This is a genomic window from Meiothermus granaticius NBRC 107808 (genome assembly GCF_003574355.1).
GTDB lineage: Bacteria > Deinococcota > Deinococci > Deinococcales > Thermaceae > Meiothermus > Meiothermus granaticius.
This window is the reverse complement of record NZ_QWLB01000004.1, coordinates 1-54749: the sequence shown is the minus strand read 5'-3', so window position 1 is coordinate 54749 and position 54749 is coordinate 1. Positions and strand designations below refer to the sequence as shown.

The 54749-nt window shown below is 62.2% G+C and carries 63 protein-coding genes and 2 riboswitches (1 of these 65 running past the window's edge); of the genes, 50 read left to right on the top strand and 13 right to left on the bottom strand.

Going from position 1 to position 54749, the window contains the following annotated elements; all coding sequences use genetic code 11:
* The 16 genes from glcF to Mgrana_RS02145 form a co-directional block, all read left to right on the top strand.
* Window positions 1-1223, top strand: the 3' portion of a protein-coding gene (glcF, locus tag Mgrana_RS02220) for a glycolate oxidase subunit GlcF (RefSeq protein ID WP_119355977.1). It extends 34 nt beyond the left edge of the window; 1223 of the gene's 1257 nt are visible here — the last part of the coding sequence; its start codon lies beyond the left edge, outside the window; the stop codon is at window positions 1221-1223.
* An 8-nt stretch (window positions 1224-1231) separates the two neighbouring features.
* Window positions 1232-2500 carry a glycerate kinase type-2 family protein gene (locus Mgrana_RS02215; protein WP_119355976.1) on the top strand — a complete coding sequence of 423 codons (1269 nt, stop codon included), beginning with the start codon at window positions 1232-1234 and terminating at the stop codon, window positions 2498-2500.
* A gap of 69 nt (window positions 2501-2569) precedes the next feature.
* A riboswitch (Fluoride riboswitch) is annotated at window positions 2570-2653 on the top strand.
* 51 nt (window positions 2654-2704) lie between these two features.
* A complete protein-coding gene (locus Mgrana_RS02210; protein WP_119355975.1) occupies window positions 2705-3895 on the top strand; it encodes a cation:proton antiporter in 1191 nt (396 codons plus the stop codon).
* A 21-nt stretch (window positions 3896-3916) separates the two neighbouring features.
* Window positions 3917-4336 (top strand): universal stress protein, encoded by a 420-nt coding sequence (locus Mgrana_RS02205; RefSeq protein ID WP_119355974.1) that lies wholly within the window; start codon window positions 3917-3919, stop codon window positions 4334-4336.
* An 18-nt stretch (window positions 4337-4354) separates the two neighbouring features.
* Window positions 4355-4648: a DUF211 domain-containing protein gene (locus Mgrana_RS02200; protein ID WP_119355973.1), complete on the top strand. Its 294-nt coding sequence runs from the start codon at window positions 4355-4357 to the stop codon at window positions 4646-4648.
* The gene (locus tag Mgrana_RS02195; RefSeq protein ID WP_119355972.1) at window positions 4645-5178 is read left to right on the top strand and encodes a hypothetical protein; all 534 of its coding nucleotides are present in this window, start codon (window positions 4645-4647) and stop codon (window positions 5176-5178) included. The genes Mgrana_RS02200 and Mgrana_RS02195 overlap by 4 nt, the downstream gene beginning before the upstream one ends.
* Window positions 5179-5252: 74 nt before the next feature.
* Entirely contained in the window at window positions 5253-5630 is a 378-nt protein-coding gene (crcB, locus tag Mgrana_RS02190; protein WP_119355971.1) for a fluoride efflux transporter CrcB, read from the top strand.
* Window positions 5631-5644: 14 nt separating this feature from the next.
* Complete coding sequence (locus Mgrana_RS02185) at window positions 5645-5989, top strand: DUF190 domain-containing protein (protein WP_119356030.1); 345 nt, start codon at window positions 5645-5647, stop codon at window positions 5987-5989.
* Window positions 5986-6693: a metallophosphoesterase family protein gene (locus tag Mgrana_RS02180; protein WP_119355970.1), complete on the top strand. Its 708-nt coding sequence runs from the start codon at window positions 5986-5988 to the stop codon at window positions 6691-6693. Before Mgrana_RS02185 ends, Mgrana_RS02180 begins: the two co-directional genes overlap by 4 nt.
* 19 nt (window positions 6694-6712) lie before the next feature.
* Window positions 6713-8257 carry a MutS-related protein gene (locus tag Mgrana_RS02175; protein WP_119355969.1) on the top strand — a complete coding sequence of 515 codons (1545 nt, stop codon included), beginning with the start codon at window positions 6713-6715 and terminating at the stop codon, window positions 8255-8257.
* Window positions 8254-9780, top strand: a complete 1527-nt coding sequence (locus tag Mgrana_RS02170; protein WP_119355968.1) for a MutS-related protein — start codon at window positions 8254-8256, stop codon at window positions 9778-9780. Before Mgrana_RS02175 ends, Mgrana_RS02170 begins: the two co-directional genes overlap by 4 nt.
* Complete coding sequence (locus tag Mgrana_RS02165; protein WP_147021168.1) at window positions 9764-10249, top strand: hypothetical protein; 486 nt, start codon at window positions 9764-9766, stop codon at window positions 10247-10249. The genes Mgrana_RS02170 and Mgrana_RS02165 overlap by 17 nt, the downstream gene beginning before the upstream one ends.
* The gene (locus Mgrana_RS02160; RefSeq protein WP_240631211.1) at window positions 10246-11406 is read left to right on the top strand and encodes an MFS transporter; all 1161 of its coding nucleotides are present in this window, start codon (window positions 10246-10248) and stop codon (window positions 11404-11406) included. The genes Mgrana_RS02165 and Mgrana_RS02160 overlap by 4 nt, the downstream gene beginning before the upstream one ends.
* A complete protein-coding gene (locus tag Mgrana_RS02155) occupies window positions 11406-11990 on the top strand; it encodes a hypothetical protein (RefSeq protein ID WP_119355965.1) in 585 nt (194 codons plus the stop codon). Before Mgrana_RS02160 ends, Mgrana_RS02155 begins: the two co-directional genes overlap by 1 nt.
* A 1-nt stretch (window position 11991) precedes the next feature.
* Entirely contained in the window at window positions 11992-12645 is a 654-nt protein-coding gene (locus tag Mgrana_RS02150; RefSeq protein ID WP_119355964.1) for a prefoldin domain-containing protein, read from the top strand.
* A gap of 121 nt (window positions 12646-12766) precedes the next feature.
* Window positions 12767-13780, top strand: a complete 1014-nt coding sequence (locus Mgrana_RS02145) for a DUF4384 domain-containing protein (RefSeq protein ID WP_240631210.1) — start codon at window positions 12767-12769, stop codon at window positions 13778-13780.
* 43 nt (window positions 13781-13823) lie between these two features.
* Here the strand turns inward: Mgrana_RS02145 and Mgrana_RS02140 are convergent, their stop codons facing one another.
* Window positions 13824-14975 (bottom strand): 23S rRNA (cytosine(1962)-C(5))-methyltransferase, encoded by a 1152-nt coding sequence (locus Mgrana_RS02140; protein ID WP_119355962.1) that lies wholly within the window; start codon window positions 14973-14975, stop codon window positions 13824-13826.
* Between the two features lie 236 nt (window positions 14976-15211).
* Here Mgrana_RS02140 and Mgrana_RS02135 point away from each other — a divergent pair, with 236 nt between their 5' ends.
* From Mgrana_RS02135 to Mgrana_RS02095, 9 genes are all read left to right on the top strand, one after another.
* Window positions 15212-15526 carry a V-type ATPase subunit subunit G family protein gene (locus Mgrana_RS02135; RefSeq protein WP_119355961.1) on the top strand — a complete coding sequence of 105 codons (315 nt, stop codon included), beginning with the start codon at window positions 15212-15214 and terminating at the stop codon, window positions 15524-15526.
* Window positions 15523-17496, top strand: a complete 1974-nt coding sequence (locus Mgrana_RS02130; protein WP_170146374.1) for a V-type ATP synthase subunit I — start codon at window positions 15523-15525, stop codon at window positions 17494-17496. Before Mgrana_RS02135 ends, Mgrana_RS02130 begins: the two co-directional genes overlap by 4 nt.
* Window positions 17497-17564: 68 nt before the next feature.
* Window positions 17565-17864, top strand: a complete 300-nt coding sequence (locus tag Mgrana_RS02125) for a F0F1 ATP synthase subunit C (protein WP_119355959.1) — start codon at window positions 17565-17567, stop codon at window positions 17862-17864.
* A gap of 8 nt (window positions 17865-17872) precedes the next feature.
* A complete protein-coding gene (locus Mgrana_RS02120) occupies window positions 17873-18439 on the top strand; it encodes a V-type ATP synthase subunit E (RefSeq protein WP_119355958.1) in 567 nt (188 codons plus the stop codon).
* A 2-nt stretch (window positions 18440-18441) separates the two neighbouring features.
* The gene (locus tag Mgrana_RS02115) at window positions 18442-19422 is read left to right on the top strand and encodes a V-type ATPase subunit (RefSeq protein WP_119355957.1); all 981 of its coding nucleotides are present in this window, start codon (window positions 18442-18444) and stop codon (window positions 19420-19422) included.
* Between the two features lie 2 nt (window positions 19423-19424).
* On the top strand, window positions 19425-19739 hold the full coding sequence (locus Mgrana_RS02110; RefSeq protein WP_186813118.1) for a V-type ATP synthase subunit F: 315 nt from the start codon (window positions 19425-19427) through the stop codon (window positions 19737-19739).
* Between the two features lie 48 nt (window positions 19740-19787).
* On the top strand, window positions 19788-21524 hold the full coding sequence (locus Mgrana_RS02105; RefSeq protein ID WP_119355955.1) for a V-type ATP synthase subunit A: 1737 nt from the start codon (window positions 19788-19790) through the stop codon (window positions 21522-21524).
* Window positions 21525-21616: 92 nt separating this feature from the next.
* The gene (locus tag Mgrana_RS02100) at window positions 21617-23017 is read left to right on the top strand and encodes a V-type ATP synthase subunit B (RefSeq protein ID WP_119355954.1); all 1401 of its coding nucleotides are present in this window, start codon (window positions 21617-21619) and stop codon (window positions 23015-23017) included.
* Between the two features lie 33 nt (window positions 23018-23050).
* The gene (locus Mgrana_RS02095) at window positions 23051-23716 is read left to right on the top strand and encodes a V-type ATP synthase subunit D (RefSeq protein WP_119355953.1); all 666 of its coding nucleotides are present in this window, start codon (window positions 23051-23053) and stop codon (window positions 23714-23716) included.
* Window positions 23717-23796: 80 nt separating this feature from the next.
* On the opposite strand, the gene Mgrana_RS16770 is transcribed toward Mgrana_RS02095, so the two are convergent.
* The 4 genes from Mgrana_RS16770 to Mgrana_RS02080 are packed head-to-tail and all read right to left on the bottom strand — an operon-like array spanning window position 23797 to window position 25630.
* On the bottom strand, window positions 23797-23973 hold the full coding sequence (locus tag Mgrana_RS16770; RefSeq protein WP_170146373.1) for a hypothetical protein: 177 nt from the start codon (window positions 23971-23973) through the stop codon (window positions 23797-23799).
* A 32-nt stretch (window positions 23974-24005) separates the two neighbouring features.
* Window positions 24006-24677, bottom strand: coding sequence for a peroxidase-related enzyme (locus Mgrana_RS02090; protein WP_119355952.1), 672 nt, complete (start codon window positions 24675-24677; stop codon window positions 24006-24008).
* A gap of 21 nt (window positions 24678-24698) precedes the next feature.
* The gene (locus tag Mgrana_RS02085) at window positions 24699-25112 is read right to left on the bottom strand and encodes a cobalamin B12-binding domain-containing protein (protein ID WP_119355951.1); all 414 of its coding nucleotides are present in this window, start codon (window positions 25110-25112) and stop codon (window positions 24699-24701) included.
* Between the two features lie 32 nt (window positions 25113-25144).
* Entirely contained in the window at window positions 25145-25630 is a 486-nt protein-coding gene (locus Mgrana_RS02080) for an SRPBCC family protein (protein WP_119355950.1), read from the bottom strand.
* 147 nt (window positions 25631-25777) lie between these two features.
* Here Mgrana_RS02080 and trmFO point away from each other — a divergent pair, with 147 nt between their 5' ends.
* Window positions 25778-27106 carry a methylenetetrahydrofolate--tRNA-(uracil(54)-C(5))-methyltransferase (FADH(2)-oxidizing) TrmFO gene (gene trmFO, locus Mgrana_RS02075; RefSeq protein ID WP_371862076.1) on the top strand — a complete coding sequence of 443 codons (1329 nt, stop codon included), beginning with the start codon at window positions 25778-25780 and terminating at the stop codon, window positions 27104-27106.
* A 3-nt stretch (window positions 27107-27109) separates the two neighbouring features.
* Here the strand turns inward: trmFO and Mgrana_RS02070 are convergent, their stop codons facing one another.
* From Mgrana_RS02070 to Mgrana_RS02060, 3 genes are all read right to left on the bottom strand, one after another.
* Window positions 27110-27340 carry a hypothetical protein gene (locus Mgrana_RS02070; protein ID WP_147021167.1) on the bottom strand — a complete coding sequence of 77 codons (231 nt, stop codon included), beginning with the start codon at window positions 27338-27340 and terminating at the stop codon, window positions 27110-27112.
* Window positions 27341-27737: 397 nt separating this feature from the next.
* Entirely contained in the window at window positions 27738-28496 is a 759-nt protein-coding gene (locus Mgrana_RS02065) for a 3-hydroxybutyrate dehydrogenase (protein ID WP_119355948.1), read from the bottom strand.
* Window positions 28497-28519: 23 nt separating this feature from the next.
* The gene (locus Mgrana_RS02060) at window positions 28520-29125 is read right to left on the bottom strand and encodes an LON peptidase substrate-binding domain-containing protein (RefSeq protein ID WP_119355947.1); all 606 of its coding nucleotides are present in this window, start codon (window positions 29123-29125) and stop codon (window positions 28520-28522) included.
* 140 nt (window positions 29126-29265) lie between these two features.
* On the opposite strand from Mgrana_RS02060, the gene ruvX reads away from it, so the two are divergent.
* Together ruvX and mltG are read left to right on the top strand one after the other, a co-directional pair.
* The gene (gene ruvX / locus Mgrana_RS02055) at window positions 29266-29679 is read left to right on the top strand and encodes a Holliday junction resolvase RuvX (RefSeq protein ID WP_119356028.1); all 414 of its coding nucleotides are present in this window, start codon (window positions 29266-29268) and stop codon (window positions 29677-29679) included.
* 104 nt (window positions 29680-29783) lie between these two features.
* Window positions 29784-30746 carry an endolytic transglycosylase MltG gene (gene mltG / locus Mgrana_RS02050; RefSeq protein ID WP_240631217.1) on the top strand — a complete coding sequence of 321 codons (963 nt, stop codon included), beginning with the start codon at window positions 29784-29786 and terminating at the stop codon, window positions 30744-30746.
* A gap of 4 nt (window positions 30747-30750) precedes the next feature.
* Here the strand turns inward: mltG and rlmB are convergent, their stop codons facing one another.
* Together rlmB and Mgrana_RS02040 are read right to left on the bottom strand one after the other, a co-directional pair.
* Window positions 30751-31467 carry a 23S rRNA (guanosine(2251)-2'-O)-methyltransferase RlmB gene (rlmB, locus tag Mgrana_RS02045; protein ID WP_119355945.1) on the bottom strand — a complete coding sequence of 239 codons (717 nt, stop codon included), beginning with the start codon at window positions 31465-31467 and terminating at the stop codon, window positions 30751-30753.
* A 41-nt stretch (window positions 31468-31508) separates the two neighbouring features.
* A complete protein-coding gene (locus Mgrana_RS02040; RefSeq protein WP_119355944.1) occupies window positions 31509-32201 on the bottom strand; it encodes an LOG family protein in 693 nt (230 codons plus the stop codon).
* 221 nt (window positions 32202-32422) lie between these two features.
* Here Mgrana_RS02040 and Mgrana_RS02035 point away from each other — a divergent pair, with 221 nt between their 5' ends.
* From Mgrana_RS02035 to argC, 8 genes are all read left to right on the top strand, one after another.
* On the top strand, window positions 32423-33664 hold the full coding sequence (locus Mgrana_RS02035) for a LeuA family protein (RefSeq protein ID WP_119355943.1): 1242 nt from the start codon (window positions 32423-32425) through the stop codon (window positions 33662-33664).
* 1 nt (window position 33665) lies between these two features.
* A complete protein-coding gene (locus Mgrana_RS02030) occupies window positions 33666-34514 on the top strand; it encodes a PhzF family phenazine biosynthesis protein (protein ID WP_119355942.1) in 849 nt (282 codons plus the stop codon).
* A 33-nt stretch (window positions 34515-34547) separates the two neighbouring features.
* Window positions 34548-35798: a 3-isopropylmalate dehydratase large subunit gene (locus Mgrana_RS02025; protein ID WP_119355941.1), complete on the top strand. Its 1251-nt coding sequence runs from the start codon at window positions 34548-34550 to the stop codon at window positions 35796-35798.
* Complete coding sequence (locus tag Mgrana_RS02020) at window positions 35791-36288, top strand: LeuD/DmdB family oxidoreductase small subunit (RefSeq protein ID WP_119355940.1); 498 nt, start codon at window positions 35791-35793, stop codon at window positions 36286-36288. Before Mgrana_RS02025 ends, Mgrana_RS02020 begins: the two co-directional genes overlap by 8 nt.
* Window positions 36289-36310: 22 nt before the next feature.
* Complete coding sequence (locus Mgrana_RS02015) at window positions 36311-36637, top strand: paraquat-inducible protein A (protein WP_119355939.1); 327 nt, start codon at window positions 36311-36313, stop codon at window positions 36635-36637.
* 47 nt (window positions 36638-36684) lie between these two features.
* A complete protein-coding gene (gene lysW / locus Mgrana_RS02010; protein WP_119356027.1) occupies window positions 36685-36858 on the top strand; it encodes a lysine biosynthesis protein LysW in 174 nt (57 codons plus the stop codon).
* A 62-nt stretch (window positions 36859-36920) separates the two neighbouring features.
* Window positions 36921-37778, top strand: a complete 858-nt coding sequence (gene lysX / locus Mgrana_RS02005; RefSeq protein ID WP_119355938.1) for a lysine biosynthesis protein LysX — start codon at window positions 36921-36923, stop codon at window positions 37776-37778.
* Between the two features lie 32 nt (window positions 37779-37810).
* Window positions 37811-38848 carry an N-acetyl-gamma-glutamyl-phosphate reductase gene (gene argC, locus Mgrana_RS02000; protein ID WP_119355937.1) on the top strand — a complete coding sequence of 346 codons (1038 nt, stop codon included), beginning with the start codon at window positions 37811-37813 and terminating at the stop codon, window positions 38846-38848.
* Here argC and Mgrana_RS01995 read toward each other — a convergent pair.
* Window positions 38829-39368, bottom strand: coding sequence for a dihydrofolate reductase family protein (locus Mgrana_RS01995; RefSeq protein WP_170146372.1), 540 nt, complete (start codon window positions 39366-39368; stop codon window positions 38829-38831). The two genes, argC and Mgrana_RS01995, sit on opposite strands and share 20 nt — an antisense overlap.
* Window positions 39369-39402: 34 nt before the next feature.
* On the opposite strand from Mgrana_RS01995, the gene yjjX reads away from it, so the two are divergent.
* Window positions 39403-39921, top strand: a complete 519-nt coding sequence (gene yjjX, locus Mgrana_RS01990) for an inosine/xanthosine triphosphatase (protein ID WP_119355935.1) — start codon at window positions 39403-39405, stop codon at window positions 39919-39921.
* A 13-nt stretch (window positions 39922-39934) separates the two neighbouring features.
* On the opposite strand, the gene Mgrana_RS01985 is transcribed toward yjjX, so the two are convergent.
* Complete coding sequence (locus tag Mgrana_RS01985; RefSeq protein WP_119355934.1) at window positions 39935-40363, bottom strand: hypothetical protein; 429 nt, start codon at window positions 40361-40363, stop codon at window positions 39935-39937.
* 112 nt (window positions 40364-40475) lie between these two features.
* On the bottom strand, window positions 40476-40928 hold the full coding sequence (locus Mgrana_RS01980) for a CZB domain-containing protein (protein ID WP_119355933.1): 453 nt from the start codon (window positions 40926-40928) through the stop codon (window positions 40476-40478).
* A 285-nt stretch (window positions 40929-41213) separates the two neighbouring features.
* Window positions 41214-41288: riboswitch (adenosylcobalamin-variant (AdoCbl-variant) riboswitch) on the top strand.
* Between the two features lie 177 nt (window positions 41289-41465).
* On the opposite strand from Mgrana_RS01980, the gene nrdI reads away from it, so the two are divergent.
* The 13 genes from nrdI to Mgrana_RS01915 all read left to right on the top strand — a co-directional run.
* Complete coding sequence (gene nrdI / locus Mgrana_RS01975; protein WP_119355932.1) at window positions 41466-41840, top strand: class Ib ribonucleoside-diphosphate reductase assembly flavoprotein NrdI; 375 nt, start codon at window positions 41466-41468, stop codon at window positions 41838-41840.
* Window positions 41841-41853: 13 nt separating this feature from the next.
* The gene (nrdE, locus tag Mgrana_RS01970) at window positions 41854-43932 is read left to right on the top strand and encodes a class 1b ribonucleoside-diphosphate reductase subunit alpha (RefSeq protein WP_119355931.1); all 2079 of its coding nucleotides are present in this window, start codon (window positions 41854-41856) and stop codon (window positions 43930-43932) included.
* 10 nt (window positions 43933-43942) lie between these two features.
* Window positions 43943-45235: a class 1b ribonucleoside-diphosphate reductase subunit beta gene (gene nrdF, locus Mgrana_RS01965; protein WP_222592133.1), complete on the top strand. Its 1293-nt coding sequence runs from the start codon at window positions 43943-43945 to the stop codon at window positions 45233-45235.
* Window positions 45232-45591 (top strand): acyl-CoA thioesterase, encoded by a 360-nt coding sequence (locus Mgrana_RS01960; RefSeq protein ID WP_119355930.1) that lies wholly within the window; start codon window positions 45232-45234, stop codon window positions 45589-45591. The genes nrdF and Mgrana_RS01960 overlap by 4 nt, the downstream gene beginning before the upstream one ends.
* A gap of 231 nt (window positions 45592-45822) precedes the next feature.
* Complete coding sequence (gene ftsH, locus Mgrana_RS01955; protein WP_119356025.1) at window positions 45823-47682, top strand: ATP-dependent zinc metalloprotease FtsH; 1860 nt, start codon at window positions 45823-45825, stop codon at window positions 47680-47682.
* Window positions 47683-47967: 285 nt separating this feature from the next.
* Complete coding sequence (locus Mgrana_RS01950) at window positions 47968-48732, top strand: ABC transporter ATP-binding protein (RefSeq protein WP_240631209.1); 765 nt, start codon at window positions 47968-47970, stop codon at window positions 48730-48732.
* Entirely contained in the window at window positions 48729-49583 is an 855-nt protein-coding gene (locus tag Mgrana_RS01945) for an ABC transporter permease (RefSeq protein ID WP_119355928.1), read from the top strand. Before Mgrana_RS01950 ends, Mgrana_RS01945 begins: the two co-directional genes overlap by 4 nt.
* A gap of 39 nt (window positions 49584-49622) precedes the next feature.
* Window positions 49623-50576, top strand: coding sequence for an ABC transporter substrate-binding protein (locus Mgrana_RS01940; RefSeq protein WP_119355927.1), 954 nt, complete (start codon window positions 49623-49625; stop codon window positions 50574-50576).
* Between the two features lie 28 nt (window positions 50577-50604).
* Window positions 50605-51045, top strand: coding sequence for a hypothetical protein (locus Mgrana_RS01935; RefSeq protein ID WP_119355926.1), 441 nt, complete (start codon window positions 50605-50607; stop codon window positions 51043-51045).
* Window positions 51046-51069: 24 nt separating this feature from the next.
* Window positions 51070-51828, top strand: a complete 759-nt coding sequence (locus tag Mgrana_RS01930; protein ID WP_119355925.1) for a creatininase family protein — start codon at window positions 51070-51072, stop codon at window positions 51826-51828.
* Window positions 51821-53032: an amidohydrolase family protein gene (locus Mgrana_RS01925; protein ID WP_119355924.1), complete on the top strand. Its 1212-nt coding sequence runs from the start codon at window positions 51821-51823 to the stop codon at window positions 53030-53032. Before Mgrana_RS01930 ends, Mgrana_RS01925 begins: the two co-directional genes overlap by 8 nt.
* Window positions 53023-54249 carry an amidohydrolase family protein gene (locus tag Mgrana_RS01920; RefSeq protein ID WP_119355923.1) on the top strand — a complete coding sequence of 409 codons (1227 nt, stop codon included), beginning with the start codon at window positions 53023-53025 and terminating at the stop codon, window positions 54247-54249. The genes Mgrana_RS01925 and Mgrana_RS01920 overlap by 10 nt, the downstream gene beginning before the upstream one ends.
* Before the next feature lie 23 nt (window positions 54250-54272).
* Window positions 54273-54749, top strand: a 477-nt coding sequence (locus Mgrana_RS01915) for an FAD-binding oxidoreductase (protein ID WP_147371283.1), incomplete at its 3' end; no start/stop codon positions are given.

The window sequence follows — 54749 nt, the reverse complement described above, 5'->3', positions numbered from 1 at the left end:
CTCAGGGCGAAATCATGGCGCATGCGGTAGAGGCCTGCGTCCACTGCGGTTTTTGCTTACCGGCTTGCCCCACCTACAGCGTGCTGGGCGAGGAGATGGACTCCCCTCGAGGGCGCATCTTCCTGATGAAGGAGGTCTTGGAGGGCAACCTCGAGCTCGAGGAGGCGGCCCCCTACCTGGATAAATGCCTGGGCTGCGTGGGTTGCGTAACGGCCTGCCCCAGCGGGGTGCCCTACGGCGAACTGATCAGCACCTTCCGGGGCTGGAGCGAGCCCCGCCGCCACCGCCCACCCTTTCAAAAGCTGTACAGGATGGCCATTCAAGAGACCCTGCCCTACCCCCGCCGCTTTCGGGCCGCCGCGATGTTGGGTCAGCTGGGCCAACGGATGAAGCCCTTGCTTCCCAAGCCCTTGCAAGCCCCTCTGGAACTGCTCCCTGAGGCCCTTCCTATGGCCCAGCCCCTGCCTGAGCTGTTCCCCGCAGAAGGTCGGCGGCGGGCCAGGGTGGCTTTTTTGGCCGGGTGTGCCCAGCAGGTATTGCAACCCAACTTCAACTGGGCCACCTTGCGGGTGTTGGCCAAGAACGGGGTGGAGGTGCTGATCCCCCAGGCCCAAAGCTGTTGCGGGGCCCTGGCTATGCACACCGGAGAGCGCGCACGGGCGCTGAGCTTGGCCCGAAACAACCTAAGGGCCTTTTCCGGTGAGGTAGATGCGGTCTTGACCAATGCGGCTGGATGTGGGTCGGGGCTCAAGGAGTACCCCCTGCTCTTTCGGGGCGAGGCTGAAGAGACCGAGGCCGCGGCCTTTGCCCGAAAGGTCAGGGATGTCTCGGTGTTTTTGGCGGAGCTGGGCCTCGAGCCGCCTCCCGCGCTCAAAACCCCGCTCAAGGTGGCCTACCACGATGCCTGCCACCTGGCGCACGCCCAGGGGGTGCGGGCTGAGCCTCGAGCCCTGCTGCGGAGCATCCCCGGCCTGGAGCTGCTGGAGATCCCTGAAGGGGAGCTGTGCTGTGGGAGCGCCGGGACCTATAACCTCGAGCAGCCCGCCATCGCCGCTACCCTGGGTGAGCGCAAGGCCCGCAACATCCTGGCTACCGGGGCCCAGGTGGTGGCTACCGGGAACATCGGCTGCTTCACCCAGATCCAGACCCACCTGCGCAAGCTGGGAAAAGATCTCCCGGTACTGCACACGATGGAGCTGTTAGACAAGGCCTATAACGGCTAGGTTGGACGATGCGAGCCGCCTTGATCGAGAGCTTTAGGCAGGGTCTGGCCCAGACGCACCCCAGCCTTCTGACCAAAGCCCATCTGCCTCAGCAAACCCCCAGCCTGATCATCGCGGTGGGCAAGGCGGCCCTCACCATGCTGGAGGCGGCCCGTGAGGTCTTCCCCCAGACGACTTTCCTGGCGGTGCCCAAGGATGGATCCCCGGTGCAGACCCGGTGGGGGCAGGTGATTCCGGCAGCCCATCCGGTCCCGGATGCGCGCAGCGTGCAGGCGGCCCAGCGGGTGCTGGAGGCGGTATCCAAGCTCACCCCAGAGGATTTTTTGCTCCTGTTGATCTCCGGAGGGGGCAGCTCGTTGCTGTGTGCACCCTGGGGGGTTTCGCTCGAGCTCAAGCGGTCCCTGACTCAGGCCTTGCTGCGTTCGGGAGCCGATATCCAGGAGATCAACACCGTGCGAAAGCACCTCTCCCAGGTGAAGGGAGGGCGGCTGGCCGCAGCGACGCCGGCGCGGATCCTGGCCCTCTACCTTTCAGATGTTCCCGGCGACGACCTCTCGGTGATCGCTTCGGGGCCCACGGTACCCGATGGGAGCACCTTCGGGGATGCCTTGGAGGTGCTGGATAAGTACGGGCTGGACTTCCCCCAGGTGCGGGATCACCTGACTCGTGGGGTAAGGGGCCAGCTCCCCGAGTCTCCCAAGCCGGGGGATCCGGTGTTCTCGCGGGTGGAAAACCGCATTATCGGGAGCAACCAGACCCTATTGGAGGCGGCTCGAGCTTACTGGCAGCAGCGGGGGTACCTCACGGCCATACTCTCCGACCGCTTTCAGGGCGAGGCCCGCGAGCTGGCCCGCTTCCACGCGGCTTTAGTGGACAGCATCCGGGTCCACCAAACCCCCTTCAGGCCCCCTGTGGTGCTGCTTTCCGGTGGAGAGGCCAGCGTGACCGTGCAGGGCCCGGGCCAGGGCGGGCGCAATCAGGAGTTTCTGGCCTGGTTGGCCTTTTACCTGTCCAGCTCAGGGGTTTGGGCCCTGGCGGCTGATTCCGATGGGGTTGACGGCAACACCGAGGCTGCGGGGGCGCTGATCTCGCCTGAAACCCCGGCTCGAGCCAGGGCTTTGGGGCTGGAACTCAAAACCTACCTACGACAGAACAACTCGAGCCGCTTTTTTGCCGCACTGGGGGATCTGCTCATCACCGGCCCGACGGCCAACAACCTCAATGACTTCCGGGTGATCCTTGTGGAGCCGACCCACGGCGTTGCCCGCCGGATATGAATAGGTCGCGGAGGCTTGGGCTGCTTTGTGGGTAAAACTCAGCTTAGCTTCAGGGAAGTTTGTATATACTGAATCTAAGGCGATGGAGCTCGCCATAACCGCCTTACAAACGAGCCGCTGACCCTCGCTAAGGCTGATAGCTCCTACCCAAGGGGGTAGGAGTTTAATTATGCATGCCCTGCCCCGCCCTGAAGGAGGACGGACATGGATAACGTATGGTTCAGCGCGGCACTGTGGTTGGGGCTGGCCCTATTCGCCACCTTGCTCTCGATTTGGCTGCGCTTTTCGGTGGCGCTCACCGAAATTGTGGTGGGGGTGGTGGCGCAGCTGGTGATCGGGGCTTTGGTGGGGCCCCGATTTTTGGGTACCGACCAGGGCTGGATTACGTTTTTGGCTGGGGTCGGCAGCATTGTGCTCACGTTCTTAGCGGGGGCTGAACTGGATCCCCAGGCCTTTCGCAAGAGCTGGAAAGAAGCCACGGTGCTCGGGCTGGTCGGGTTTTTTGTCCCCTTTTTTGGCGTGGCGGCCATTGCCTATTTCGCTCTGGACTGGCACGCCCAAGCCGCTTGGTTGGCCGGGATAGCGCTTTCCACCACCAGCGTGGCGGTGGTGTATGCAGTCATGCTCGAGCTAGGCCTCAACCACACCCCTTACGGCAAGCTTGTGCTGGCAGCCTGCTTTGTCAACGATCTGGCCACCGTGATTGCGCTGGGGCTCCTGTTTGCCCCCTTTAGCCTCCGAAGCCTGATATTTATAGGGGCTTTGGTCGTGGGGCTGGTGATTCTGCTGCGAATCACGGGTCCTTTCTTCCACCACTACGGAGGGCGCACCAGCGAGCTCGAGGCCAAGTTCTTGCTGTTTGCCCTGTTCCTTTTAGGGGGCATTGCCACCTGGAGCGGCTCTGAGGCGGTGCTGCCGGCTTATCTGATTGGGATGGTGCTGGCGGGAACGGTCGGCAAAGACCACTCCTTGGTGCGGCGGCTCCGCACCCTTACCTTTGGCTTCCTGACCCCTTTTTACTTCATCCGGGCGGGCTCGCTGGTGCAGGTCCCCGCGCTTCTGAGCGGCTTCGGGGTGTTCTTGGTGCTGCTGGGGGCAAAAATTCTGACTAAATTTGTGGGGGTTTTTCCGGTCACCCAGCTGTATCGGTATCCGCGGCAGGATTCCATGTACACCACCTTGCTGATGAGCACCGGCCTGACCTTCGGTACCATCAGCTCGCTCTATGGGCTCAGCAATGGGATCATCAACGCAGCCCAGTACTCCTTCCTGGTGGCTGCGGTGATCGCCAGCGCGATTGTGCCCACCTGGATTGCCAACCGCTTTTTCCTGCCGCGCGCCCATATGGAAACGGTCTCGCCTTCTACGGCTACCACCGCTGAGGCTCAGGCCTAGGATGAAGAGGGAGGTGCTCAGATGTTCAAGCAGATCTTGGTCGGATTTGATGGTTCTGAATCCTCTCGGAAGGCCCTAAAGGTGGCCCTGGAGATCGCCCAGGCATTTCAGGGGGAGGTCACCCTGATCGCTGTGGTGCGCCCTCCGGAGTTTGCAGAGCTCGAGGGGGAAATAGAAGGGGCTTTGGAGGAGGAGAAAAGCCCGCTGGCTCAGGCCTTTTCTTGGGCCCATAGCGCGGCCAAGGAGCAAGGCGTCACCTTGCATGTGCACCGCCGGGTAGGCCACCCTGCGGAGGTGTTGGTGCGCTACGCCGAGGAAGCGCACAGCGATCTGATCGTGCTGGGCCGGCGGGGGCTGACCGCGGTGCAACGCTGGATGCTGGGCTCGGTGTCCGAGCGGGTGCTGCGCTACGCCCATTGTCCCGTGATGGTGGTGCACTAGGCTGAAGCGGGGGATCCAGTGAACATACGACGCGTGGTCTTAGACGTGGACAAGGCTTTAGCCCGGCCCAGCCTGCTCGAGCTGGCCGAGGCAATTGCCCAGGTGAGGGGAGTGGAGGGGTTCAACATCACGGTCAATGAGATGGACCTGGAAACCATGGGCACGGAAATCACCCTCGAGGGGGATGAGATTGACTATCCAGGACTGATCAGGACCATTGAGCAGATCGGGTGTGTGGTGCATAGCCTCGACCAACTGGTGGTGGGGCGGCTGGTGGAGCGGGCCTTGCTCCGGCGCGGAGGGGAACGGTGAGTTCTGCGCTGCTTCGTCGGCTGCAGTTCTCGGTGGTGCTGGGGATCACCGACGGAATCCTTACCGCGCTAACCCTGGCGGCGGGCCGCCTGCTAAACGCGGGGGATCCGCTCACCCTTTCTCTGGCCCTGCGCATCTCCGCAGTTTCCCTCTTGACCGGCTTGTTTATGTTTTTCACCGCGGAGTATGCGCGGCTGCGGGGGGAGTTGGTACAGGCGGCAAAACAGCTCAGTTTGTCGGCTCGAGGCCAGCTGGCCACCACCCAACTGGGCAAGGCCGTGCTGAGGGAAAGCGCCTTGGCGGCTGGAATCTCGGCCTTATCGTCTTTCTTAGGTTCTCTGCTGCCGCTGGGGCTGGGGGCGGTTTCGACCCGGGCTGAGCTGTCCTTTGCCCTAACCTTGCTGGCCTTGGCGGCCCTAGGGATGATTCTGGGTCACACCCTATATGCCAGCCCCCTGCTCTGGGCGACCGGCCTGCTGCTGATGGGGGGGATTCTGGCCTTAGCGGGGATGTATCTGAAGGTGGTCTAAAGCATGAAGGAAGAGGGGATGGAGGAGTACCCAAGCCTAGACCGGCGTGGGGCAATGCAGGAGGGGCTAGCTACATGAACAGTTATGTATACGTCATGCTGGGTGGTGCGGTGGGTTCGGCCCTGCGCTATGGTCTTGGTGCGTACATTCAGCGTCTGAGTGGGCCAGGATTTCCCTGGAGCACGTTTGTGATCAACATCTTGGGAAGCCTGGTCATCGGGGTGCTGCTGCGCCTCTCCGGAGAAGGCTCGCTTTCTCAGGAAGGCCGGTGGCTTTTGGCGGTGGGGTTTTGTGGGGGGTTCACCACGTTTTCCACCCTTAGCTGGGAAACCCTAACCTTGGTTCAGGGCAGCCAATGGATCTCGGCTTTGGCCTACGCCTTGGGGAGCTTGGGGCTGGGCTTGCTGGCGGTGTTTGGAGGGTACTGGGTGGGTGGAAGGATGGTGGCCTAGAAATGGAGGGGGAGATGAAACTCGAGGGCGAAGCCAAGCTGCTGCGGGTTTTTGTGGGGGAGAGCGATCGCTGGCACGGACGGCCTATGCATGAAGCCATCGTCGCCGAGGCCCGTCGGCTGGGTCTGGCTGGGGCTTCCGTATTCAAGGGCTTCGAGGGGTTTGGGGCGCATTCTCGGATTCACAGCGCCAAAATTCTTCAGCTGGCCGAGGACTTGCCAGTGTTGGTGGAGATCGTAGATACAGAGGAGAAAATTCGCACCTTTATCCCCGTGCTAGACCAGATGATTCAGGAGGGCTTGGTCACCATGGAAAAGGTTGAGGTGATTCGCTACCAGCCCAAGGGGAAAAACGCATGAGGCTGCTATTGCTCAGCGATATCCACGCCAACCCCTGGGCTTTATCGGCAGTAGAGGCCGCAGCAGGGCCTGTGGATCAGGTGCTCTTTGGGGGGGATGCGGTCAACTACGGGCCGGAGCCGGGGGCGGTAATTGAGTGGCTGCATCGGCATAACGCGGTGGGCGTGCGGGGCAACCACGACCAGGCGGTGGCCTGGGGGCAGGCGGTGGTGGCCCCAACCCCCAAAGGAGCTTTGGGGAAGCTGCTTTGGGACTGGACTCGCGCACAGTTGGGGAGGGAGGAGCTGACATATTTGCGCGCGCTTCCGCTTTCCCTGTTGTGGGAAGGGGAAGGGATTCGCTTCCAAATGGTGCACGCCACCCCTCCGGACCCCCTGTATGATTACCGGCTGCGCCCCGAGGCCAGCGAAGCGCTGTTTGCCGAGGTTTGTTCTGGGGTACAGGCGGAGGTGCTGTTGCTTGGGCATACCCACTTTGCCCTTCAACACGCGCAGGGGCCGCTGACCGTGGTCAACCCGGGGTCGGTGGGGCAGCCTCTGGATAGGGATCCCCGGGCTGGGTTTGCCCTTTGGGAGGATGGACAAATCCGGCTGATGCGGGTAGCTTACGACCAAACCCCGTTGCTGAAGGCACTGCGAAAGCTACCCCTCGAGGCCAGCCAAATCGAGGAGCTGATTCAGTCCTACCAAGAGGCGCGGGTGTAGGGTTTAGGAGGAGAAGGCCATGCTGCAAACCACCACTCCCTTCGGCAGTCTGCTGTATGAAGCCCCGGTGCCACCACTTGAACCGGGTGTGGAGGCGCCGGAATGCTTTTCGGATCTATTCCTGGACCAAATTGTAGATGCGGTGGTGGAAGGCCGTGACTCCTACCAAATCAAGAACTTTTTCTACCGCCCGCTCACAAGTGTTGAGGCCATCGGGTATCGGCAAGAGATTGTGCAAGACCTGGATAATCCCGTGGTAGAAAAGCCCATACGGGCCTTTGCCCAAACCCTGCAAACCATGCGGGAGTATCTGGCCTTGGCAGAAAAGCTGTATTACCCCTATCAAAAAGCCCGCTGGTTTTTGGATGCGGTAGGGGTGTATTGCCAAGCTGCGGATGAGCTAAACCAAGGATTGGCTAGCCTTACCCTCAACTCCAAAGGGCTGACCGCATTTCGGGAATTTCTACAGGCATACATTCACTCAGACCCCTTCATGGCCTTGAAAAAAGAAACCCTGGAGCTCAAGGCTGCGCTGGACGCGGTGGTGTACTGCGTGCGGATTCAAGGAAGCACCGTCACCGTGCTCAAATATCAAGATGAGGCCGATTATGGCCAGGAAGTGCTGAATACCTTTGCCAAGTTCAAGCAGGGTGCGGTGAAGGAGTATCGGGTTAAGTTTTCCGATTGGCCGGAGATGGATCACGTAGAGGCCCAGGTTCTAGACTTGGTGGCCCTGTTATACCCCGAGACCTTTGGTTGGCTCGAGCGGTTTTACCACGAGCGCAAGGATTATCTCGACCCCACTTTGGGCGAGTTTGACCGTCAGGCCCAGTTTTACCTGGCGTACCTGGAATACATTGCGCCTTTGCGGAACGCAGGTTTGTCCTTTTGCTACCCCAAAGTCAGCGACCAGAGCAAGGAAGTGCGGGTTGAGCAGGGCTTTGACCTGGGCCTGGCCCGAAAGCTGGTTCATGCCGAGCAGTCGGTAGTCAGCAATGATTTTTACCTACAGGATCCGGAGCGAATTCTGGTGATTACCGGCCCCAACCAAGGGGGAAAGACCACCTTCTCGCGCATGTTTGGCCAGCTGCACTACCTGGCCGCCTTAGGGCTTCCGGTGCCGGGGCAGCAGGCCCAGCTGTTCCTCTTCGATCACCTGCTCACCCATTTTGAGCGGGCCGAAGACCCCCATAGCCTGCGGGGGAAGCTCGAGGACGATCTGCTGCGCATCCATCAAATCCTAGAGCGGGCCACCCCCCATAGCATCGTCATCCTGAACGAGATTTTTAACTCCACCACCTTCAGCGATGCCCTGTTTCTAAGCCAGGAGATCCTCAAAGCCCTGATCCAAAAAGACCTGCTGTGCGTGTGGGTGACCTTTATTGATGAACTGACCACCATGGAGAAAACCGTCAGCATGGTCAGCACGGTGGTGGCCGATGAGCCAGACCGTAGAACCTACAAGGTGATCCGCAAGCCCGCCGATGGCCTGGCCTATGCCCTGTCTCTGGCCCGTAAATACGGCCTTACCTATGACCGCCTCAAGGAGCGCGTGAAACCATGAAGGTTTGCTTGCTCTACCCCGATCGCAATCTGGACCTTCAACAGCCCTTGCCGCCTCAGGCCGAGATGTTGATCGAAGATCTGGGTCTGGGGGTGTTGTTTGGGACCATGGCGGGTGAGGACCCCCTTCTGCTGGAGGTAGCCCAGAAGGTGGTGCTGGCCAGCCTGCCCGAGCCCAGCGCTATTTTGTATCGCCAGGCGGTGTTGCAGGATTGCCTGAGCCATCCTGCCCTGATTCGGGAGATCTATGCCCTTGCGGTGGAGGCCTTGCTGAACGAGAAGAAGAGCTGGTTCTTGTTCCGGGACTCCCCTTCCTCCATCCTGCGCCGGGCCCTCGAGGTCCTCCAGATGTTCGTAGAGGCCCTCAAAAAGTTGCGCAAGCTGGCCGATCGGCATGCCACGGAGTTTAACTCCGAGGGCTTTCGGCGGCTTTTTGCCATGTTGCAGGAGGAGCTCTCGGATGAATACTTCGCCACCGTCGAGGAGCACCTGCGCGAGCTGCATTTTCCTCGAGGCCAGCTGATGAGCGCGCAGTTGGGCCAGGGCAATAAGGGCATTCGCTACATCTTGCGCAGGCCCCACGATGCCCAACAATCCTGGTGGCAGCGCTTTCGGGCTCCCAAAACCCGCTCCTACAGCTTTTCGATTGACCCACGGGATGAAGGGGGGGCTCGAGCCCTCTCGGAGTTGCAAGACCGGGGCCTCAACTCGGTGGCCAGCGCCTTAGCCCAGTCCACCGATCACATCACCAGCTTTTGGACCTCGCTGCGCAATGAGCTGGCCTTTTATGTAGGCAGCCTCAACCTGCATCAGCGTCTAGAGCAAATTGGGGCTCCGCGCTGTTTTCCCCAACCGGCGCCGCTGGACCAAAAACGCCACGCCTTCAGGGAGCTGTACGAGCCCACCCTGGCCCTCACCCTGCAAAAGCCGGTGGTGGGCAACACCTTGAGCGCCGACGACAAAGACCTGGTCATCATCACCGGGGCCAACCGGGGCGGGAAATCCACCTTTTTGCGCAGCATCGGTCTGGCCCAGCTGATGATGCAAAGCGGGTTGTTTGTCGCGGCGGAAGAGTTTGTGGCCACCCCCTGCGTGGCGCTGTTCACCCATTTCAAGCGCGAAGAGGACGCCAGCATGCGCAGCGGCAAGTTCGATGAAGAGCTCAAGCGGATGAGCCAGCTGGTAGAGCATCTCCACACCGGTTCGCTGGTGCTGTTCAACGAATCCTTTTCGGCTACCAATGAGCGTGAGGGCTCGGAGGTGGCCCGCCAGATTGTGCGGGCCTTGTTGGAGCGGGGGGTTCGGGTGTTCTTTGTCAGCCACCAGTACGACTTCAGCCACGGGTTTTATCAGCAGCATCTACCCGACGCCTTATTCCTACGGGCTGAGCGCAGCGAGGACGGGCAGCGCTCCTTCCGCCTGATGGAGAGCGAGCCCCTGCAAACCAGCTACGGCCCGGATTTATACCGGAAGATCTTCCAGGGGCAGTCTACCGGAGGTGATGGGGGTGTTTCACAAGCCTAACCAGTCCAGCCCAACGCCGCCCGAACTGCCAAAGGTGGCGGTGGGCCCCAACGACCTTTGGGCGGCCCTTCACTGGCTGGGGCTTCACGGCCCGACCGGGATGGTTGAGCTGGGGGAGGTTCTGCGGGCTACGGTGGATCGGCCTTTGGAAACCCTCGAGCTAGCGGAGGAACTCGGCCTGCTCGAGCTGCGGGGGGCGGTCGCGCACCTCACCTCGAACGGACAAGACTGGATAGAGCACCCTCAGCATCTTCCGCAAAACCTACAAATGCTGCAACCGCTGTTCCCTTGGGACCGGGTGTTGGCCCAACTACGACAGAGGCCGGTTTCGTTGGTACAGCTGGTAGGCTTTTTCAAGGGGCCACTGGCGGAGCAAGCGGCCTTGGCGATGGCTGAGTGGGGCCAGCTCTTTGGCCTTTGGCAGGAACGGCAGGGATGGCTCTATCCCTCCGTACGGGAGGTGTCGTGAGCGAGGCTCAGCGGTTGGCGGTGCGGTTTGTGGTGGGGATTGGGCTGGTCAGCCTCTGCGCCGACTTCACCTACGAAGGAGGGCGCAGCATCAGCGGTCCTTTCTTGGGGTTGCTGGGAGCGGGTCCGCTGTTGGTCGGAGCGGTGGCTGGGGTTGGCGAGTTCTTGGGGTATCTGGTCCGGCTCTTCTCTGGAAACTATGTAGACCGCACTGGCAAGCACTGGACCCTCATGTACCTGGGGTATACGGTTAATTTGCTTTCGGTGCCGGCCCTGGCCCTGGCCGGCAACGCTGCGGCGGCTTCGGTGTTGGTTTTTACCGAGCGCCTGGGGAAAGGGTTGCGCACTCCAGCCCGGGATGCCCTACTCTCCCAAGCCGGAAAAGAAGTAGGGCATGGGAAGGTATTTGGGTTGCACGAACTCTTAGACCAGATGGGGGCCTTTCTGGGCCCGCTGCTGGTGGCGTTGCTGGTGGCCCAGGGGGGGTACCGCCTGGGTTTTGCTGGCCTGCTGGTTCCAGCCTTGCTGGCCCTGATGTTTTTGCGGCGGGCCCAGGGCCTCGAGCAGGCCCAGCCGCTGGGTCGCAGCGGGGATTGGCGGCGCTTTCCCCGAATCTACTATGCCTATTTGGTCTTCGCAGCCCTGAACGTGGCTGGGTTTGCCCATTTTCAACTGGTGGCCTACCACCTGGGGATCACCCATCAGGTAGCAGAGGCGGTGATCCCCTTGCTGTTCGCCCTGAGCATGGGCGCGGATGCCTTGACCGCCTACGCGGTGGGTCACCTCTACGACCGCTATGGCCTACGGATGCTGTGGGTTTTGCCCCTGTTGAGCCTACCGGCTACCCCGTTGTTTTTCCTGGGCAGCGGGTTGCCTTTGCTGGTGCTGGCGGCCCTGCTGTGGGGGGCGGCGATGGGGCTGCAAGAGAGCTTGATGCGTTCGGCGGTGGCCACCCTGACCCCCGAGAGCCAGCGGGGAACCGCTTACGGTTTGTTCGATACCGCATACGGTACCGCCTGGATGCTGGGTAGTCTGGCTATGGGATGGCTGTATGGGATTGGCCCCCGCTTTTTGGTGGGATTTGCGGTGCTGTTCCAGTTGATCTCGGTGGTGTTTTTGGTACGTTTAACCGCAAGGCTCCCCTCGGAGGATCACTGATGCATACCACGGAGTTTGAGCTGTTGGAAACCCTGAGCCAGCCCGTCTGCCCTGTGTGCACCCTGGCCCGACGGGAGGCACGCACCTATCTGGTAGGGGTTTTCGAGGATGGGATCAACGACCCGGCGGTGCGGGATGATTGGCGGGCTCGAGGAGGCCTGTGCGCCCGGCACTGGCGTGAGGTTCGTGAGTTTGACTCGGTGCTGTTGCCAGCCACAATTCTCCTGCGCGATCTGCTGGGAAGTTACCTCGATCATCCTAGCCCGGTCTGGAAGATGCCAGACTGCCCGGCCTGTAAGCGGGAAGCGGAGGCCGAGGTTCGGCACTTCAAGGCCCTGCTCGGCATCCCCGAGGCCACCATGCTGAAGGCCCTGGAGGACGGACCAGGGTTTTTGTGCCTGCGCCACCTGGTACAGATGCCTCCGGGTACTCTGCGCAACCGCTTTGAAAGCCGCTTGATCAGTTTTCTCCCGGAGCTGGATGAGTTGGAGCGTAAACAGGATTATCGCTTTTCCAAGGAACCCCTGGGGAACGAGAAGGATAGCTGGTTAAGGGCCATGCGGGCGTTGGGAGGGGAGGTATAGCATGAACTTGTTTCATCGGGACAAACACCCACCGGATGAGGCCGAGCAGCTCAGGGCCAAAAATGCTGAGCTCGAGGCCCAGGTGCAGCAGCTCCAAGAGGATCTGGAGTTTTACCGTAAGCAGAATGAGCGCATCGTTCACGACGCTTCTCCGGCCATCAGCGAGAACGCCGTGCTGCGCTATGAACTCTACAAATGCCAAAGCGACCGCAAGATCCTGGAGTTCCATATCTCGGGGGCTCGAGCCGAGGCCCGGGCGGCGCTTAACCTGCTGGGCCAGTTGGCCCCAGCGCATGTCCCCCAAGGGCAGATCTTGCTCGAGGCGGTGCTGTTCCTAATCCACGAGGTTCGGGGGCTGGGCCTGGACTCCGGCTCCCTGCCCCCCTTAGAAAAGGAGGCCCAGGAGGCTTGGACCCAGACCCAAGGCGCGCCCTGGCATTTTTCTCCGGAACGCTGGTTGGCGCTCCGGGTGGGCGGGGTGCTGCGGGCCATCGAGCTAGAGCGCGAACACAGCGTGCGGGCTGCCGATCGCCCGGCCGATGGGCTGGGGGCCTTTGATGCCGCCCTGGGCCGCTGCGGAGACCTGCTACGGCAGTGGCTGGAGACCCTGGCCCATACCGATTCCGCTGCAGGGGAGTCCAACCCAACCGCTTGAGCCACCCCGAACGCCGCTCGAGCGGCTAAAGAAGGGCTCAAGACCAAGCTAAATGTTCCCTGAACCCTCCCTCATTCGTCCAAGATGGCGCTGAGTAGGCTGAGGCATGGAGGTAGACACGGTGAAACGCAACTTCTATCTGCTGGCGCTCGGAGGGTTTGGCTTAGGGGGTCTGGTCTCGGCGGCCCCACAGCTCAGCCCCCAAAGCATCATCGTCAACCCCGTGCCCACGGATCTCCAGGTGCGTACCTGGGTGGACAAAGACCCCGGCAAAACCGGAAATCCGGTGTATCAGATCGGCGAGCGCATCCGGGTTTCGGTACAGGTTAACCAAGATGCCTATGTGTATCTGTTTAGCGTGCACTCCAACGGCGATATCGCCCCGATCCTGCCCAACGCCTTTGAGCGGGATAACTTCCTGCGGGCCGGGCAAACCCGCACCTTCCCCCCTCAAGGGGCAAACTACGAGTTCAAGGTTGAAGGCCCCGAGGGACAGGACCGGGTGCTGGCCATCGCCAGTCGGCGTCCGCTCGATATGAGCAATATCATTGATGTGGCCAACAGCGCGGTCAGGGTGCAGGGAGCCGACAACCTGAGCCGAGCCCTCTCGATCGTGGTTACGCCGATCCCCCAGCAGGACTGGGTTTCCAATGTGGCCTTCTTCGTGGTTGGGCGCCTGCAAACCCCACCCCCGCCCTCTACCGGTTTCGTCGGGGTGAGCTCGTTTCCCCAGGGCGCGCAGGTCTTGCTCAATGGGCGCAGTGTGGGGAACGCCCCCATCAACCTGACCCTCAACCCCGGGACCTACACCCTCGAGCTGCGCCTGGCTGGGTATGACCCCTACCGCACCACCGTGCAGGTACGCAGTGGGGAGAGCATCAACATCAACGCCACCCTCAACCGTACCCCCATGACCGGGCGGCTCGAGGTACTCACCAATGTGGAGGCCCGGATCTTTGTCAACGGCAGCGAGGTGGGCTCAACCACCGGCAATTTCTTCCGCCTGGACAACACCAACCCAGGTCGGGTACAGGTGGTGGCGATCGCTCCGGGGTATCGGGTGGCGGTGGCGGAGGTGACCATTAACCCCGGCCAGACCAGCCCGGTGCAGTTGAACCTGTCCCGCATCCCCTAGGGCGTTCTTCACCTATTTTGAGGGGGCGCAGCTGGCTGCGCCCCTAAACCATTTCCAGCAGGGCGAATTTCAAGTAAAAGGTCTCCGGCACATTGATCAAGATCGGATGATCCCAGCCCTGGGTGCGTTTTTCGATCAGCCGCATGCTGCGGTGGGCGTCCGCGGCAGCCTCGGCCAGCATCTCATAGAACCTCGGCTCGCCCAGGTGATGGCTGCACGAGGCCGTCGCCAGGATGCCCCCAGGGGAGAGGAGCTTCAGGGCCCTGAGGTTGAGCTCCTTATAGGCGGCATGGGCCCGCTCGAGGTCGCGCCTGTGCTTGGCCAGGGCTGGGGGATCCAGCACGATCAGATCGTACTGGGCGCGGCGCTTTTCCTCGGCGCGAAGGAATTCAAAGGCGTTGGCTTCCTGGGTCTCGAGGTTGGAGATCCCATTTTGGCGGGCATTTTCCGTGGCCCGCTCGAGGGCCGACCGTGAGCTATCCACCGCAACCACCCGTTCGAAGTTGAGCGCCAGGTGCAGGGCGAAGGAGCCGTGGTAGCTGAACACGTCCAGGGCGGTCTGGCCCTGGAAGGCGGCCAGGCGCAGCCGATTCTCGCGCTGGTCAAGAAAGGCCCCCGTTTTCTGGCCTTGCTGCAGGTCCACCCGGTAACGAATAGGCCCCTCCTGCACCTGCACACTTTGGGGCACCTGGCCGTACAGCGGCTTGACCTCTAAGGGAAGGCCCTCCAGACCCCGGCTCTTCTGGTCGTTTTTGGCCAGCAGGCTGTGCAGCGGAACCTCCTCCAGGATGACCCCGACCATGGCTTCGGTCAGGGGCTCGAGGGCCTTCGAACCAACCTGCATAACCCCGTGTCCGGCGTAGTAGTCGAGGACCAAGGCCGGGAGCAGGTCCCCTTCGGCATGTACCAGCCGAAACCCCCCTTCGGGCTGGGCCTGAAGAGCGCTCTTGCGCCGCCTTAGGGCCTTGCGGAGCTGCTCGAGCCACACCGCCGACGGATCGCTTGCGGGGCTGAACGCAAAAGCCCGAACGGTGATCTCCGAATCCGGGTTGTAGAGGGCCAGGCCTAGAACCCCTTGGCGGGATTGGACTGGGTACAAACCTGGGCTGGGGGGGCCGCTGATCACATCGCTTTTGTACACCCAGGGGTGACGGGCCAACAGACGGGCCGCTCCTCGAGAATTTACCTTGATCATCCGCTTGGAAGTTTACTCCAAGCGGGCCTGGCGGCTGGGGTGCTCTGAGCGGGGTGATGGCCGCTCGATCCCAAATGAGGTAGCAAAATGCGAACCGCATCGCGTATTGTATGCTGGTTCGGCGTTGACTTTGGCTCTCAGGGATCGGTATGATTCTTGGGGCAGTTTTTGCGCAAGTTTTCACTTGAGGGTTATCAATGGTGGAGCGGCCAGCTCCATAGGGGAAAGGAGGGAATGTGGCGGGTTCAGGTCTGATCAAAAGTCTGGCAGAGCGCGAGAGCGCCCTCACCCAGCAGCTCGAGGACGCCCGGAGGGCCGCAGAGAACACGGTGCGGGAGGCTGAGGCTAAGGCCGCGGCGATTGCCGCGGAAACCGAGGCGGCCCTGCGGGAGATGGAGGCCCAATCGCGGGCCCGGACGGCTGAGGCTGTAGCCCGGATCGAGGCCGAGTCGAAGGCCAAGGCCGAGGCCGAGGGGGCCAGCATTCGGACGGCGGCAACCTCAAAGATTGCGGGGGCGGTGCAGGAGGTTTTGAAGGAGGTGCTTCCTTGACCGCAACGGTGGAGAAACTCATCGTGGTCGGCCCTAAGCGGCTGGCCAGGGAGCTTCTGGCTGAATTGCAGCGGGCGGGGGTGGTGCACCTCGATCCGCTGCGCCCCGAGGAGCTGGGCGAGTACCGCCTCAGCCCTGCTGAGGAGGCTGAGCTACGCCGATGGGACGCTCTAGCCTCGCAAGCAGAAGGAGCGCTCTCGGTGATGGGGGTTCCGGCTGCTCCTGGCTCCAAATCTTTCGCGGGGTCTCTGGAGGAAGCAGAGGCCTCGATTCAGCCCCTGGCAGGGCGCACTGAGATCCTGGGGAAGGAGCGGTCTGCACTCGAGGAGGAAATCCAAGCCGCCCACCTGTTTGGGAAGCCAGCCGAGAAGCTGGCAGGCCTGGCCCAGGGGCTAGACACCAGCCCACGCCTGGCGGTGATCCCCTTCTTGGTCAGCAAAGCCGAGGAGCTGGAGGCGGTGCGGGAAGCCCTGCAAAAGGCCCTACCCGACCGCTTCGCGCTGGACAGCGACGCCCTGGACAACCAGCTTGCGGTGGTAGTGGTGGTCAAACGCAGCGATCTGGAGCTGGCCCGCAGCACCCTCTCGCGCTTGGGGCTGGCCGAGCTGCGCTATCCCGGCCCTTTTGCCTCCCTCTCTTTAGCCCAGGCGGCGGCCCGGATGAAAGAGCGGGCCAAGCTGGCCCCCGAGGAGCTGGTGGGTATCCGGGGCGAGCTGGAGCGCTTGGCGGCTACCAGCACCGAGTCCCTGCAAGGCCTGTGGGCTCGAGCCAAGGACGAATCGGCTCGGCTCAAGGCCGCTTCGGACCTGGCCGCGGGCAAATACGGGATGGCCCTGATGGGCTGGGTACCGCAGAAGGCCAAGGCGAAGGTCGAGGAGGCCCTCTCGAGGCTCAAGGACCAGATCGTCTACACCTTTGAGCTGGTGGACGAGCACCACGAGGCCGACCAGGCCCCGGTCACCCTAGAAAACCCGGCCTGGGCCAAGCCGTTCGAGCTGCTGCACGGCTTCCTCAATACCCCGCGCTATGGCGGCTACGACCCCACCCTGATGATCGCCATCTTTTTCCCGATTTTCTTCGGCATGGTGGTGGGGGATATCGGGATCGGGATTCTCTTCGGCCTGGTGGCATGGTGGTTGGGGAACCTCTCCAAAGCGGGCAAAAGCCTCGACATCAGCTTCCTGGGGGCCACGCTGGACCCTAAAACCAACGGCTTGATCAGCCGGGTGCTGTGGTGGATGACCTTCTGGGCCATTGTCTGGGGGTTCATCTTCGGGGAGTTCTTCGGAACGTTCCTTGAGCGGCTGCATATTTTCTATGACCCGCACCATGCGGGAGAGGGTAAAGGCCTGATTCCCATCCTGATCAACCGCCTGGATTTTGAGCGCACCTCGACGCTGCTGATCGTGCTCTGCCTGATCTTTGGTATTTTCCAAGTGCTGTACGCCTTTTTGATCAAAGCCTACTACGCTTGGAAGCACCACTCGAGGCTCCACCTTTGGGAGGGCATCGGTTATTTTGCCGGTTTGTTTGGGTTGGTGGCGTTTGCCTACAGCTTCCAGACCGGTAAAGATGCGGCGTTGACCACCCCCATCTTGATCGTAGGCCTGATCATTTTCGTGCTCGGGGTGGGATTGGCGCGCAACCCCCTGATGATTGCGGAGTTGCCCGGTAAGGGCGGGCAGATCCTCAGCTATATCCGTATCTATGCAGTAGGGGTGGCGGGCGCGGTGCTGTTTGACCTGGCCAACCAGGTAGGGTTTGGATTATCAGAGCGGCTGGGCTTTCTGGGGATCCTGATTGGGTTGATCCTCGGGGTTCTGCTGGTGGTTTTCATCATCGCTGTAACCTTACTGGGTCACGTGCTCCAGCCCATCCGTTTGCTGTGGATCGAGTTTGCCACCAACTTTGGGTTTTTTGAGGAGAGCGGGAGGCCTTATCGCCCGTTCAAGAGCATCCAAGAGAAGTAGTAGGCTCATTCTGTACCCTTGTCCCCAAGTGCAGACGCACGTTGGAATCAAAGCAAAAGGAGAACGGCATGAAGATCGAAAAAGTACTCAAGTTTGTTTCGTTGCTGGCCATGGCGGTCTTTGGTGCGGTGGCTTTTGCCCAGGAGGCTGCCACTGGAGCGACCGGGGGGAACTTCGCGGCGATCGGTAAGGGCTTGGCCCTGGGCCTAGGGGCTTTGGGCACCGGTGTGGCCCAGTCGGCCATCGGCGCGGCGGCGCTGGGGGCGGTGGTGGAAGATCGGCGGAACATCGGGTTTGCCTTCATCTTTTTCCTCCTGCCGGAGACCCTGGTGATCTTCGGTTTCGTGGGCTTCTTCCTCATCCAGTAGGGGACCGAATGTCGAAACTCGAGGACCTTCTTCAGCAAGAAGTCAGTTCGGAGATTGCGGCGCTGAAAGCCGACGCGGAGGCCCGGGCCAAGGCCATTTTGGATCAGGCCACCGCCCGAGCCGAAGCCCTCAAGGCGGCTCGGCAGAAAGCCCTCGAGGCGGAGTATGCCGCTGCGGTGCGGCGGGCTGAGAGCGCCGGGGAGCTGGTGCTCAACCAGGCGCGCATCTCGGCCCGTGGGCAGGCGGTAGACCAAGTGAAAGCCGAGGTGCTCAAAGCCCTGCAAAACCTCGCGCTCCAGCCCACCTTTGGCGACACCCTGCGAAAGCTGGCCGATGAGGCTCTGCAGAGCATCGGCAAGGCCGAGGCGGTGGTGGTGAACCCGGCCCATGCGGCCTTGATCGAGCCCTGGGCTAAGGAAAAAGGACTCAATCTGCAAACCGATCCCAAGCTTAACTATGGGGTCAAGTTGGTGGCCGAGGGGGGGCGTTCCCAGGTGCAGAACACCCTTACCGACCGGCTCGAGCGGGCTTGGGATTCGCTTTCGGCTAAAGCCGCGAACGCCATCTGGGGGTAGAGATGCCCGGAAGCGGCTTCGCATACCTTAATGCCCGGGTGCGCTCTCGGCGGAGCCAGGTCGTGCCGGAGTCCTTTTTTCAGCAGGCTTTGGGCCAGAGCTTCCCAGACTTTGTGCGCAGCCTGGGGGATACCGCGTATGGACCCGACCTGGTCGGGGACAGCCTGGCCGATGTGGACCGGGCGGTGGCGGCCCACCTGGCCCGCACCGTGGGGGACCTGCCCGGTTTGGTGACCGGAAACGTGCGGGACGCAATCGTCCTGTTGTTGCTGCAAAGCGACCTGATCAACCTCAAAAGCATCCTGCGGGGAAAAGCTGCGGGTCAGGCCCCCGAGGAAATCCGGGGGCGCCTGGTGGGGGGCACCTTGCCGGAGGTGTTGATCAATGCCATGTTGCAAGCCCCGGATGCGGCCAGCATCGCCCAAGTGCTGCAGGTTCCCACGAACCCGCTGGCCAAGGCCCTGCGGGCGGCCCTGGCTGGAAACCCGGACCCGCTGGCCCTCGAGGTGGCCCTGGATCGCCAGTTCTACGCCTATAGCCTGGAGAAAGCCCGGGCCTTGCGCGAGCCCTCGTTGGCGGCCTATTTTTCCTTGCAGGTGGACGCGATCAACCTCTCCACCGCGCTCAAGCTGCACACCATGGGGGCAGCAGCCAGCGAGGCCTACTTTGTCCCTGGTGGGGGCATCGTGAACCTGGCCTTGTTTAATCGCTTGGCGGCGGGGGATCTGGCCGCGATGGAGGCCTTGAATGGGACGGCCTTGGCGGCAGCCGCTGGTGCGCGCAGCCTGGGGGATTTGGAACGGGCCCTGCGCCAGATTCTTTTAGAGAAGGCCCATCAGGGAGCCAAGGATGCCCTGGGGGCGGGGCTGGTGCTGGACTATATCCGCCGTAAGGAGTGGGAAGCCTCACGCATTCGTCTGCTGGCCCGCAGGGCCTACTTCAACCTGCCCTCAGACGCGGTGGCTAAGGAGGTGGCTGCGTGAAGATCGGTGTTCTAACTGACCCTGAGACCGCTTCGGGATACCGCTTGGCCGGCCTCGAGGCCATTACCGCCACCTCGGCCGAGGCGGCCGCCCGCCTTTCAGAGATGATCCTCTCCAACCAGTACGCCTTGATCGCGGTGGACGAGAGCTTGCTCAAAGACCCCAACCGCGCGGCGGAGCGAACCATGCGTGGACGCAGCGCCCCGGTGCTCCTTACCCTCCCCAACCTTCTGGCGGCCTTTAGCGGGGGCGGGGATGCCAAGGCCTACATGCGCTCCTTGGTACGAGAGACCATTGGGTTTGATATCAAGCTGTAAAAATGCTGCGAAAAACACCACATAGAGCCCCACAAAGGAGGTTGCACAGTGGGAGTCATTAAAAAAATTGCGGGACCGGCGGTGATCGCCGAGAACCTCGAGGGCGCCAAGATGTTCGACATCGTGCGCGTCGGTAACGAGAAGCTCGTAGGCGAGATTATCCGCTTAGACGGGGACACCGCTTTTGTGCAGGTTTACGAAGACACCAACGGCCTACAGGTGGGCGAACCGGTGGTCAGCACCCAGCTGCCGCTGGCCGTTGAGCTGGGCCCGGGGATGCTCAACGGCATCTTCGATGGAATTCAGCGCCCGCTGGACAAAATTCGTGAGGCCTCGGGGATGTTCATCTCCCGGGGCATCGAGGTGAGCGCGCTGGATCGCCACAAGAAGTGGCCTTTTACCCCCATGAAGCAAGCCGGGGATACCGTCAAGGGGGGCGATATTCTGGGAACCGTGCCGGAGTACAGCTTCACCCACAAAATCCTGGTTCCCCCCGACAGGAGCGGCAAGCTCAAAAGCGTGGCCCCAGCGGGGGAATACACCATTGATGACCCCATTGCCGAGCTCGAGGATGGCACCAAGCTGCGGCTGGCCCACTACTGGCCGGTGCGCAAGGCCCGGCCCATGACCCGCAAGCTGGATCCCAACGAGCCCTTCTTGACGGGGATGCGCATTCTGGATGTGTTGTTTCCGCTGACCGCGGGGGGCACCGCGGCCATCCCCGGCCCCTTCGGCTCGGGCAAGACCGTGACCCAGCAGTCCATCGCCAAGTTTGGGGATGCCGATATTGTGGTCTACGTGGGCTGCGGCGAGCGCGGCAACGAGATGACCGACGTGCTGGTGGAGTTCCCTGAGCTCGAGGACCCCAAAACCGGCAAGCCCTTGATGGAGCGCACCATCCTCATCGCCAACACCTCCAACATGCCGGTGGCGGCCCGCGAGGCCTCGCTCTACACCGGAATTACCCTGGCCGAGTACTTCCGCGACCAGGGCTACAAGGTCTCACTGATGGCCGATTCCACCAGCCGCTGGGCCGAGGCCCTGCGCGAGATCGCCAGCCGTCTGGAGGAGATGCCCGCGGAAGAAGGCTACCCCCCCTACCTCTCCTCGCGCCTGTCCAGCTTCTATGAGCGCTCCGGTAAGGTGACCACCTTGGCCGGTGACCAGGGCGCGGTCTCGGTGATCGGGGCGGTCTCCCCGGCCGGCGGGGACTTCTCTGAGCCGGTGACCCAGGCCACCCTGCGCATCACCGGTGGGTTCTGGGCCCTGGATGCCCAGCTGGCTCGAGCCCGGCACTTCCCTGCGATCAACTGGGCCCGCTCCTACTCCTTGTTCTTGAACATTCTGGAGCCCTGGTATCGCGCCCATGTGGCCCCGGATTACCCTGAGGTGCGCACCCAGATCATCACCATGCTCCAGCGCGAGGCCGAGCTGCAACAGGTGGTTCAGCTGGTAGGCCCCGACGCCCTGCAGGATGCCGAGCGGCTCTCCCTGGAGATCGGCCGTATCGCCCGCGAGGACTTCCTGCAGCAAAACGGCTACGACCCGGTAGATGCCAGCTGTTCGATGTCCAAGGCTTACGGGATGATGCAGATGATTGTGGCGCTGTATCGCCAGGCCGAGCAAGCCCTAGCCCGCGGGGCCTCGATCAGCGACTTCCTCTCCGACCCCATCATCGAGAAGATGGGCCGGGCCCGCTATGTACCCGAGGCGGAGTTTCCTGCCTATAAGGCCGAGTTTGAGGCCCAGCTCAAGAACGCTTTTGTGGGCGGGGTCAAGGCGTAAAGGATGTCGAAAGTCGAAAGTCGCAAGTCGAAAGCCGAAAAGACCTGAGACCTGGGACTAAAGACTGGAGACACCTCCAACGGAGGTGAAAAATGCTCAAGAAAGAATACAGCGCCGTTACCTATGTCTCGGGGCCGCTTTTGTTCCTCGAGGGGGCCAAGGACTTGGCCTATGGCGCGATTGTGAACATTGACGATGGCTCCGGCCGGGTGCGCGGGGGCCAGGTGATCGAGGTCTCCGACCAGTACACCGTGCTCCAGGTCTTCGAGGAGACCTCGGGGCTCAACCTCGAGCACACCACGGTCTCCCTGGTGGAGGATGTGGCCCGTCTGGGCGTGTCCAAGGAGATGGTGGGCCGGGCCTTCAACGGGATTGGCCGCCCCATTGACGGCCTGCCTCCGGTGGTGGCCGATAAGCGCCTGCCCATCAACGGCGCCCCCATCAACCCGGTGGCCCGGGAGAAACCCGAGGAGTTCATCCAGACCGGGGTCTCCGCCATTGATGTCAACATCACCCTGGTGCGTGGCCAGAAGCTGCCGATCTTCTCTGGCTCGGGGCTACCGCACAACGAGCTGGCCGCCCAGATTGCCCGTCAGGCCAAGGTGCTGGGGGAGGGTGAGGGCTTTGCGGTGATCTTTGCCGCGATGGGCATCACCCAGCGCGAGGTCAGCTACTTCCTGCAGGAGTTCGAGCGCACTGGAGCCCTTTCGCGCTCGGTGCTGTTCCTCAACAAGGCCGACGACCCCACGGTGGAGCGGCTTCTGACCCCGCGCATGGCCCTGACCGCCGCCGAGTACCTGGCCTTCGAGCACGACTACCACGTGCTGGTGATCCTGACCGACCTGACCAACTACTGCGAGGCCCTGCGCGAGATCGGGGGGGCCCGCGAGGAGATTCCGGGCCGCCGGGGCTACCCTGGTTACATGTACACCGACCTGGCCTCGCTCTACGAGCGCGCCGGCGTGGTGCACGGCAAGAAGGGCTCGGTCACCCAGATTCCCATCCTCTCCATGCCGGGCGACGACATCACCCACCCCATCCCCGACCTGACCGGCTACATCACCGAGGGTCAGATCTTCATTGCCCGCGACCTGGCCCAGCAGGGCATCTTCCCGCCCATCAACGTGCAGCCCTCGCTTTCGCGTCTGATGAACAACGGCATCGGCAAGGGCAAGACCCGCGCCGACCACAAGGAGTTGGCCGACCAGCTCTTCTCGAGCTACGCTCGCGGCATCAACCTGCGGCGCTTGGTGGCCATTACCGGGGAGGATGCCCTGACCGAGACCGATAAAAAATACCTGCGGTTTGCCGAGAACTTCGAGAAAAAGTTCATCAACCAGGGCCAGAACGAGCGCTCCATCGAGGAAAGCCTCAACATCGGCTGGGCGCTGCTCTCCGACTTCCCGACCTCCGAGCTCAAGCGCATCCGCAAGGAGTACATTGACCAGTACTACCAGAAAACCGGGAAGCTTGAGGAGTTGGTAGGAGCCTAGCAGCGCAATTCGCAGCCTGCAACGGAGATACGCATGGCGGAACAAGTCTCACCAACCCGATCTACCCTCCTGGCCAAACGCGACCAGCGCCGGCTGGCCCTGCAAGGTGCGGATCTTTTGAAGAACAAGCGGGATGCCTTGATTGGCGAATTCTTTGCCCTGGTGCAGAGCTCGCTCAAGGCCAGGGAAGCCTTGGAAAGCGCAGCTAAGGACGCCTATTTCAGCTTGTTGATCGCCAAAGCCTTCGATACCCCCGAGGCGGTGGAGTCGCTCTCGAGCACCCCCATGGAGGTGGAGATGGAGGTGGATAGCCTCTATGGGGTCAAGGTGCCCAAAATCAAGGCCTCCACCTCGAAGGGGGCGCTTTCCTTCAGCCCCATCGGGGTAGGGGCCAAGACCCTCGAGGCCGCCACCGCTTTCCGCGCCCTGGCCGAGGCGGTGGTCGCGGTAGCCAATACCGAAAACCGCTTGCGCAAGATCGGGGAGGAGATCAAGAAGACCAACCGGCGGGTGAACGCCCTGGAGCAGATCTCCATCCCCGAGATCAACGAGCAGATCAAGTTTATCTCCGATACGCTCGACCAGCGGGCCCTGGAGGAGGTAACCACCCTAAAGCGGATCAAGGCCAAGATCGAGCAGCGCGAGGCCCAGGAACTCGGAGTGATCTCGGCGGCGCTCGAGAAGGGAGCAGGGCTGTAGGCTTCCTACTGAGCCGGGCACCAGAAGGCCCCCAAACACCCGCCAGTCCAGCGGGTGTTTTTTTACTGGGTTTTGCCTCGCTAACGCGGTCCCCGGGCCAGCAGGTTGATGAACCCTAAGGCCCATACCAAGACCATCCCCAATGCCCAGACCGGGAATGAGGTGTGGAAGATCCCTTGGCTTTGGGCTAGGTATAGCAGCCCGCCAACCAACAGCGCTGCCGCAGTCCAGCCTAGAAACGGTCGAATACCGCCCATGCCCCCATTCTAACCAGGGGTCCCCCCTGGAGTTAGCCTTGAGGCTCGCCGTATTCTCGAGCCTGACGGTAGTAGACCTCGTTGGGCACCCAACCCAGGGCGTTGGCCAGGCGGTTGGTGAAGTTGAACATGGCCGCTACCTGGGCGGCCTCAAAGATGGCCGGATCGGATAAACCCAAGGAGCGTAGCACCTGCACATCCTCGAGGGTCATCGCCGCCGAATCATGGGTCATCTTGTGGGCGAAATCGCACAGGGCCAGCTCGCGGGGGCCTAGGTGGGCACGCCGGTAGTTGGCCGCGAGCACCTCTGGCAGTACCGGATCCCCCGTGATCTCCCGCAGGTAGGCGGAGTGAGAGGCCAGGCAATACTCACAGTGATTGGCGGCAGAGACCACCACCGCGATCATTTCCCGCTCGCGGCGGGAGAGCTGGCTGTGCTCCTCGTTGCGCATCAGGAAATCGTAGTAGCGGAACCAGCGCAGGAAGTGCTCGGGCATCAGGGCAAAATTACGGGCCACATTAGGCACAAAACCGGTCTTCTCACGAAATTTGCCGAAGAGGGCCTGCACATCCTCAGGAACTTCAGATTCCAGGGGGACCCTCACCCAGGCCGTGGGTTGGGGGGTACTGCCTACGTTAACCTGCGGCTGGGGCGCTTTGCCTTTGCGGTGGGGCTTCTTGGGCTTGACGGATCGAGTGGGCACGGGAACTCCCTTCGGTTGAAATTAGCCCTGCGCGGCCCAGCGGGGGGGCGTGGCCTTACCCAAGAACTCCACGATGTCCTGGGTTGAGGTTCCGGGGCCAAACACCGCCGAGACCCCCAGCTCCTTGAGCTGAGGCACATCCTCATCGGGGATAATTCCCCCGCCAAACAGCAAGATGTCATCGGCCCCTTGCTCGTGCAGCAGGCGGCGCACCTCGCTGAAGTAGTGCATATGCGCGCCTGAGAGGATCGAGAGCCCGATGGCATCCACGTCTTCTTGTAGGGCCGCGGAGACGATCATCTCTGGGGTTTGGCGCAAGCCGGTATAGATCACCTCCATCCCGGCATCCCGCAGGGCTCGAGCCACCACCTTGGCTCCGCGATCGTGCCCGTCTAAGCCGGGCTTGGCGACCAAAACGCGAATTTTTCTACTCATGTACCCATTTTACGCCATTGGCCCCGACCCACTTAGGTATGCGCGGCAGGACCAGGAGCAGGGTGGGCCACCGGGGAGCGCTCGAGGTGGGCTTTGAACTGCTCGAAGGTTAGCTTGATCACCTTGTTGGGTTCGCCGAAGGTGGCGGCATACCAGTCGGCTGCCCGGCCCAGCACTTTGGAGTCGTAGTGAGGACGCCCCTCGAACACCAGGTGGATGCGGGTAAACCCCTCCTCTTCGGTCATGCGCACGCTGCCCCGTACCTCGAGGTTGTGGGGCGCGCCGGGAACGCTGGCAAACTCCAGGTACTCCGGTGGTTCGCGCCGCACCGCCTCCGCCACCCAGACCAGGTCCACCGGCGGCTGGGCCCGGGCCCGAAACTTCCAGCCGCCACCCGAGCGGCTGACCTCTTTGAGGTAGCTGGACCAGGTGGGCCACGAGGGGAAGTCCTGGAAGGCGGCCCATACCGCCTCGCGCGGGGCATGAATGACGGTCTCGAGTTCTTCCTTAAACCACATACCTTCCTCCTTTCAGCAAAGGGGGGGTACTTCAGGCGAAAAAGCGATTTACAAAGAGTGTAAATAATTATGGTTATGCCATGGTGAAAGCTTTTGTAGTTTGGGCTTCGGTGTGGAGGGGCCAGCCGGGCGCGGTACACTACAGGGGTGTTGGCTGCAGAGGTGACCGTGATCGGGGGCGGGCTTTCCGGAAGCGAGGCGGCTTTGGCCGCGGCCCAGGCGGGAGCGAAGGTGCGTTTATACGAGATGCGCCCCCAGCGCATGACCCCGGCGCACCACACCGGGGATTTAGCCGAGCTGGTCTGTTCCAACTCCCTGGGGGGCGAGGGAGAAACCAATGCCAAAGGGCTGTTGCAGGCCGAGATGCGGGCCGCAAACTCGGTGGTGATGCGGGCTGCCGAGGCCCATCGGGTTCCGGCAGGCGGGGCCTTGGCGGTCGAGCGGGAAGGGTTTTCGCGGTTTGTGACAGAAGCCCTGGAGCACCACCCCAACCTTGAGGTGGTGCGCGAAGAGCTCACCGCGGTGCCCGAGGGGATTGTGGTAATTGCTACGGGTCCGCTCACCTCCGACGCCCTGGCGGAGCATCTGAAGACCTGGGTAGGTCAGGAGTTCTTGGGTTTTTACGACGCGGCGGCACCGGTGGTGTTGGGGGAGAGCATTGACCGGACCAAAGCCTATCGGGCTGGGCGGTATGGTCAAAGCGAGGATTACCTCAACTGCCCCTTGACCGCGGAGGAGTACGCCCGTTTTTACGAGCTGCTGAGCCAGGCCCGCTCGCATACCCCCCACGATTGGGAGCGGCTGGAGTTTTTTGAGGGCTGTATGCCCATTGAGGAGATGGCTCGGCGCGGCTACGATACCCCACGTTTCGGGCCCATGAAACCGGTAGGCTTGCCCGATCCCCGCACGGGAAAGGAGCCCTTTGCGGTGGTGCAGCTGCGGGCTGAGGACCGCTCAGGGCAGATGTGGAGCCTGGTGGGGTTTCAGACCGGGCTGAAATGGGGGGACCAAAAGCTGGTGGTGCAGGGCATTCCGGGGCTCGAGCAGGCTGAGATCGTGCGTTACGGGGTGATGCACCGCAACACCTACCTCAACGCCCCCCGGCTGATTGGCCCGACCCTGCAATTGCAATCTCACCCGCGTGCTTTGATCTGTGGGGTGTTGGTCGGGGTGGAGGGGTATCTCGAGTCCGCCGCCACCGGCTGGCTGGCCGGGACCAATGCCGCGCGCCTGGCCCAGGGCTTGGAGCCGGTGGTTCCTCCCGAGGCCTCGATGCTGGGGGGGCTGGTGCGCTACTTGGCCAGCGCCAACCCTCAGGGCTTTCAACCCATGAACGCCAACTGGGGGCTGGTCCCGTCGCTGCCGCTCAAAGGCAAGAAGGCCGATCGGCGCAGCGCGATGTACCGCCGGGGCCTCGGGGAGTTTGGGGCCTGGCTCGAGACCCTGCTCCCCAAGGCCGCTTGGGCCAGACCCTAGGCATTACCCCTCCTTGAAGGGGATGCCGCTGGAGGGTTCCGGCTCGGCGGAGCGCTTATCGGCGGCGATCCAGTCGGCCACCCGGTACATGAACTGGGCAATGGCCTTGCGCATGGCTGCGTAGGGGCGAACCTGAGCCACCTTCACGGCTTGGGCTTGGCGAGCCTCCTGGTAATACTGCTGGACCTTTTGCTCGGCGATCTTTTGTTGTTGGTAATACTCGTGAAAGTTCATGAACCCTCCCAGGGTTTGGGTAGGGGCTCTGGGCACAGCTCGCAGATGGAGATAACCTCTCGAGCGCTACCGTACGCGGGATCACCGCTTCGGGGGGTGCTCTACAGCAGAGCCGGACGGATCGTCAATCTACCGGGCCGGAATCCTTTGAGCTTTAGGGGGGGTTAGCCGTTGAAAGAGGTGCCGGGAACGGGGGCGTCCTCACAAGTCCCGATCGCCGCTTTTAGGCCAAACGCGTGAACTCGAACTTGGATCCACATCATTCCTCTCACCTCCTCCTAATGGGAAGTGTATAACAAAATGCATGGAGCATACAACCCCCTCCGGCTAAGGCCGCATAGGGCCTGGTGAAGGACTTGTGCTCTGCGGCTCCCAGCGGGAACAGGGCTTGACGGGCCTAGCGTGCCGTCCAACCCAGATCCATGGTCTGGGCTGAGCCGGTGATTGCGCTGCCCCGCTCCGAGGCTAGGAACAGGGCAAACTCGGCCACTTCTTGGGGCTCAATCAGCCGTTTGAGGGCAGCGGGTGCCAACATCACTTGCTCTATCACCTCGGCCTCGGGGATACCCAGGGTGCGGGCTTGATCGGCGATCTGCGACTCGACCAGGGCCGTGCGCACATAAGCCGGGCAGATCGCGTTGCAGGTGATGCCGTACTCGGCCGCCTCGAGCGCCACCGTTTTGGTCAGGCCCAACAGCCCGTGCTTGGCCGCCACATAGGCGGCCTTGTTGGGGCTTGCCACCAGGGCATGGATGCTGGCAAGGTTGAGGATGCGCCCCCAGCGGCGGGCTTTCATTCCCGGCAGCAGGGCCTGGGTGAGCTGAAAGGGCGCCGTGAGCAGAACCTGCAGCATCCGGTTCCAGGTCTCGAGGGGAAACGCCTCCAGCGGGTGTACCCGTTGAAGCCCCGCGTTGTTGACCAGGATATTCACCGGCCCGGCCTCGAGGGCCTTGTGGGCCAGCTGGGTCACCTGCTCGGGATCGGAAAGATCGGCTTGAAGGAACATCGCACCGAGGGCCTGGGCGGTTTGTGCGCCGGAAGCGGCGAGGTCTGCCAGGAGAACCCGCGCCCCTTCTCGGGTGAAGACCTCGGCGATGGCCTTTCCGATCCCGCTGGCCCCCCCGGTGATGAGGGCGGTTTTGCCTTGGAGCTCCATAGGGGGATTCTAACGGCTCCGCTTTAGGCCAGGGCTGAGCCCCCCGAGGTCAGGCTTTGGCGCATCAGGGCTTGGGCCAGCTCGAGCCGGGCCACCAGCGAGGGTGCCTCGAGCAGGGCCTGTTTGTCGGCGGCGCTCACCTGGAGGTTCACGCAGAGAAAGGAAGCCTGGTAGAGCGGATCATCGGGCAGGCTTGCGATGGCGTCCTCGAGGGCCTTGGGATCGGCCTTCCCGGCCACATAGCTGCGAAACACGTCCATAGCATCCCAAGCGGCTACCGCCTCACTGCTGGGATCGGAGCGCAGGAGCGGCTCGGGGATATCCAAGGTAGTTTGATAAAGCGTATCAAACGCCCCCGCCCCCTCGATGCGACAGCGCTCCCCGCCCCGGCAGACGATATTAAAGGTTCCATCCGGGTTTTCCTGTACCGCCAGAAGGTCCACATACCCCCCTACCTCGCGGATCCCCGAATCCTCAGACAGGGTGATTACAAAGCGGCGCTGCCCTTCTTCCTGAGCCAGCAAGTCCTTGACCATTTGTTTGTAGCGCTCTTCGAAGATAAACAGGGGGATCATTAGTCCGGGGAACACCACGGTTTCAGGTAGGGGAAACAGCGGCAAGCGGTTCACGGCTCCTAGGCTAACCCTGAGTCCGGGCCCAGAATGCGACCCAGTTGAGGATTGGGCTACGAGCGGAATTCGAGACCTCCTGGGCCTACTGCGCGGAGGATCTCAGTTTGGTTTCAACCTGAGATGGCATAATGGGCCGAGTGAAGGTGGCGGCTCTCGACGTGGGAGAGGCTCGGATTGGCCTTGCGGTGGGAGAAACGGGCTCGCCCTGGGCCTTTGGGCGCGGATATCTGATGCGTAAGGCCCCTACGGAGGATCTGCGGGCGCTGGTGGGGTTTGCCCAATCGGAGGGGATAGAGCGCTTCGTGGTGGGGCTGCCGCTGCGAACCGACAACAAGCCGAGCCTTCAGGCTGAGCGGGTGATGGGCTTGGTTGAGGAGCTGCGGGCTGCGGGGCTCGAGGTCGAACTTCTGGATGAGCGCTACACCACCAAGATTGGTTTGTCCCGGCTGGCGCATGCGCCTAAGCGGGTGCGCCAGGAGAAGGGCAAGCTCGATGAGGCTGCGGCGGTAGCCCTGCTGGAGTCGTACTTGATGGGTTTGACAGGTGTGTAAGCATGGATGAATCGCAAACGCCCGACCCCAAGGCCACGGTTGAATCGCTGGTGGAGACCGGGTCGGAACGCAGTGCCCCTTGGGTGTTGCGCGGGGTACTGATCATGTTCGTGCTGCTGGTTGCCCTGCTGGGATACGTGCTGTTTTTGCTGGGCCCCACCGGGAAAACTGCCCAGGTACACATTCCGCGCGGAGCGGGGGCGGGCACGGTGGGAAAGCTGCTGGAGAATGCCGGGCTGGTGCGCTCGGGCTCGTTGTTTGCGCTGTACTTGCGCTTCTCCAATCGGGACAAAAACCTGCGCCCCGGTTATTACCGCCTCGAGGGTCGGGGGATGCGGGCGGTGGCAGTGGACTTAACCGAACGGCTCGAGCCGCTCACGGTGAAGCTCACCTTTCCAGAGGGCTGGCGGGCGGTGGAGATGGCCCAGCGGCTCAGCGAAAACCGCCTGGATGGGGCCGGATTTTTGGCTCTGGTAAACCGTCCCCCAGCGAAGCTGCGTCCGGCAGAGGCCACCGGTCCGACGCTCGAGGGGTTTTTGTTTCCCGCTACCTACGAGTTTGGTCTGGATGCCACCCCGGAGGAGATTATCGCGGCCATGACTGGGCGGATGGCGCAGGAGTTCACACCCCAGGCCCGGGCGGCCTTGCAAAAGCTGGGGCTTAGCATCCAGGACTGGGTTACCATGGCTTCGATTGTTCAAGCCGAAGCCGCCAATGCGGCAGAGCGCCCGCTGATCGCGGGGGTTTTTCTCAATCGCCTCAAGGTTGGCATGCCCTTGCAGGCCGACCCCACGGTGGCCTACGGCCTGGGTAAGCGCTTGCCCGAGCTCGATCGCAACGCCGGAGATTTCGAAAAAGACACCCCCTACAACACCTACATTCACCGGGGGCTCCCGCCCACCGCCATCGGCAACCCTGGGGAGGATGCCCTACAGGCGGTGCTCGAGCCCAAGCGCACCGATGCCGAGGGGCGGCCTTACCTCTATTTTTTGCATGCCCAGGGGCGGCTGTTCCTCAACACCGAGTTTCAAGGGCACCTGCAGGATACGAACAAGTACTACCGATAAATCCTTATCCCATCCCTCGGCCCAGTCCCACCTGATACAGCACCACCCCCAGGGCCACCGCCGCATTCAGGCTCTCGGCCCCTTGGGCCAAGGGGATTCGGGCCAGCTCGTCGCAGTGCTCGGTCACCAGGCGGCGCATACCCTCGCCTTCCGAGCCAATTACAATCGCCAGGGGGCGACGGTAGTCCAGTTCGGCGATGGTCTTGTTGGCTTTGCCGCTGGTGCCGTACACCCAGACGCCCTGTTCCTTGAGCTGCTCGAGATACCGCGCAATGTTCTTGACCTGCACCAGGGGAATCTTGCGGGCCGTGCCCGCCGAGGCTTTGAGCACCAGGGCCGATAAGGGGGCACTGCGTCGCTCTTCGGTGATGACCCCGTGCGCCCCCAGGGCAAAGGCGCTGCGGATTAGGGCCCCGTAGTTGCGCGGGTCGGTCACGCCGTCCAGCACCACCAGCAGGACCTGCTCACCACGCTCCTTCGCCAGGCGAAAGGGGGCCTCCGGGTCGGCGTAGGTGGCCTCTTCAATCTCGGCCACCAGCCCTTGGTGCGCGGTGGTGCGGACCATCTGATCGAGCTCGATGCGCGGAACCAGTTCATACTCTGCCTCCAGGGCTTTTAGCTCGCGCAGCAGCCAGCCCTCCACCCCTCGAGCAACCCATAGGCGGCTGACCTGACCTTCGCGCAAAGCCTCCAAGACTGGGTTTCGACCATAGATCAGCATGACCCTTAGCTTACCGCGAGCAACCCACCAAGCCGCGGGGCCTATGGATCTATGCCGTTGGGATTGGTCAGGACCTCCAAGATCTCCTCTGCGCTGTTTACAAGCTGAATCAGGCTCAGGTCTTCGGGGGAGATGGCCCGCTCCTGGAGCAGGGTTCCCTGAATCCAGTCCACCAAGCCCGACCAGTACCCCTTGGGCAGGGCGAAAATCGGGAAACGGTGCACCTTTCCGGTCTGCACCAACACCAGCACCTCGGCCAGCTCATCCAGGCTGCCCAGCCCACCCGGCAGCGTTACGAAAGCACTGGCGTAGCGCACGAACATCAGCTTGCGGGTGAAGAAGTAGCGATAGGTAAGGGCATGGGTTTGGTAGGGATTGGCCACCTGCTCGTGCGGCAAACGGATATTGAGCCCCACCGAGATGCCTCCAGCCTGATAGGCGCCCTTATTGACGGCTTCCATCAATCCAGGGCCGCCTCCGGTCACCACCCCGAACCCCGCTTCCACCAACCGCCGTCCGAGGTATTCCGCCTGGGCATAGTGGGGGTTCTCGGGGCCAAACCGTGCCGAGCCGAACACCGAAACCAGGGGAACGTTCAGGCTCGAGAGCACCTCGAACCCCTCTACGATCTCCGAGACCATCCGCCAAAGCCGCCAGGAATCTTCGTGGTGCAGCTTATCCAGTTCGGGTTTGAGCTCCGGAGGGGTTTGGTCAATCTCAGTGGGAGGTCGCATAGGGCAGTTTAACAAGAAATATCCCCGGAGGCCGGGATTTGGCCTGCGGTAAAGCCGGGGTCTTGACAGTTTGGTATACCGCCATTAGGCTAGGCACTCGAGATGATCCGAAGTGCAAAAAAATCCAGTGCCGGGGGGCTAGTCTGAACTAGTCCGCGCCTTCGCGTATCCCGGCCTGCGAAACCGCAGGCCTTTTTTTACGTCCCCACCGAGATGGCCTTATGGAAAAATCCCACCCAGAGCCTTACCGAATCGAAATTATAGACACCACCTTCCGCGATGGGCAGCAGTCACCGCTGCTTTTCGATACCGGGAAGTATCGCTTCAGCCTCGAGGAGAAGAAGCTGCTGCTGGCCGGACTGATCGAGCTGGGGGTGACCCACTTTGAGTTTTTCTCGCCGGTGGTGGGCAAAGCGGAAGAGCAGGATGTGCGTGAGCTGATTGCCTATGCCCAGACCCTTACCTCACGGGAACTGCATTGTTTGGCCCACTGCCGTTGCAACCTGGAGGATATTCAGCGGGCGCTCGAGGTGGGCTGCAACGGGCTGAACCTGTACCTGGGGGTTTCGCCCCTGGCCCAGCAGCACAACGCGCAGAAAAGCCTGGAAGAATCGGTGGCGCTGGCCCGAGAGGTGATCCGGGCCACCCGCCAGGCCCATCCCGACCTGTACATCCGCTTCAGCGCCGAGGATGCGTTTCGCACCCCGCTCGAGGATATCTTTAGCCTCTACGACGCGGTGTACCCCTACGTGAACACCCTGGGCATGCCCGACACCGTGGGCATCGCCGAGCCCGAGGACGTGGTAGCCGTAGTTACCCAGTTGCAAGCGCGTTATCCCGATGCCCGGCTGGAGTGCCACTTCCACAACGACCGGGGCCTGGCCTTGGCGAATGTGAATGCCGCCGTGCGGGCCGGGGTGCGCTATGTGGATGCCTCCATCTGGGGCCTGGCTGAGCGCTCCGGGATTCCTTCGGTCACGGGGGTGCTGTTCAACCTGTCCAAGCGCTACCCTGAGATTGCCGCGCAGTACAACCTGAGCCAGTGCTACCCCCTGAACGTGTTGATGGCTTCCATCCTGGGCACGCTGGTGCCCTACACCGAGCCGGTTTCCCTGACCAACCGCACCCATACCGCCGGGGTGCACCAGAAGGCGGTACTGAGCGAGAAACGGGTTTATGAGGCCCATAGCCTGCACGACTTCGGGGTGGACAAGAACCAACTCCTGCTGGGGCCGCTTTCAGGCTGGAACCTGATCTATTACTACCTGAAGGAGGTAGAGAACCTGGCCATTGACAAAGACCAAGCCAAGCGGCTCACCCAGGAATTCAAGGCCCATACCCACCAGATTGGGCGCGGCAAGCGCCCTGAGGAGCTGTTGCTCGAGCTGGCTGCTGCTCAGGGCATCCCCCGGCTCTCGTTGCCGGAGGAAGGCCCTACCGTGCGTCTGGAGAACCTGGATTAGCATGCTGACCATTTATACCTACTCGGTTTTTGCTGCGGTGGCTGGGGGCGGGAAGCGGTTGGCCCTCGTAGAGGGGGTAAGCGACCTCGAGCAGATGCAGCAAATTGCCTCCAGGACAGGCGTACCTCTAACCGGATTTATCTTAAACGCAGGTGCAAGGCGGGCTGAGGTGCGGTTTTTTTCGCCCGATAAGGAAAAGGGAGCTTCGGACTCAGGGGCCTTAGTGGTTGGGGAGCACCTGCGGCTTCAGGGGGCCATTCAAGAGCGGTTGTGGGTGCAGATGGGGAAGGAGGGGCTCGAGGTTAGCTACCAGGACGGGAAGTGGTGGAGCCATCAAGAAGATACCTGGGAGCACAAACGGGAGCTAGATGTCCCTGCCCTAGCGGCTGCTTTAGATCTGGACTGGCAAGACATTAATTGGGATAAAGGCATAAGTGTTGCCGGGAACAGCAAACTCAATATCATTGTTCCGGTAGCTTTCCCAGATCAAGTAAAACCGGATTTTGAAGCCATTTCCGAAATCAATCGGCGAACGGGTACCAATGGTGTGGTGGTGTTCTCAGGGCCTGGTCGGACGATCACCTTTGACCCTTCACGGCGAGGAAATACTACTCACGACATCGAACTGCGTTTTTTTGCCCCTGCTAAAGGAATTCCAGAAGATAATGCCGGCAGCTATACAATTAGCAGCTTATGTGGTTACCTGGCTTGGTTTTGGCAAGGTGAACAGCAATACGAGGTGTTACAGGGGGCTGCGATGGGGAGGCCCTCAAGGCTTTACATGCGATACCGCTCAGATGGGCAACAAGCAAGTTACATTCAAGTTGGAGGAAAGGTTGAACCCTTGTAGGGATGCACGGCTGTGCGTCTGCCGGAGGCGAATATGGGCCTGACTTTAGCTGAAAAAATCCTTTCCAAACGGGCGGGCCGCGAGGTACGGGCGGGCGAACTGGTGGTGGTGGAGGTGGACCAGGTGATGGTGGTGGACTCCATCGCCGGGAGCTTCTTCAAGCGGCTGGAGCAGCTCCAGGCCACCCCGCGCTTCCCCGAGAAGGTCTCGATTGTAATAGACCACGTGGCCCCGGCGGCCAATGTGGAGGTGGCCAAGGCCCAGAAGGAAATCCGCGAGTGGGGCAACCGCCACGGCTGCCGGGTGTTCGATGTGGGGCGGGGTATCTGCCACCAGGTATTGATTGAAGAGCGGCTGGCCCTGCCGGGGGGGATTGTGCTGGGCTCGGATTCCCACTCCACCACCTACGGCGGGATTGCCTGCTTTGGGAGCGGGATGGGGGCCACCGACATCGCCCTGGCGGCGGCCTCGGGGCGCACCTGGCTACGGGTGCCCGAGACCGTCAAGGTGACCTTCCGCGGTTCGCTGGCCCCTGGCACTACGGCCAAGGACGCAGCCCTCGAGATGATCCGCGTCCTCACCGCCGACGGGGCCACCTACATGAGCATCGAGATGCACCTGGTAGACGGGGCCGAATCCCTGACCCGCAGCCAGCGCCTGACCCTGGCCAACCTGACCGTGGAGGCCGGGGCCAAGTGCGGCCTGGTGGTGCCCAGTGGCGAGATTCTGGAACTTTATCCGATACCCGAGTGGCTGTACCCCGACCAGGACGCGGTGTATGCGAAGCAGGTCGAGATTGACCTCTCCACCCTCACCCCCCGGGTCTCGGTGCCCTTCTACGTGGACAACGTAGAGGAGGTGGCGCAGGTCAGGGGCAAGAAGGTAGACCAGGTGTTTGTGGGCACCTGCACCAACGGGCGGCTCGATGACCTGCACGAGGTCGCCGCCATCCTCAAGGGCCGCAAGGTGGCGCCGGGGGTGCGGATGCTGGTGATTCCGGCTTCGTCGGAGGTGCTCGAGCAGGCCACCGCCGACGGCACCCTGCTCACCCTGCTGCAAGCGGGCGCAACCCTGGGCACCCCCGGCTGTGGGCCCTGCATGGGGCGGCACCAGGGGGTGCTGGCCCCCGGCGAGGTGTGCGTGAGCACCTCCAACCGCAACTTCAAAGGGCGCATGGGTGCGGCGGATGCCGAAATCTATCTGGCTTCGCCCCGGGTGGCGGCGGCCACAGCCATCGCGGGGTACATCACCACCCCGGAGGAACTGGAGGGAACCCATGCCTAGGGTTTGGAAGTTTGGCGATTCCATCAACACCGACGATATCCTCCCCGGCAAGTACGCCCCCTTCATGGTGGGGGAGGATAAGTTTCACACCTATGCCTTCGCCCATTTCCGCCCCGATTTCGCGCCGAACTACCAGCCGGGCGATATTCTGGTGGCGGGCAAAAACACCGGGCTGGGCTCTTCCCGCGAGTACGCCCCGGAAGCCCTGCGCAAGCTGGGCCTGAAGGCCATCATCGCCAAGAGCTATGCCCGCATCTTCTACCGCAACCTGGTTAACCTGGGCATCCTGCCCTTCGAGGCCCCGGAGGTGGTAGACGCGCTTCAGGACGGCGATGAGGTGGAGCTCGAGCTGGAGCGCGGGCTCCTGCGCCGAGGAGGGGAGACCTTCCAATTGCGGCCCCCGCCGGGGTTCTTGCTCGAGGCCCTGCGCGAGGGCAGCATCTTGGAGTACTACAAGCGTCATGGGAAATTCCCCGGTGAAACCCCGTAAACTGTGGGGGCTGGAGGGCCTTATGGACGATGTCGAAACCGTATGCCCGGTTTGTCACGACCCGATCTACATCCCGGTAGAGGAGTATGCCGAGTTGCTCGAGGGGGATGTGTTGGAGTGTGAGAACTGCGGGGCCTATCTTGAGATCCTTTCGCTCGACCCCATCGAGCTGGTCGCGGTGGAGGGAGGAGAAGATGGGTTTTATGTGCTCTGCCCGCGCTGCGAGCACGAGATCGCCGTGGAAGCCGAGGGCGAGAGCGTGACCTGTGACAACTGCGGCTACACCTTCACCCCCGACTGGTCAGAAGTCGAGGCCGACGAGGATGACGAGCGGGATTACCGAAACTAGGCTGAGCGCTATGTTGCGAAGCAATAACGATCAAAGGAGTGATCAAAATGGCCAAGATTGCGTTTGAAAACCCCGAGACGGGAGCTACCATCGAACTGGAGAACCCTGAGCTGGGCGAGCTCGTAGTAGACGACGAAACCGGACAAGAGTTTGAGGTGATCTCACTGGATCCCCCCAAACTGGCCGCAGCCCCCGAGGAAGCGGAGGACTGGGGCGAGTAATCCCTTTGGGCGCTGGGGGCTTGGCTAGAGCCCCTAGCACCCAGAGATTGCGCCTTTTAGCTATGCTCGCCATCCTTTATGACCGCATCCGCCCCGATGAGGAGATGCTCTTCAAGGCCGCCGAGGGGCTGGGCATTCCTTTCAAGAAAATCTACGCCAAGCAACTGCCCATGAAGCTGGGGACGCGGCCCCCGGAGCTCGAGGGTGTCACCTGCGCGGTGGAGCGCCTGGTCTCGCAGAGCAAGGGGCTGGCGGTCTCGCGCTACCTGAAAAGCCTGGGGATTCCGGTGGTGAACGCGCCGGAGGTCATTGAGGTCTGTGGCGACAAGTGGGCTACGAGTTGCGCCCTCGAGGCCCACGGGGTGCCCCAGCCCAAAACCGCCCTGGCCACCGAGGCTGAGGAAGCCCTGAAGCTCATCGAAGAGATGGGCTACCCAGTGGTGATGAAGCCGGTGGTAGGCAGCTGGGGCCGCCTGCTCTCGCTCATCCGCGACCGCGACGCGGCCGAAACGGTGCTGGAGCACAAGGAAGTGCTGGGGGGCTACCAGCACCAGCTCTACTACGTGCAGGAACTGGTAGAGAAAGGGGGCCGCGACATCCGGGCCTTTGTGGTGGGCGACACCTGCATCGGGGCCATCTACCGCACCTCGGCCCACTGGATTACCAACACCGCCCGTGGGGGGAAGGCCTCGAACTGCCCCGTCACGCCCGAGCTGGCCGACCTGGCCGTGCGTGCGGCCAAAGCCGTGGGGGATGGGGTGGTGGCCATTGACCTGTTCGAGTCGCCCAGGGGTTTGTTGGTCAACGAGGTCAACCACACCATGGAGTTCAAGAACTCGGTGAGCACCACCGGCGTGGACATTCCGGCCAAAATTCTGGAGTATGCCTGGAGCCTCCGCAAAGAAGCTGGGGCGGGCTAGGGTCTAAAGCCAAGGCGTTTTGAGGTTCCACCGTGGAGAAGAAAACCGTTTCGATCGTCGGCGGCTCCGGTTATGCGGGGGGTGAGTTTTTGCGACTGGCCCTGGGACACCCTTACCTCGAGGTAAAGCAGGTGACCAGCCGCCGCTATCTGGGTGACCCGGTAAGCCTGATCCACCCCAACCTGCGCGGGCGAACCCAGCTTAAATTCAGCGATCCGGCAAGCCTCGAGCCCTGCGACCTCCTGGTGCTCTCGATGCCCCATGGGGTCGCGGCTAAAGAGTTCGACCGCTACCAGGGTGTGGCCCCGGTGATCCTCGACCTTTCGGCGGATTTCCGCCTAAAAAACCTCGAGCTGTACCGTAAATACTACGGGGAAGATCACCCCCGACCGGAGCTTTTAGACCAGTGGGTCTACGGTAACCCTGAGCTGCACCGCGAGGCCCTGAAGACCGCCGATCGCATAGCCTGTTGCGGCTGCAACGCCACAGCCACCCTGTTGGGGCTGTATCCCCTGTTCAGGGAGGGCCTCCTGGCCCCCCGGCCCATCTTTGTGACGGTGATGATCTCCACCAGCGCAGGGGGGGCTGAGCCCAGCCTGGCCAGCCATCACCCTGAACGGGCCGGGAGCCTCCGGGTCTATAAGCCCACCGGGCACCGCCACACCGCGGAAATTTTGGAGAATCTGCCTGGAAACCCCGAGCTGCATATGACTGCGGTGGCTACCGATCGGGTGCGCGGCATCCTGATGACCGCCCAGACCTTTCTGCACGATGGCTGGAGTGAGCGCGACGTGCATACCGCCTACCGCAATGTGTTTGGCAAAGAGCCGTTCATCCGGATGGTCAAGATGCGCAAGGGCATTCACCGCTACCCTGACCCCAAGGTGGTGGAGGGGACCAATTACTGCGATATCGGCTTCGAGCTCGAGGAGGATACCAGCCGCCTGGTGATCATCTCGGCGATTGACAACCTGGTTAAGGGCACCGCTGGGCACGCGATCCAATCCATCAATATCCGTATGGGCTGGGCCGAGACCACCGGCTTGGAATTCACCGGCTTACACCCCTGAGGCAGCGGTATTGGAGCAGCAGGGTGTTTGGGGAAAGGGCCTGGACGCGCTTGAGCTGGAACTGGGCCTGAAGCCGCCCTTTTAGCAGCGGTTTTCCACTGCCGAAGCCCAGGGGCTCGAGGGTGAGCCACAGCTCGTCCATCTGGTCTCGCTGCAAGCACTCGCTGTAAAGAGAAGTGCCCCCCAGCACAGCACACCGTTGCTTGCCTCGAGCGGCTAAATCGGCCAGGATTTGGCCGAGCGAAGCCGAGGTGAACTCGAGCTGCCCCGCTTGGGCATCCACCGCGAAGGCTTCGGGGGTATGGGTGCGCACCACCCGCAGCCGCCCAGAGCTCAGGCTGGCCAGGATGTGCGCGCGGCTGACCTCGTAGGTGCGGCGGCCCATCAGCGCGCAGTCAAAAGAACCGAGGGCATGGCGAAAAAACGCCCCATCCTCGGGGGAGGTAAACCCTGTTCCCTCCTCTTCATGGCGGGTGATGAAGCCGTCAAGGGAGATGGCAGCGATGCCGATAATTTCCACGCTTGCCATCCTACCGGGCTGGGTAAACTTGGGTATGGTGATTGTAGGCAGTACCAACCCAGCCAAGCTAAACCCCGCCCGGGCCGTTTTTGCCGAAGTGTTTGGCCTCGAGATCGTGGGCGTGGAGGTGCCCAGCGGGGTGCCCGATCAGCCCATAGGCTACGCACAAACCCTGCTCGGGGCTCAGAACCGGGCTCGAGCTGCCCTAGAGCAGCCCGGTGCACGCTATGGAGTGGGGCTGGAGGGTGGGGTGGAGTTTGACCCCTATGGCGGCTGGTTGTTCAATGTGGCCTATATCCTGCGCGAGGATGGACGCAGTGGGTTTGCCCGTGGGGGAAGCATTCTTCTGCCCCCCGAAGTGGCGGCTCGAGTCCGCGCCGGGGAGGAGCTTGGCCCGGTGATCGACGAGGTAGCAGGGCTCAAAGACAGCAAAAAAACCAGTGGAGCGGTGGGGTTTTTGACCTTGCATAGGCTCGAGCGCAGAGAGTTCTGGCGCCACACACTCGAGCTGGCCCTGCCGACGTTCTTACGCCCGGAGCTATACCCGCAATAACCTGGGGCGGACCCTATTTGGCCTTACCGAAGGCGTACACTAGCTCGTTGCCCTTGCGCACCACAAACAACACCGCGGGCTTGCCGCTCTCGTCGCTAAGGTTGTAGCGGGTGCGGGTTTCCCCGTTGACCGTGATGGTCTCTTGGTTGTTGAGCAAGTAGCCTGCGGCGGTGAAGTTGGTCAGAATTTGTTGAACGAAGGCTGGCTGGAGGTTGGCCGTGAGGCCCCGGGCGGTGTATACCTCGAGGTTGAAGCGGTTGGCATCGGGCATTCGCGCGAGGATGGCCTCGCTGCCCTTGCCGGCGCGGAAGGTGCCGCTGGGTAGGGTGAGTCCGGAGTCAAGGCTGGAGGAGACCGCAGCTACGCTGGTGACCTCAACCAAGGTTTGGGCCAAGGCCGAAAGGCCCCCAAGCACAATCACCGCCAAGAGGAATCGCTTCATCCTTACAGATTAGACCCGCCAGGGGTTATCTGTGGGCCAAATGCCCGAGAGATGGGCTTTACTCCGCACCTCGAGCGGATTTGCCGCTGGTGTTCCCGCAAGCGGCAAAACCTCAATTCAAGGCCCGCTCTTTGTGTACCAGGCTGAACAGGTTGAAGACGATGTCTTTAGAAAGGCGGTCGAAATCGGCCTCGAGCATGGCCTGAGCTGCTTCCTTGCCGCGCATGCGCAGGGTTTGCACCACCCGGGCCGCATACAGATGAAATACCCGGTGGGCCTCGCGCAAAGCCTCATACTCGGAGTGCAGGGCTAGGGTGCTGCGCGCGGCCTGGCCGTACAGCCATTTGCCCAAGACGCACTGGTTGTCCTGCATAATCAGGCTGAGGTCCAACTCGTCGCTCGAGGTGCCTAAAATTTGCCCCTCGAGCCGCTTGCGCCAGGCCAAGTGGGCATCAATGACGGCCTGAACATCCAGCCCCATGAATTGCTGCTCAAAATCCTCGAGCCTAGGAACTTCTACAGCCTCCTTGCGATTCCAGCTTTTAATCCAGCTCAACAGATTCATGCTTCCCAATATAGGGAGGAATTACGACAAAATCTTCAAAAATTGCCATAACTCAAACTATTTTCCAAGTAACGCTTTGCGTAACTTTGCCTGAGGAAAAACCCTTCAAACTTCTTCCAAAAAGGCCTCCCAGAGCTGCTTTAGCAATAGAACTGGCCTGGTTGAACCTGGAGCTCAGGAAAAGGTGACCCGAGCCGCGTTACGTGGCTGATCTGGCCTTGAGATTGACAGAAAACCACAATCTGTAGTAGGGTGTCGCCCAGAAACCACAAGATGTGGTTTCCCCATCGGAGCCAGGGGAAGTGCGGTGCAATTCCGCCGCTGTCGCGCAACGGTTATAGCCCGATCGCCTGCCCGGCTGGGTCTCCTAGTCCTCGCGCAAAGGACAGAAAGGATGGCCACATGAACCCTTCCAACCCAACCTAAGTCAGCAAATCCTCCACGCGCCTGAACGTGGGCGTGGTAGTGATTCTTTGGCCCCTTGGCACCCTATCCGGGGCCGATACGGGAAGTTTTGTTTGGATTTAGAGAGGAGCTATGGTCATTGCGTATGCCTCGAAAACCGGCAATATCGCCCGCTTTGCTGCGCAGCTGGCCTTGCCCCTTCTGCGCATCGAGAGCGGCCTCGAGCGCCTGGAGGAACCCGCGGTGCTGCTGACCTACACCACCGGGTTCGGCCAGGTGCCCCCGGAGGTGGAACTTTTCGCCCGGGCCAACCACCCTTTCATCCGGGGGGTGGCGGCCAGCGGGAACCGCAGCTGGGGGCGCAATTTCGCTAGGGCCGCCGACCGGCTGACCGAGCGCTATGGCTGGCCGGTACTGCTCAAGTTTGAGCTGGCGGGTCTCGAGAGCGACCGCCGCCGCTTTATGGAAGCCCTGAAGCGGTTGGACCCGGCGGTAGTCCCGATCTGACGGAGGTTGAACGGTGCGTTACCTGGAACTCAACAGCGCGGTACTGCACAAGAAAGACGGCTTTTTCCAGCTCGAGAAAGACCGGGAGGCCGCCCAGGCCTTCGAGGCCGAGGTAGAGCAGAAGCTAAGGAAGTTTTCCGACCCCATCCAGCGCCTCAAGGCGCTCATCTCCGAGGGCTACTATGAGGACTTTTTTGCCCGCTATGGGGAAGAGGAGGTGCTCGAGTTATCTGACCTGGCCTACAGCTACGGCTTCCGCTTCCAGAGCTTCATGGCCATCTCCAAGTTCTACAAGGACTACGCCCTCAAGACCGACGACAAGAAGCAGTACCTCGAGCGCTACGAGGACCGGGTTCTGGCGGTGGCCCTGCACCTGGCCCAGGGGAACCCAGCCAAAGCCCGGGCTTACGTCGAGGCCCTGATGGAGCAGCGCTACCAGCCTGCCACCCCTACCTTCCTGAACGCTGGGCGGGCCCGGCGGGGGGAGCTGGTGAGCTGCTTTCTCCTGGAACTCGACGACTCCCTAAACTCCATCGGCTACAACCTGAACCAGGCCATGCAACTCTCCAAGATCGGGGGCGGGGTGGCCCTCAACCTCTCCAAGCTGCGAGCCAAGGGGGAGCCCATCAAGGGGGTGGCCCACGCGGCCAAGGGCGTGGTGCCGGTGATGAAGCTCCTGGAGGATGCCTTCAACTATGCCGACCAGATGGGCCAGCGCAAAGGGGCCGGGGCGGTCTACCTGAACATCTTCCACTGGGACGTGGAAGACTTCCTGGATACCAAAAAGATCAATGCCGACGAGAAAAGCCGCATCCAGACCCTCTCGCTGGGCTTGATCGTACCCGCCAAGTTCTTCGAGCTGGCCGAGCGCGGCGTGGATTTCTATGTCTTCGCCCCCTACTCGGTTTACCAGGCTTTCGGGGAACACTTAGACGACATGGACATAGACCGGCGCTACGAAGAGCTGGTGGCCCACCCTGCGGTCAAGAAGCGCCCCCTCTCGGCCCGGGCCATGCTCACCCGCATTGCCCAGACCCAGTTCGAGTCGGGCTATCCCTACATCATCTATAAGAGCAACGCCAACCAGGCCCACCCCCTCAAGCGCCTGGGGCAGATCAAGATGTCCAACCTCTGCACCGAGATCTTCCAGCTCCAGACCCCCTCGGTTATTGGTGACTACGGTGAACCCGACCAGATCGGCTACGACATCAACTGCAACCTGGGCTCGCTAAACATCGTGAACGTGATGGAGTCGGGGAAGTTGCAGGAGAGCGTGCACACCGCCATGGACCTGCTTACCGCGGTGAGCGACCTCTCCGATATTAGGAACACCCCCGGGGCCCACAAGGCCAACCGGGCCTTCCACGCGGTGGGCCTGGGGGCCATGAACCTGCATGGCTTTTTGGCCAAGAACCGCATCCGCTACGAGTCGGAGGAAGCCCGCGATTTCGCCCGTAGCTTCTTTGCCGCGGTGAACTTTTACTCCTTGGAGCGCTCCATGCAGATTGCCCAGGAGCGTGGGGTCAGCTTCGAGGGCTTTGAGCTATCAGAGTACGCCAGCGGAGCGTATTTCGAGCGTTACCTGGCCGAGGACTTCCGCCCCCGCAGCGATGTGGTCAGAGCGCTGTTTGCTCATCTCGAGCTGCCCAGCCCTGCCGACTGGGCCCGGCTCCAGGCCGAGGTGCAGAAGCACGGTCTCTACCACGCCTACCGGCTGGCCATCGCACCTACCGCCAGCATCAGCTACATCCAAAACGCCACCCCTTCGATTCAGCCCATCGTGGAGGTGGTGGAGACCCGCACCTACGGCAATGCTACTACCTACTACCCCGTCCCCTTCCTCTCCGAGGAGACCTACTGGTACTACAAGTCGGCCTACCACATGAACATGTACCGTTTGATTGACCTGGTGGCCGAGATTCAGCCCCATGTGGACCAGGGCATCAGCACGGTGCTCTATGTGACCAGCGAGACCAGCACCCGCGAGCTGGCCCGGCTTTATGTCTATGCCGAGCGCAAGGGCCTCAAGAGCCTCTACTACACCCGCGCCAAGAACCTCTCGGTGGAGGAGTGCGTGAGCTGCGCGGTGTGAAGGAGACCCCATGATTCAAATGCCATCAATCCTCCAGCCCGGTTTCGGGGCAGTCAACTGGAACCGGCTCGAGGATGCCTACAGCAAGATGTTCTGGGACCAGAACGTGCGGCAGTTCTGGGTGGACGAGGAGATTCCCCTGGCCGACGACAAGCTGGCCTGGACGACCCTGAATAGGGCCGAGCAACGGGCCTACGAGGAGGTTCTGGCCGGGCTGACCCTGCTGGACACCCTCCAGGGTGGGGTGGGGATGCCCCAGATGGTGCAGTGGGTGCCGGGGCTTCAGGCCAAGGCGGTGCTCTCCTTCATGGGGGCCATGGAGCAGATGCACGCCAAGAGCTACAGCTCTATCTTTTCCACCCTGTGTACCAGTGAGCGCATCGAGCAGCTTTTCGACTGGGTGCGCCACCAGCCCGAGCTTCAGGCCAAGCTGGGCCTCATTCACCAGGCCTACACCAGCGTCCAGGACGAGGCCAGCCTGTACCGGGCCATGGCCGCCAGCGTGCTGCTCGAGTCCTACCTCTTCTACTCGGGGTTCTTCTACCCGCTCTACCTGGCCGGGCAGGGCCGCCTGACCAGCTCCGGCGAGATCATCAGCCTGATCATCCGGGATGAGGCCATCCACGGGGTCTACGTGGGCCTGCTAGCTCAGGATCTCCTGAACCGGATGGGGGAGAGGGAACAAGCCCAGGCCCAGGGCGAGGTGCTGCGGCTGCTGGAGCGGCTCGAGGCCCTCGAGGCCCGCTACACCGAAGCCCTCTACGGCGAGGTTGGGCTGGAGGAGGCGGTGCGCACCTTCTCCCGCTACAACGCCGACAAAGCCCTGATGAACCTTGGCCTGGAGCCTTTTTTCCAGGTGGAGGCCCAGGCAGTGAACCCGGTGGTGCTGGCCGGCCTGCGCACCGAGACCAAGCACCACGACTTCTTCTCCACCAAGGGCAACGGCTACATCAAAACCACCCGCGTAGAGCCCCTCTCCGACCTGGATTTCTACTTTCCCGAGGCCACCCCCGACCTCCGGCCGGTGATCAAGCGCGACGGACGCAGCGTGCCCTTCGACGAGCTGCGCATCGTGCGGGCGGTGCAGAAGGCCGCCAGGGCTACCGGTGTGACCCTGGACCTCTCGCGCCTCGAGCGGCACATCCTTGAACCCATCAAGCTCCAGGCCCAGCAAGAAAGCCTCTCGGTAGAGGCCATTCAAGACCGGGTAGAGGAGGGCTTGATGGAGATCAATCCTCAGGTTGCCAGGGCCTATATCCTCTACCGCGAGGCCCGGGCCCAGGCCCGGCGGGGGCAGCCATGAAGGAGACCCGCACTGTACACCTGGTGCGCCCTGGCGACTGCAACCACTACGGCAGCCTTTTCGGCGGCACGGCCATGGCCTGGATGGACGAGGCGGCCTTTGTGGCCGCCACCCGGCACGCCCGGGCCAAGGTGGTCACGGTGCATGCCGACGCCATGGACTTCCGTCACCCGGTGCCCCAGGGCTCGATCGTGGAGCTGGTGGCCTCGGTCAAGGCGGTGGGCAGAAGCTCCATGCGGCTCGAGGTGGAGATGTGGGTGGAGCCCTTGGAGCGCGAGGAACGCACCCTGGCCTGCCGGGCGGGGTTTGTGATGGTGGCGGTGGGGGCAGACGGACGGCCTGTCCCCAACCAATAGCCCCACCACAACCGGTTGAGCGGGTGGGTCTTGGAACCCTTCTCTAAGCCACTGAGCGGCCCCTCGAGACCAAATCGTTCCTATCCTGGCACTCATTCCTCATCCCCAGATTGGGTAGGATGGGGGCGAGGCCCCTAAAGCCCCATCGATGAGGGGTGCAGCGGAGCCTGGCGTGAGCGAGTATATTGTGGGAATGTTCCTTTCGTTTAGGGTTTGGAGGAGGTCTTGAGGTTGCCTACGCGTATCAATCCCTGGAGCTTAGTGGTCATCGTGATCCTGGCCTATTGGCTGTTCTCGCTGTTGGGGGGTGGGATCGGCAGTCGTCCATCCCTGCCCTATAGCGATTTCATCAACTACGTACAGGAGGGTAAGGTAGCCAAGGTGGTGCTCGAGGAGGGCCGCATCAGCGGTACCTTCAAGGCCCCTGAGCGCATCACCACGGGCAATACCACCGTCACCACCACCACCTTCTCGCTGCCCGCCCTGCCTGCGGGCTTCAGCGATCCACAGTTCACCGAGCTTTTACAACAGCAGAAGGTTGAAATCGTCACCCGGCAGGCTTCGATCTGGCCGCAGCTCCTGCTGAGCTTCCTGCCAATTTTGCTCCTGATCGGCTTTTGGTACTTCTTCTTCATGCGCACTCAGGGTGGGGCGGGCCAGGTCATGCAGTTTGGGCAGAGCCGGGCCCGGCAGTACGGCAAGGAGAAGCGGGTCAATACTACCTTTAAAGACGTGGCCGGCCATACCGAGGCCAAGCAGGAGCTGATGGAGGTGGTGGATTTCCTCAAACATCCCCAGAAGTACATCGCCATTGGGGCGGAAATTCCCAAAGGGGTGCTTCTGGTGGGGCCTCCAGGCACCGGCAAGACCCTGCTCTCCCGCGCGGTAGCCGGGGAGGCCGGGGTGCCTTTCTTTACCGTATCGGCTTCGGAGTTCATGGAGATGTTTGTGGGGGTGGGGGCCTCGCGGGTGCGCACCCTTTTTGATGAAGCCCGGCGCAACGCCCCGGCGATTATTTTCATCGATGAGCTGGACTCAATTGGGCGCAAGCGTGGGGCGGGGATCGGTGGGGGGCACGACGAGCGCGAGCAGACCCTCAACCAAATCCTGTCTGAGATGGACGGTTTCGAGAAGGATACCAGCGTGATCGTGTTGGCTGCGACCAACCGCCCGGATATCCTCGACCAAGCCCTGCTGCGTCCGGGGCGCTTTGACCGGCAGGTGGTCATTGGGCTGCCAACCCTCGAGGAGCGCAAGGAAATCCTGCTGGTGCACATGCGTGGCAAGAGCCTGGCCCCCGATGTGGACGCAGCCGAACTGGCCCGGCTGACCCCACAGTTCAGCGGAGCTGACCTCAAGAACCTGGTCAATGAGGCGGCCCTTCAGGCGGCGCGGGAAAACGCCACCCAGATCACCAAGTACCACTTCCAAACCGCTCTGGACAAGATCATGCTGGGGTTGGAGCGGGGCAGCCTTAAGCTCTCTGAGGACGAGAAGCAGGCGGTGGCCTACCACGAGGCCGGGCATGCGATCGCGGGCGAGGTCTTGCCTTATGCCGACAAGACCGAGAAGGTTTCCATCGTGCCGCGCGGGATGGCCTTGGGGGTACGCTGGAATCGGCCTGAGGAGCGGGTGTTGGTGAGCAAAGAACACCTAGAAGACACCCTGGCCATGACCCTGGCGGGTCGGGCAGCCGAGGAACTCTTTACCGGCACCATTACCACCGGGGCCTCTGATGACTTCAAAAAGGCCACCAGTCTGGCCAAGCAGATGGTATTGGACTGGGGGATGGGGGACCACTTCCGCAACGTGGCTTGGGGCTCCAATCAGGGCCCGATCTTCCTAGGTGAGGAGATCGCTAAGAAACAAGACCATAGCGAGGAGACCTCGAGGCTGATTGACCAGGACGTCCAGACCATTCTGGACCGGGCCTACGAGAAGGCTAAGGGGACCCTTTCCGATCACAGCCAGGCGGTGCACAAGCTGGCTGAGGAGCTCCTCCAGCACGAAATCGTGCAGGGGGACCGGGTGCGCGAGATTCTCGCCCAGAAGCCAGAGGTGGCTCCTGCTGCCCAAGCTTCTGAAGCCTAAACACTGCGCTGGCCTAAGGCTGGGAGATCCCCAGCCTTTTCGCATGATCTGAGGGCGTTAGGCCCAAAAAGATAAAAATGTATTTTATTGCAAATTCTGTCGGGAAATATTTATAAAAAATGCGACATTGCGTTTGGGCTAAAACCCCGGAGCGTTGTTGACAGAGGGTCAAGCCCGTTTATACTGTGGCCTGTAGTTGGCTGAAGAGGCCATTCCCGAACAGCACGATTTAGCCTAGGCGGAGGTGGGGCGGTGGGTAGTCCTTTTACAATTGCGGTCAAGGACGTGTGTAAGCGTTTCCCTGACGGCACCTTGGCGCTAGAGGGGGTGAATGCTGAGGTTCGAGCGGCCGAGTTCGTCTCTTTGGTAGGGCCCTCGGGCTGTGGGAAAAGCACCCTTCTGCGCATCTTGGCCGGTCTCGAGCCGATTAGTTCGGGCCAGGTGACGGTTGGAGGATTTGCCCCCGGAACCCCCCAGGCCCGGGCCGAGATGGCCTTTGTGTTTCAGGAGCCCACCTTGCTGCCCTGGCGCACGGTTTTGCATAATGTTGCGCTGCCCCTCGAGCTGCGCGGGGTGGGGAGCCAAGAGCGCCTGGCGCGGGCTCAGGAGGTGCTGGGGCTGGTGGGGCTGAGCGCTAGGGCTGGGGCCTTCCCTAGGGCGCTCTCGGGTGGGATGAAGATGCGGGTTTCCATCGCCCGGGCCCTGATCACTCAGCCCAAGATTTTGCTGATGGACGAGCCCTTCGGAGCCCTCGATGAGCTGACCCGCCAGCGCCTGGGCGATGAATTGTTATCCATAAAGCAGGCCACGGGCGCAACGGTGGTTTTTGTCACCCACAACATGTTTGAGGCGGTATACCTTTCCCAGCGGATCCTGGTGATGACCCCACACCCCGGCCGCGTGGCCGAGGTGCTCGAGGTGCCCGTGGCCTACCCGCGTACCCCCGAGTTTCGCGCCTCGGAAACCTACGGCAAGCTGGTGTATCAGGTGCTGAGCGTGCTCGAGGGAGGGCCTGCGGTTCCCCCTAAGCCAGACGAGGTGCAGGCATGACCCAGTCCTCCCCGATGGAGACCCCCCCCACAGGTAACCAGGCACTTTCGAAGGCTTCGCGCTTAGCCCGCTGGGGGCGCGAGGCCCTTCCGGTGGTGTTGGCCTTTTTGGTGTTTGTGGGGCTGTGGCAGCTTGGAATTGTGATCTTCAAGCCGAAGCCGTTTATTGTACCGGGGCCGGTGGATGTGGGGCAGGCTTTTCTCGAGCACGGGGCCAGCCTTTGGGAGTCCACCCTTATCACCCTTCGGGCCACCGCCATCGCCTTTGTGCTTTCAGCCCTGATCGGGGCGGCGGTTTCCTTCCTCCTGACCTCGGTACCGATCCTCTACCGGGCGGTGTTCCCCTTCACAGTGGTGTTTCAAAGCGTCCCGGTAATTGTCTTCGTGCCCCTTTTGCTGACCTGGTTTGGGATCGGTTTGCCCTCGATCATCGCGGTGGCGGTGATTATCTCGGTGTTTCCCATCATCGCAAACACCGCCATTGGCCTACGCTCCACGGAGGCCTCTTTGAAGCAGCTCTTCCAGCTCTATGGCGCCAGCTCTTGGCAAACCCTGTTCAAGCTGCGCCTGCCTGCGGCACTGCCCTATTTCTTCACTGGGTTGCGCATTGCCGCTGGAGCCGCGGTGATCGGGGTGGTGGTGGGGGAATACATGGCGGGAATGGCCAGTACCCGGGGGGGATTGGGCTTCTTGGTGGTGGAGTCGGCCAGCCGTTTACAGATGGCCAAGCTGGCCGCGACCGGGGTGTGCGCAGCCGCCCTGGGGATCGGGTTTTTCCTGCTGGTTGGTTATGTTAGCAATCTCTTTTTGCGCAGTTGGCATGAGTCGGCTCGAGGAGACCAAGAGCGTTAGGATGGGCCTCGAGTCCGGTTTCGCCGTAGGAGGGATTCCATGAAGCAGTGGTTGGCAGCAGGGGCGGTACTGGTAGCGGGTCTGGTCTCGGCGCAGACCAAGGTCAGCATGGTGCTCAATTGGTTTCCTGAGACCGGGCATGCTGGGTATTTTGCCGCCCAGAAGGATGGGCTTTACAAAAAGGCTGGCCTAGACCTGACCATTGTCCCAGGGGGGCCCAACACCCCCGGCGGTTTGAGCCTATTGGCCACGGGCAAGGCCCAGTTCGCGATGATCGGGGCCACTGAAGCCCTCCAGGCCCGCGAACAAGGCATTCCGGTGGTGGCGATTTTCGCCCCGTTCCAGAACAACCCCCAAGGCCTGATGTACCACGCCGAGTACCCGCTCAAGGGCTTCGAAGATTTGGCCGGGCGCACCGTGGCCATTGCGCCGGGAGGGGTTTACTGGGACTTCATCCAAAACAAGTACGGGCTTAAGGGGAAGGTGCAGGTCATCAACTACAACGGCCAACTGGCAAGCTGGGCCCAAGACCCCAAGGCCGTGACCCAGAACTACATCACCGCTGAGCCCTACAACGCCGACAAGATGGGGATTAAGAACGGCACCTTGCTGATTGCAGATTCAGGCTTCAACCCCTATGCCGATATCATCGTCACCACCGAGGACTTCATCAAGAGCAACCCTGCCGCGGTGCGGGCTTTTGTGGCGGCTTCCAAGGCTGGGTTTGAAGCCTTTTTTGCCAACCCCAAGAACTACGTCTCGGCCCTGCAGGAGGCTAACAAGGAGAACACGGCCGATGTGGTGTTGTGGGGGGCTGAGGCCATCAAGAAGCTGATGCTGACCGGGGATGCGCTCAAGGGGGGGCTAGGGGTTATGACGGCCGAGCGCTGGAACACCCTGTACAAGCAGCTCAAGGAGCTTAAGCTGCTCAAGCCGAGCACCACGATAGATCTGAGCAAGGTCTGGACCCTGGAGTTCCTGCCGAAGAAGTGAGGCCCTTGGCCAGGCGGGGACCCTCCTTATGGAACTGAGCATCGCGCAGATCAAATCTGGGATCGTGCTGCTGTGGGCGTTGTGGCTCTCGCTGGTCACGCTGATGAACGGCCTCGAGGCCCTCAAGGCTTTGGGCTCGCTCCCTAGCCGCTTCAAAACCTCCTCCAACTGGAGCCTGATGCTGCGGGTGACCGAGACCTACCGTACCCCGGTCTGGTTGGTGGGGGTGCTGTTTGCCCTGGTGATCCTCTGGGAGCTTTTGACCTCGGTGGCCCTATGGGTGGCCCTATTTAGCGGCAGCCCAGAGGTGGCTACCACTGCCCTGGGCCTGCTGACCCTGCTGTGGGGCGGGTTTATGCTGGCCAATCAGTTCTATATGGCCTGGCTCACTGATCCTGGCTTGGTCGCCGCCCATCGCAGCTTATTTGGGGTTTCGCTGCTGTCTTTGCTGGCCTATCGCCTGCTGTAAACCAAGAAGGGGCTTGGGTGCACGATGAAGCGTGCCTTTGTAGAACATACCTGGAAAGAAATTGAAGCCCTGCCCAAGGACCCTGGGGTGGTGGTGCTGCCGATCGGGGCCATTGAGCAGCATGGGCCGCATCTGCCGCTTTGCACCGACGCCAAGCTTGCAGAGGCCACGGTGCAGCGGGCTTTTGAGGCACTGCCCGCTGAGGTTGCAGCCTGGTATTTGCCGGTGCAGAGCTATGGCAAGAGCAACGAACACACCGGTTACCCAGGCACCCTGGCCCTCTCGGCCTCGACCCTGATGGGGGTGGTCCGGGATATCGCGGTGAGCCTTCACCGAGCGGGGTTTAGGCGGTTGATGCTGTTCAATGCCCATGGGGGGAATAAAGCCCTGTTGGAGATGATGTGCCGCGATCTGCGGGCAGAGCTGGGACTGCTGTGTTTTTTGGTTCAGGGACAGGTTGACGCCTCGAGGCTGCCCCCCTCCGAACAGCGCTTCGGCATTCATGCCGGGACCCTCGAGACCGCGCTGATGCTGCACCTAACCCCAGGCCTGGTACGCCAACCCCTGCCCCCGGCCCGGTATCCGCGCTTCGACTCCCAGAACTTCAACCTGACCCTGCTGCCCCAGGTGGCCTGGCTGACCCGAGACTGGAGCCCCGAGGGGCATTTCGGCAACCCCCAAGCCGCGGTTGCAGAGGCAGGGCAAGCCTGGTTCGAGGAGATGGCCCATCGGCTGGCCGAGCTCATCGCCGAGGCCTCTACCTTCGAGGTGGCCTATGGCTGAGCCGGTGCTTCGCAACCTCCGGTTGTGGGGGCAGGGCGCGCCGGTGGATCTTCACCTGGCGGATGGGCGAATTGCGGCCATCGGGCCAGCCTCGAGGGGGACAGGGGAGGATTTCGGGGCTCGAGCGGTGTTTCCCGGCTTCGTGGAATCGCACTGCCACCTGGATAAGACCTTGTCGCTGGGCCTCGGGGGGGCCGGGCTGGAGAACCGCTCGGGGACTTTGTTGGAAGCCATCGAGCTGTGGCGGGGCAGCAAAGCCACCCGCCCTAAAGAGGATTTCAAGGCCCGGGCCAGGGCTGGGATTCGGCAAGCCATCGCCCAGGGCACCACCGCGCTGCGCTCGCACCTGGACATGGATCTGGCCAAGGGGCTCGAGGTGCTGGAGGTCATGCTGGAGCTGCGAGCGGAGTTCCGGGGCAAGATCGACCTCGAGTTTGTGGCCCTGGGGATGCCAGGAACCCCCGAGGGGGACGCCCTGATGCGCGAGGCGCTGGAGATGGGGGTGGATGTGGTGGGGGGCTGCCCACACATCACCCCAGACCCGGAGGCTTGTATGCGCTCCGCCCTGGATCTGGCCGAGCGTTACGGCAAGCCGGTAGACCTGCACATGGACGAGCACGAAGACCCCACCCACCTCGACCTCGAGGCCTTGGCCGAGATGGTCCTGGCCCGGGGGTTGGAGGGGCGGGTGACCTCCGACCACAACTGTGCCCTGACCTTCCAGCCACCCCAGGTGCAGCGCCGGATCATCGCCAAGGTGGCTCGAGCGGGGCTCCACATGATCAGCCTGCCGGCGGTGAACCTGTTCCTGCAGGGCAAGGGGTATCCTCCGGCGCGCGGCTTGATGCCCATCAAGGCCCTGCGCGAGGCCGGGGTGAATGTGGCCTTGGGCTCGGACAACGTGCGCGATCCCTTCCAGCCCATGGGGAACTACGACCTGCTGTGGCAGGCCAACCTGGCGGTGCACGCCGCCAATTTTGCTGTGCCGCAGGAGCGGCGCGAGGCCCTGGAGATGGTGACCCTGGCCCCCGCGCGAATCCTGGGGCTCGAGGGGTATGGCCTCGAGGTAGGGGCCCGGGCCGATCTGGTGATCGTGGATGCCCCCACCGATGAGGAAGCCTTATCCCGGATGCCGCCGCGCCTGCGGGTGTATAAAGCCGGTCAACCGGTCTACCGCGAGGAGGTGGTTCGTAGATGGACTTGATCCTGCGCAGGGCCACCTTGCCCACCGGATCGCAGGCAGACATCGGGCTCGAGGATGGCCACGTCGCCGCGATTGAAGAGGCCCTGGCCGGCAGGGCAGACATGGAGCTAGCGCTCGAGGGCCGCCTAACCCTTCCGGCCTTTGTCAACCCCCATCTGCATGCCTGCAAATCGCTGTGGAGCTGGGAGCTGGCCAAGCAACCGGCCAAAGTCCAGGCCCTGCACCGCTTCGAGGCCTTGGGGCACATTAAGCGGAGCTATACCCCAGAGGGCGTGTACCAGCGGGGTCGGCGCTTGCTGCAGCTGGCGGTACAAAACGGCACCTGTGCGATTCGGTTGTTCGCGGATGTGGACGAACAGGCTGGGCTGCGGGCCTTCGAGGGGATAAAGCGCCTTCAGGCCGAGTTTCCCTACCTGAAGGTTCAGGTGGTGCCTTTCCCCCAGAACGGGTTTGCGCGGTTTCCAGAGAACCGGGATCTGCTGGAGGAAGCGGTGGCGAGGGGCTGTGACGCGGTGGGGGCGGTGCCTTGGCTCGAGCCCACCGAGGCCGATGCCCAAGCCCACGCCGAGTTCTGCCTCGAGCTGGCCAAGAAGCACAACCTTCCGCTGCATGCCGTAGCCGACGACACCGAAGACCCTCAGTCGGCCACCGGAGCGTACCTGGCGGCCCTGGCGGTTCGGCACCGCTGGCCGCTGCTTCTAACCCAACTGGGCTCGCTGGGCTTCCAAGACGACGCCACCGCTCGCAAAACCATCGGCCTAATCAAGGAAGCTGGGGCCACCGTGATCAGCAATGGACACATCGAGCTGGTGACCTGCCAAAGCACAAGGCAGCCGATTCCGCGGGGCAATACCAGGGTCAGGGAGCTTCTGGCCGCGGGGGTGCGGGTGGTGGCCGCACAGGACGATGTGGATAACCCTTATTACCCCTTTGGCCGCAACGACCCGCTCGAGGTAGCCCTCTGGGCTGCGCACCTGACCCCACTGGCCTGGGGGGAGGACCTGGAGACGCTGCGGCAGATGGTCACCACCTGGCCCGCACAGGCGCTGGGGGTGGAGGGGTATGGGCTCGAGGTGGGCTGCCGGGCCAACCTGGTGGTTTTGGATGCCCCCAGCTGGCTCGAGGCACTGCGGGGGCAAGTCGCCAAGCGCTATGTGATCTTGGAGGGGCAGCTACGAGCCGAGGAACGGCGCGAGGTACAGCTCTATGAAGGCTGAGCGCCGGGCTTGGCGGGAGGATTATGGGGAAGACGACAGGACCATCCGAGTGGGCCGAGGCCCTGCGGGGCCTCGTGGGGGAAAAAGGGGTGTTTTCCGAGGCCAAAAGCCTGGAGGTCTTCTCCAAGGACGCTTACTACTACTCCCCGCTGCTTAGGCAGCTATTGGGGGATAAGCAGGCCGAGCTGGTGGTGGCGCCCCAGGGCCTCGAGGAGCTGCGCGGGGTGGTGAGCTATGCCGCCCAGCACGGTATTCCACTGACCCTGCGGGGGGCCGGGACCGGCAACTACGGCCAGTGTGTGCCGCTGCAGGGGGGGCTGGTGGTCTCAACCCACCGCATGAACCGGATTCTAGAGTTCGACCCGACGCGGGGCATCATGCGGGTAGAGGCCGGAACCCGGCTGGGCCAGATCGAGCGCAGGGCCCGGGAGCAGGGCTGGGAATTGCGCTGTTATCCCAGTACCTGGGCTACGGCAGCGGTGGGGGGGTTTGTGGGGGGA

Coding starts and splice junctions, on each gene's coding strand:
- lysX (WP_119355938.1), top strand. CDS start 36,921: ATGCTCGCCATCCTTTATGACCGCATCCGCCCCGATGAGGAGATGCTC.
- lysW (WP_119356027.1), top strand. CDS start 36,685: ATGGCCAAGATTGCGTTTGAAAACCCCGAGACGGGAGCTACCATCGAA.
- Mgrana_RS02170 (WP_119355968.1), top strand. CDS start 8,254: ATGAAGGTTTGCTTGCTCTACCCCGATCGCAATCTGGACCTTCAACAG.
- Mgrana_RS02065 (WP_119355948.1), bottom strand. CDS start 28,496: ATGGAGCTCCAAGGCAAAACCGCCCTCATCACCGGGGGGGCCAGCGGG.
- Mgrana_RS02205 (WP_119355974.1), top strand. CDS start 3,917: ATGTTCAAGCAGATCTTGGTCGGATTTGATGGTTCTGAATCCTCTCGG.
- nrdI (WP_119355932.1), top strand. CDS start 41,466: ATGGTCATTGCGTATGCCTCGAAAACCGGCAATATCGCCCGCTTTGCT.
- Mgrana_RS01945 (WP_119355928.1), top strand. CDS start 48,729: ATGACCCAGTCCTCCCCGATGGAGACCCCCCCCACAGGTAACCAGGCA.
- Mgrana_RS02210 (WP_119355975.1), top strand. CDS start 2,705: ATGGATAACGTATGGTTCAGCGCGGCACTGTGGTTGGGGCTGGCCCTA.
- Mgrana_RS01920 (WP_119355923.1), top strand. CDS start 53,023: ATGGACTTGATCCTGCGCAGGGCCACCTTGCCCACCGGATCGCAGGCA.
- Mgrana_RS02080 (WP_119355950.1), bottom strand. CDS start 25,630: ATGTGGTTTAAGGAAGAACTCGAGACCGTCATTCATGCCCCGCGCGAG.
- nrdF (WP_222592133.1), top strand. CDS start 43,943: ATGATTCAAATGCCATCAATCCTCCAGCCCGGTTTCGGGGCAGTCAAC.
- Mgrana_RS02040 (WP_119355944.1), bottom strand. CDS start 32,201: ATGCGACCTCCCACTGAGATTGACCAAACCCCTCCGGAGCTCAAACCC.
- Mgrana_RS02015 (WP_119355939.1), top strand. CDS start 36,311: ATGGACGATGTCGAAACCGTATGCCCGGTTTGTCACGACCCGATCTAC.
- Mgrana_RS01930 (WP_119355925.1), top strand. CDS start 51,070: ATGAAGCGTGCCTTTGTAGAACATACCTGGAAAGAAATTGAAGCCCTG.
- Mgrana_RS02150 (WP_119355964.1), top strand. CDS start 11,992: ATGAACTTGTTTCATCGGGACAAACACCCACCGGATGAGGCCGAGCAG.
- Mgrana_RS16770 (WP_170146373.1), bottom strand. CDS start 23,973: ATGGGCGGTATTCGACCGTTTCTAGGCTGGACTGCGGCAGCGCTGTTG.
- Mgrana_RS02125 (WP_119355959.1), top strand. CDS start 17,565: ATGAAGATCGAAAAAGTACTCAAGTTTGTTTCGTTGCTGGCCATGGCG.
- Mgrana_RS02215 (WP_119355976.1), top strand. CDS start 1,232: ATGCGAGCCGCCTTGATCGAGAGCTTTAGGCAGGGTCTGGCCCAGACG.
- Mgrana_RS02100 (WP_119355954.1), top strand. CDS start 21,617: ATGCTCAAGAAAGAATACAGCGCCGTTACCTATGTCTCGGGGCCGCTT.
- Mgrana_RS02070 (WP_147021167.1), bottom strand. CDS start 27,340: ATGAACTTTCACGAGTATTACCAACAACAAAAGATCGCCGAGCAAAAG.
- Mgrana_RS02140 (WP_119355962.1), bottom strand. CDS start 14,975: ATGATCAAGGTAAATTCTCGAGGAGCGGCCCGTCTGTTGGCCCGTCAC.
- Mgrana_RS02085 (WP_119355951.1), bottom strand. CDS start 25,112: ATGAGTAGAAAAATTCGCGTTTTGGTCGCCAAGCCCGGCTTAGACGGG.
- Mgrana_RS01925 (WP_119355924.1), top strand. CDS start 51,821: ATGGCTGAGCCGGTGCTTCGCAACCTCCGGTTGTGGGGGCAGGGCGCG.
- Mgrana_RS02120 (WP_119355958.1), top strand. CDS start 17,873: ATGTCGAAACTCGAGGACCTTCTTCAGCAAGAAGTCAGTTCGGAGATT.
- Mgrana_RS02180 (WP_119355970.1), top strand. CDS start 5,986: ATGAGGCTGCTATTGCTCAGCGATATCCACGCCAACCCCTGGGCTTTA.
- Mgrana_RS02185 (WP_119356030.1), top strand. CDS start 5,645: ATGAAACTCGAGGGCGAAGCCAAGCTGCTGCGGGTTTTTGTGGGGGAG.
- crcB (WP_119355971.1), top strand. CDS start 5,253: ATGAACAGTTATGTATACGTCATGCTGGGTGGTGCGGTGGGTTCGGCC.
- Mgrana_RS01935 (WP_119355926.1), top strand. CDS start 50,605: ATGGAACTGAGCATCGCGCAGATCAAATCTGGGATCGTGCTGCTGTGG.
- Mgrana_RS01960 (WP_119355930.1), top strand. CDS start 45,232: ATGAAGGAGACCCGCACTGTACACCTGGTGCGCCCTGGCGACTGCAAC.
- Mgrana_RS02020 (WP_119355940.1), top strand. CDS start 35,791: ATGCCTAGGGTTTGGAAGTTTGGCGATTCCATCAACACCGACGATATC.
- Mgrana_RS02030 (WP_119355942.1), top strand. CDS start 33,666: ATGCTGACCATTTATACCTACTCGGTTTTTGCTGCGGTGGCTGGGGGC.
- Mgrana_RS02025 (WP_119355941.1), top strand. CDS start 34,548: ATGGGCCTGACTTTAGCTGAAAAAATCCTTTCCAAACGGGCGGGCCGC.
- Mgrana_RS01985 (WP_119355934.1), bottom strand. CDS start 40,363: ATGAAGCGATTCCTCTTGGCGGTGATTGTGCTTGGGGGCCTTTCGGCC.
- yjjX (WP_119355935.1), top strand. CDS start 39,403: ATGGTGATTGTAGGCAGTACCAACCCAGCCAAGCTAAACCCCGCCCGG.
- Mgrana_RS02175 (WP_119355969.1), top strand. CDS start 6,713: ATGCTGCAAACCACCACTCCCTTCGGCAGTCTGCTGTATGAAGCCCCG.
- Mgrana_RS02155 (WP_119355965.1), top strand. CDS start 11,406: ATGCATACCACGGAGTTTGAGCTGTTGGAAACCCTGAGCCAGCCCGTC.
- Mgrana_RS02035 (WP_119355943.1), top strand. CDS start 32,423: ATGGAAAAATCCCACCCAGAGCCTTACCGAATCGAAATTATAGACACC.
- Mgrana_RS02115 (WP_119355957.1), top strand. CDS start 18,442: ATGCCCGGAAGCGGCTTCGCATACCTTAATGCCCGGGTGCGCTCTCGG.
- Mgrana_RS01940 (WP_119355927.1), top strand. CDS start 49,623: ATGAAGCAGTGGTTGGCAGCAGGGGCGGTACTGGTAGCGGGTCTGGTC.
- Mgrana_RS01980 (WP_119355933.1), bottom strand. CDS start 40,928: ATGAATCTGTTGAGCTGGATTAAAAGCTGGAATCGCAAGGAGGCTGTA.
- mltG (WP_240631217.1), top strand. CDS start 29,784: ATGTTCGTGCTGCTGGTTGCCCTGCTGGGATACGTGCTGTTTTTGCTG.
- Mgrana_RS02095 (WP_119355953.1), top strand. CDS start 23,051: ATGGCGGAACAAGTCTCACCAACCCGATCTACCCTCCTGGCCAAACGC.
- rlmB (WP_119355945.1), bottom strand. CDS start 31,467: ATGCTGATCTATGGTCGAAACCCAGTCTTGGAGGCTTTGCGCGAAGGT.